The organism is Candidatus Solirubrobacter pratensis (assembly GCF_000425945.1).
Lineage (GTDB): Bacteria > Actinomycetota > Thermoleophilia > Solirubrobacterales > Solirubrobacteraceae > Solirubrobacter > Solirubrobacter pratensis.
The window spans coordinates 333,854-390,288 of the sequence record NZ_AUEK01000008.1 but is presented as its reverse complement, the minus strand read 5'-3'; the positions used below and the strand labels follow the sequence as shown (position 1 = coordinate 390,288).

The following is a 56,435-nucleotide window of genomic DNA, read 5'->3' as shown; positions in this document are numbered from 1 at the left end:
CCGCTGATCGCCGCCGATCGCGTGACCTCCGCCTGGAGGGCGCTGCTCGCCCATTTGCTCGACAAGCGGACCGGCTTCCTCGCGCTCGAGCTGCTCGGCGAGGACGGGCCCGTCGCGCGCGGTCTCACCGAGGCGCTGGCCGAGCTGGAGCTCGGCGCGGTCCTGTACGAGCAGGGCGAGCGCGCCGCCCTCTACCGCGGCGAAGCCGGCCAAGTCACCCTTACCTCCAAGCGCGCACGGGAGCTGCGGCGCCAGCGACGGCAGCTCGAGGAGGCCGCGGGCGGGAACGTGCAGATCCTCGATCGCGCGAGCGACGCAGGGGCCGTCGAGCAGTTCCTCGCGCTCGAGGCGTCGGGCTGGAAGGGACGCGCCGGCACCGCGCTCTCCAGCGCCGGCCATCGCGCGTTCTTCGGCGAGATGGCGCGCACGTTCGCCGCCGACGGCCGGCTGCAGCTGCTCTCCCTCGAGGTGGCCGGCGAGCCGGTCGCGATGAAGTGCAACGTGATCGCCGGCGACGGCGTGTTCTGCTTCAAGATCGCCCACGATGAGACATTCGCCCGCTATTCGCCGGGAATTCAGCTCGAGCGCGAGAATGCCGACATCTTCGAGAAGACCCCCGGCGTCACGTGGGAAGACTCGTGCGCCTGGGTCCACAATCAGATGATCAACCGGCTGTGGCGGGGCCGCCGTCGGATCTCCACCGTCCTCGTTCCGAGCGCGCACGAGCTCGGCCGGGCATCGCGGCTGGCGATCCGGGGAGCGCTCCGCGCCAGGCGGGGGCTGGGAAGGCAACCATGACCACAGTGCTCCAGATCGACCCGAGCGGCTTCGAGACGCATTTCGCGCGCGCTCCCTACGCCATCCACCACGCGCTTGTCGAGCATCCGCTGCTCGCGCTCGAGCGGATCGCACAGCTTGCCGACGCGCTGCCGGCCGCCCAGGTCGAGCACAACCTCGGCAAGGTGCCGGAGCTGCTCCCGGGCGGCGAGGCGCCGCGGCTGGACGCGTCGCCGGGGGCGATCGCGCGCGGGATCCACACCAACGGCTGCTGGATGGTGCTCAAGAACATCGAGACCGATCCGGACTACGGCAGCCTGCTGCACGAGACGCTCGATGAAGTCGTGCCGCTGGTCGGCGACCGCGAAGGCGAGATGCGCCGGCGGGAGGGCTTCATCTTCCTGTCCGCTCCGGACTCGGTCACCCCGGCGCACGTCGATCCGGAGCACAACTTCCTCCTGCAGGTGAGCGGCACGAAGACGATGGTCGTCGGCCGCTTCCCGGATGAGCGCACCCGCCAGGTCGAGCTCGAGCGCCAGGTCACCGGCGGCCACCGCAACGTCGAGGCGATGTTCGGCGACGCGCAGGAGTTCCCGCTCGGACCCGGCGACGGCGTCTACATGCCCGTCTACGCGCCCCACCTCGTGCGCAACGGCCCCGACGTCTCGATCTCGCTCTCGATCACGTGGCGTACGCCGCGTACGGACACGCTCGAGCGCGCCCACGCCGCCAACGCCGCCCTGCGCCGCCTCGGCCTCTCGCCGGCGAGCCCGGGCCGGCGCCCCCGCGCGGACGCCATCAAGGCCGGCGTCGCCCGCGGCGTGCGCGGCGTCGCGGGCCGGATCCGCCGCTAGCGAGCCGTGATCGCCGAGGTCATCGACGAGCCCGCAGGGCTGGCGGCCCACGCCGCCGCCTGGGACGAGCTCGCCGTCGCGGCGCGCCGCCCCGTCGCCGCGCCGGCGTGGCTGCTCGCGTGGCTTCGCCACGCCGCAGAGGACGTGCGTCCACAGGTGGTCGTCGTCCGCGACGGCGCCGAGACCGTGGCCATCGCGCCTTTCGTGTCCGCGCGCGAGCACGGCGTGCGGCGCCTGCGGCTGATGGGCGCCCGCACCTCGATGGGCGTCGACGTCCTGTGCCGGGCCGGGCGCGAGCGGGAAGCGGCTCCGCGGATCGCGCGGGCGCTGCGGGGAGACGCGATCGCCTTCGACGGCATCCCCGCCGCGTCTCCGTGGCCCAGCCTGCTCGGCGGCCGCGGCCTGCACGCGCCGCGCGTGACGCTGCGCCTCCCCGTGCCGGAGCTGCGCCTGAGCGCGGACTGGCCCGCGAGCCGGAGCGCGAACTTCCGCCAGCAGATGCGGCGCGCGTGGCGCCGCCTCCAGGAGCGGGGCGCGCGGCTGCGGACCAGCTGCGAGCAGGCCGACGTCGCGGCCTTCGCCCGCCTGCACCGGCTGCGCTGGGATCCGCGCGGCGGCTCGGGCGTCCTCACGCCCGGCGTCGAGGCCATGCTCGTCGAGGCCGGAGCGCGGCTCGGAGCCGAGCGCCTCCGGCTCTTCACGCTCGCGGCCGAAGACCGGGACATCTCCTCGCATCTCTTCCTCGCCGCCGGCGGCCACGTCACCTATTGGCTCGGCGGCTTCGACCCCGCATTCGCTCGCGAGCACCCCGCCCAGGTCGTGATCCTCAAGGCGGTCGAGGACGCGATCGCGCGCGGCGACGAGCGCCTGGACCTCGGCCCCGGAGCGCAGCCGTACAAGCAGCGCTTCGCCACCGGCGAGGACGCGCTCGTGTCGGCCGTCGTGCCGCTCACCGGCCCGCGCCTGCCGTTCGTGCTCGGCGACATGGCGGCCCGCCGGGTGAAGAGGGCCCTGGCGTGATCACGCGCGAGCTCGCCCGCACGGTGCTCGCCGCCGAGCGCCGCAAGCGCTCGTTCGCGCTCTGTTACCACGGCGTGGGCGAGACCTCGATCCGGATCGACCCGCGCTTCCTGCGCGTCTCGCCGCGCCGGCTGCGCGGGCAGATCGAGCTCCTGCGCGATGCCGGCTTTGCGTTCGTGACCCTGTCCGAGCTGGTGGAGAGCGGGCCGGCGCACGGCCGCCCGCCGCTGCCGGGGCTCGTGGCGTTGACGTTCGACGACGGCTGGGCGGACAACTACGACGCGCTGCTGCCGATGCTCCGCGACTACGGCATCCCCGCGACGATCTACGTGACGACCGGGCTGATGGGCCGGCCCAACCCGTGGCTGGCGCCGGATTCCGGCGTGCGCATGATGACGCCGGAGGAGGTCGTGGCGTGCGCACGAGACGGCGTCGAGATCGGCGCCCATACGCTCACGCACCCCGACCTGTCGCTCGTCGGCCCGGAGGGCTGCCGGCGTGAGGTCATGGGCAGCCGGACGGTCCTGCGCGAGCTCACGGACACGCCGGTCGTCTCGTTCGCCTATCCGTACTTCCACCTGGGTCCAGAGGCGGTCGACGCGGTCCGCGAGGCGGGCTTCGCATCGGCCGTGACCGGCATCGGCTACGGCGACTGGTCGCCGCTCACGCTCGAGCGCACCGCGATCTCCGGCAAGGACCGGCTCGCCTCGTTCACGCTCAAGCTGCTCGGCCGCTACGACCCGCTGCTCGACAGCGCGCCGGTGCGCGTCGCCCGCGGCGCCACGCGGACGCTGCGCCGCCGCGGGTGGGAGCTGCTCGAGCGCCATGGCTGAGCCGCGCGTCGCCGTCGTCGTGCCGTGCTTCGAGGCGGCCGAGCTGGTGCTCGACGCGGTGCGCTCGATCCGCGAATGGGAGCCGATCGAGCTGGTCGTCGTGGACGACGCGTCGACGGAGACGACGGCGCTCGCGCAGCTCGAGCGGCACGGGGTGAACGTGATCCGGCGAGTCCACAACGGCGGCCCGTCCGCGGCCCGCAACGACGGCCTGGCCGCGACCGCGGCGCCCTACGTCCTCCCGCTCGACGCCGACGACCTCCTGGTGCCCGGCGCGCTCGCCGCGATGGCCGACAGGCTCGACGGCGCACCCGCCGCCGCGGCCTGCGTCGGCGACTACGAGGAGTTCGGGACCGCAAGCGCGATCCGCGCGATACCCGACACGCTCGACCCGTACCGCGTCGCCTTCAACAACGATTACCCGATCACCGCGCTGTACCGGCGCGCCGCGCTGGAGCGCGCGGGCGGATGGCGCGACCCGCTGCCGGGCACGCGCGGCTACGAGGACTGGGGCCTGTGGATGACGCTGGCCGAGCGCGGCGAGCGGATCGTCCACCTCGGCGGCGTCGCCTATCGCCGCCGGCTTCACGCGCCGGGCGTCAACGCCGCGGCGCAGCGGCGCCACGCCGCGCTCTACGCCGCGTTGCGCGCAGGCCACCCGCGGCTGTTCGCCGAGCTGGCGGCGCACCGGCGCGCGAGCACGCTGCCCGCGCTGCGCCGGCTCGCCTACCCCGTGCTGCTCGGTGACCGCCGGCTGCTGCGCGGCGCCCATCTGGTCAAGCCGCTGCTCGACCGCGCCGGCATCGGGACACGACGCGCGTGACGCGGTACCCGCCGGTCACGTTCGTCGCCTCGCATTCCGAGCTCGGCGGGCAGGAGAGCTACCTGCTGAGCATCCTGCGCACGCTCCCGCCGGATGCGATCCGCGGCGTCGTCGCACTGCACGACGGTCCGGCGCTGCCGCGGCTGGCGGCGCTCGGCCACCGCACCTGGCTGGTTCCGACGCCGGCGCGGCTCGGGATCCTGCCGGCCGCCGTCAGGCTGCGGCGGGTGCTGCGCGCCGGGGACGCGGAGCTCGTCCACGCCGACGGCGGCAAGGCCGCGCTGTGCTGCGCGCTCGCGCTGACGGGGACCGGCGTCCCGATCGTCTGGATGAAGCACGACACCTCGTTCGACGGGCCGCTCGCGCGCTGGATCGGCGCGCGCTGCGCCGCGATCGCCGGCGTCTCACCGACCGTCACGGCCACGTTCGCGCACGGGGACGTCCACGTGGTCCCGAACGGCGTGCCCGCGTACGACATCCCGCGCGACGCCGCCCGGCGCGAGTTGCTCGCGCTGCTGGACGCGCCGCCGGAGGCGGAGGTCGTCGTGCAGGTCGGCCGCCTCGTGCCGACCAAGGGACAGCTCGACACCGTGGCGGCGGCGGCGCGGCTGCGCCGGCCCGGGCTGCGCGTCGCGCTCGTCGGCGCGCCCGACCGGCACGCGCACGAGTACGCCGAGCGCCTGCGCGAGCGCGCCGCCGGGGCGGGCGCGACGCTGCTCGGTTACCGCGACGACGCGACGCGGCTGATGGCCGGCGCCGACGTGGTCGTCGTCCCGTCGCTGCCGCGCGGCGGGGTCTACGGCGGCGGCGAGGGCTTCGGCCTGGTGGCCGCGGAGGCGATGGCCGTCGGCACGCCCGTGCTCGCCTACGACGTCCCCGCGCTGCCCGACACGCTCGGCGGCGCGGGCGCGCTGGTACCGCCCGGAGACATCGAGGCGTACGCGCGCACGCTCGGCGAGCTGCTGGACGATCACGGCCGGCGCGAGCGGATGGCCGCCGCCGGGCGCGCCCGGGCGCGGACGTTCTCGCTCGACGCGGCGGTCGCGCGCCTGCAGGACGTCTACCGCTCGGCGAGCCGCGGGCGCCAGGTCCGCGGCACCGCGCGCAGGTAGGAGCCGATGTCCTCGGGGAACATCAGCCGCTCGAACGCGGCGAGCAGCGCGGCGTAGACCAGCAGCGCGAGCGCACCGGCGGGGATCGCGGGCAGCGGGAGGCCAAGCGCCACGAGCGCCATCGCCGCGGCCGCCAGCAGCGGCCCCGCGAACGAGCGCACCGGCCAGAGCCCGCCGGTCCGGCGGCTCGCCTGCCAGACGGCCAGCGTGGCGAGCAGCAGGCTCGAGGAGAGCGTGACGGCGGCGGCGCCGACGGCGCCCGCGAGCGGGATCGCGATCGCGTTGCACACGACGTTCTGGACGCACACGATCGCGACGTTGCCGGCCAGCGCGCGCGGCGCGTCGCAGGCGATCAGCACGACGCCGGCGAACGACTGCAGTCCGTAGGCCGCGACTGTGCAGCCGAGGATCCGCAGCGGCACGACTGCGCCGTCGAAGCCGTCCCCGTACAGCAGGTGGACGATCGACGGCGCGAACAGCGTGAACACGAGTCCGACCGGCAGCAGCAGGCCGGCCTCGAACTTCAGGCCGAGCATGAACCCGCGCTCGAGCAGCGGGGCGTTGCGCGTGCGGGCGAACCACGGCAGCATCGCCGCTCCGAACGCCCACGAGATGAACTGGCAGCCCTCGACGAGCCGGTAGGCCGCCGCGTACACGCCGACCTCGGCGTTGGAGCTCAGGAACGAGAGCAGCGTGACGTCGAGCCGCAGCAGCAGCGTGAACAGGACGCCGGCGATGCCGATCGGCACGCCCGCGCGCAGCAGCCGCAGCGCGCCGGCGCGCGTCGGCAGCGTCCAGCGCACGCGGATCTCGCGCCGGAGCATCACCTCCGCGGTCGTCAGCGCGACCAGCGCGCCGAGCGCGAACATCGCCGACGCGGCGATCAGCCCGCCGCCCGCGAGCAGCACGGCGATGCCGCCCACGGCCGTGACGGTGCGCTGGACGATCAGGCAGCTCGAGACGAGGCCGAGGCGCTCGTGCGCCTGGAACACCGAATGCCAGGTGCGTGACAGCACCTCCATCGCCACCCCGGCGCCGACCAGCAGCGTCACGATCCGCGCGTCCGTGGTGTAGTTGCCGATCGTCACGACCGCGACGGCGACGGCGAGCAGGGCGATCGACGTGAAGATCTTCAGGCCCACCGCGTCGGCGAGGTCGCGCCCGGCCCGCTCGCGATCCCGCGACACCTCGCGGGCGACGAGGTCGTCGGTGCCGAAGCCCGCGGCGATCAGCAGGGCTCCGGTCAAGGCGAGCGCGAACGAGAAGACGCCGAAGCCCTCCTGGCCGACCTTGCGAGCGAGCACGACGAAGAACGCCAGCGAGGCGACTTTGGCCAGCGCTTCGCCGGCGACCCGGGCGCCGGCGTTGCGCGCGATGCGGCCGGGAGCGCCGGCCGGCTCGACATACTCGGCCGTCACCGTTGCAGTATCGCGCGGCGCATCTAGTCTGCTTGCGTGCGCGTTATCGCTCTCGGACCCCGGGAGAGCTCCGGCGGCTCCGTTGCGGTGCTCGCCCGGCTCATGCTGCCCGCGCTGCTGGGCGTGGCGCTCGGACTCGCGCTGTACGCGCAGCCGCTGCCCTTCCCGCTGGTGATCGCGGGCGGCGTCGGGCTCGTCTCGGTGCTCGCGCTGACGCTCGTCCGCTACGACCTCGCGGTCGCGCTCGGCGTGGCGCTGCTCGCCGTCGTGCGCGTCGAGCCCGCGCCGGTCGACGCCGTGTTCGCCGTGATCATCGTCGTCGCGGCGGTGACCGGCCGCTTCCGGCTCGATCACGCCCCGCTCTCGATGGTCGCCCTCGCCGGCGCGTTCATCGCGCTGAATCTGCTGGCGATGATGGACGCGGTCGACATCGCGCGCGCCGTCAAGTTCGCCTCGATCACGATCTACCTGCTCGTGTTCGGCCTTTGGACCTCGGGCTACGTGGACGGGCCGTCGCGCGCCCGGCGCGTCCTGCGCGTCTACATCGGCGTGGCCGTGGCCTCCGCGCTGCTCGGCACCCTCGCCCTGCGCGTCCACTTCCCCGGCTCGACGCTGCTGATCACCGACGACTACGAACGCGCGATGGGGCTCTTCAAGGACCCCAACGTCTACGGGCCGTTCCTCGTTCCCGCGGCGCTGATGCTGCTGGAGGAGTCCCTGCGCCCGAGCCTGCTCGGCCGCGGCCGCACGCTCAAGCGGATCGGGTTCCTGATCCTCGTGATCGGCGTCGTGTTCTCCTACTCGCGCGCCGCCGCGCTGAACCTCGCTGTCGGCGTCCTGGTCATGCTCGTCGTGCTGGCCCTGCGGCGCGGCGCGGGCCGCCGCGCGCTCGCCCTGTTCGTGCTCGTGCTGACGGTCGCCGGCGCCGTCGGCTGGACGGTCGTCGCCACCGGCTCGCTGCAGTTCCTCGAGCAGCGGGCGCGCTTCCAGACCTACGACACGCAGCGCTTCGGCGCGCAGCGCACGGGGATCGAGCTCGCGGAGACGCGCCCGCTCGGCATCGGCCCCGGGCAGTTCGAGATCCTCTCGCCCGTCTCCGCGCACTCGACGTACATCCGGGCGCTCGCCGAGGAGGGGGTGACCGGCGCCGCCGTGCTGTTCGCGCTGATGATCGGCGTGCTCGTGATCGCCGGCGGCAACGCCATCGCGGGGCGCTCCACCTACGGGATCGGCTCGACCGCCCTGCTCGGATCCTGGTGCGGCGCGCTCGCCAACTCGATCTTCGTCGACACCCTCCACTGGCGGCATCTGTGGCTGATCGCCGGGCTGATCTGGGCCGCCGCGATGGCGCCCGCCGCCGGCGGTCAGGCGTCTTCGACCGGGGTCGGCCGCGGCGGGCTGAGGTAGTACGGCGACGCCTCGCCGCGGGCGCCGATCGCCACGAGGCCGATCGGCTCCACGTCGTAGCGGTCGAGCAGCTCGCGCGCGTCGATCAGGGCGTCGACGCTCAGCCGGTCGAGCCGTGCGACGAAGAGCATGCTGCGGACGCGCCGCGCGATCGCCTGTGTGTCGGCGATCCCGAGCAGCGGCGCCGAGTCGATCAGGATGTACGCGTAGTCGAGCCAGAACAGTGCGTCGAGCGTGCGCTCGGCGCCGGGGCCCGACAGCAGCCGGGCGGGATCGGACGGGCGGTTGCCGCTGGGCAGCACGTGCAGCGTGCCGCGCCGCGACTGATCGTGCACCGGGACGATCGCGTCCGAGAGCCGGCGGCCGAGGTCGTCGCCGTCGCTGCCCTCGGCCGCGGCCGTCACCACGTCGGCGAGGCCGGGGGCGAGCGGGACGTCCATGATGCCGTGCAGCGTCGGCCAGCGCAGGTCCGCCGAGACGATCAGCGTGCGATGGCCGGCCTGGGCGAGCGCGCGCCCCAGCTCCGCCGTGACGGTGCTCTTGCCCTCGGCGTGCAGCGTGCTGGTGAGGAGGATCACGCGCGGGTGATCCTCCTCGGGCGGCACGGCGAACCGGATCGAGGCGCCGAGCGACTGATACGTCTCATGCTCGACGCCCGAGAGCGCCCGCCGCGCGCCGCGCCGCGACCTGCGCCGCGCGAGCGGCACCGTGGCGAGCACCGGGATGTCGAGCAGCCGGCTCAGCTCGCGCGCGCTGGCGACGCGCGGAACGAGCTGATCGCGCGCCAGCACGACGAGGACGCCGACGAGGAGGCCGACGAAGAGCGCCAGCACGCTGTTGCGCAGCGGCTTCGGCGACGCCGGCGAGTCCGGCGGGGTCGCCTTCTCGGCGACGCTGAGGTCGGTGCCCGCCGACGCGAGCGAAACGCTCAGCTGGCTGAGCCGCTGCTGCAGCGCCTCGACCTGCTGAGCGGAGCCGGCCTGGTTCTGGACGCGCGAGAGCTCCTCCTGCAACCCGGCGCGGGCCGCCTCGTACTGGCGCCGCTCGACTCCGGCCTGGGCGCTCACGAACGTCTGCGCGACGGCGTTGGCGATCGCTGCGGCACTTCGGGGATCGCGCGCCGAGGCGTTGACGAAGATCAGGTTGGCCACGGGGTCGACGTCGGAGTGGACCTTGTCCTTGAGCGTCGCGGCGGACTCGCCCGGGACCTTGCGCGCCGCGGCGGAGAGGATCTCGTCGGTCTCGAGCAACTGGTCGATCGTCGCCAGCTCGCGCGTGAGCGCGTCGACGTTGCCGGTGTTCAGGGGGTCGGTGTCGACCTGCTTGACGATCGTCGCCGTCGCGTCGTAGCGCTTCGGCAGGCTGGTGGAGACGAGCGCGGTGGCGAGGGTGAGCACGGCGACGATCCCGGCGATCGTCCAGCGGCCGCGTCGCAGCGCCTCCAGGTACCGCCGGACCTCGATCTGCTCCTCGGATCCGCGGCTGCGGCCCGGTGGCTGGGAAGACGCGAGCGGCAGCGACATGGCGACAGGGTACGGTAGCTCCGGCACCGTCAGCCGGAGACGCGGATCCGGTGGGTCCTGGCGCTGCCTCCCGCGGGGGTGAGGCGGAGCGTGTAGCGCCCGGCCCGCAGCGAGCCGAGCGTGACGGTGAGGCGGTTGGTCCCGCGGCGCCCGCTGAGCGAGACGCGCCTGGCCACGCGCTTGCCACGCAGCAGCTCGACCCGCACCGTGATGGCGCGGTCGAGCACGAAACTGACCGAGATCCTGCGCCGGTGCTGGTCGGTCTTGGCGTGCAGCGTGGTGAGCTTCGGCTTGATCCGCGGCGGCGTCACGGTGGGAGTGGGCGTCGGCGTCGGCGTGATCAGCGGCGCCGGGGGGCCGTCGAACGGCGCAGGGGTGGGCGTCGGCGCCGGCGCGGCCACCCCGGTCCCCTCGAACGCGATGTCGTGGACGCCGGTGCCGTCATCGGCGGTGACCGTCCACGCGGCGTGCGCCGGCCCCTCGGACGCGGGCGTGAAGCGCACCGTCAGCGTCACCGAGCGCCCGGGCGCGATCGAGCTGCCTTCGGGCACGCTGGTCAGCGCGCGAAAGTCGCCGCCGACCGGCGGCTTGGACTTCGTGATCGTCAGCCGCGAGCCTCCGGTATTCGTGAGCGTCACGGTGCGCTCCGCACTCTCGCCTACGACGACGTCGCCGAAAGCGCCCGAGCCGCCGATCGAGAGCTCCGGCGGCGTCCGCACGCTGGCCACCAGCCCGACCTCGACGTCGCCGCCGCTGCTGCGGACGGTCAGGTCGTCCTCGTAGTCGCCGATCTGGGACGCCGTGAGCACGACGCTCACCGTCACCTCCTCGCCCGGCGGCAGCTCATCGCCGCTCCCCGGCGCGCCGGAGATCGAGAACGGGGCCGACGGACTGATGATCTCGTCGATCGTCAGCGGCTGGGAGCCGGCGTTGCGGAGGATCACCGTCCCTGTCACCTTCCGCCCCTGCGCGATGCCGCCGAAGCTCAGCACCGGCGTGCCGGACGCCAGCAGCGGCCCGTCGGCGATGCCCGTGCCGGTCACGCCGACCGCGAACTGGCCCTCGGTCGTCTGCACGCGCACCGAGCCGCCGGCGGGGCCGGTGCTCTGCGCCGTGAACGTGACCGGGATGGTCAGCCGATCGCCGGCCTGGAGGTCGAGCGGCAGCGCCGGCGCGCTCGGCACGAACGCGGGCGACGTGCCGTTCACGCCGGTGACGTGGACGTCCCGGCGCGCCGTGAAGACCGCCTCGCAGGTCCGCGACGCGCCGACCGCGACGGGCTCCCCGCAGACGACGTCGGGCCCCGTGAGTGCCGGATCGACCGGCGAGCCATAGCCGTAGACGTGCCCGTCCGCCGTGCCGACGTACACGCGCCCGTCGGCCACGCCGGGCGGGGCGAACTTGGCCGCTACGCCGATCGGGGCGCTCCACAGCGGCGCCGGGTCCGAGCCCGCGGGCGGCGTGGCCGGGTAGGCGCGCAGTTGCGCACCGGGGCTGTCGGTGCCCGGCGACCAGGTGAGCCAGACGAGCGCGGAGCCGCTCTGCGTCCCGTCGGACGTCACGACCGGCGCGCTTGAGCCGAAGCCGAACGGCTCCGTCGTGGCGGTCAGCGACAGCGTCGGCCGGCCCTGGCCGTCGACGCCGGAGCGATAGAAGTTCAGCGCCCCGCTCGAGCCGCCGGGGACGTTGCCGGGCGACGCGGTGGGGATGTAGATCCAGCCGCCGTCGCCGGGCCACACGGCAGGTGAGGACCAGACGCCGCCGTACGGGCCGATGCGCGCGACGACCGCGTCGCCGCCGCCGTCCTCGCCGCGCCCGCCCAGCGCGTCGCGATCGAGCAGATAGACGTAGCCGACCTTGCCGACCGCGACCAGGAGCCGCGGGTAGGCCGGGGTCCCGAACGGGCTGCCCGGCAGCTCGGCGGCCGACGGCAGCCCGACCGGGCCGCCGGAGCCGAAGTCCGCGTCGTAGCCGTCGAGCACGTCCGCGTCGAAGGGGGAGAAGAAGTCCTTCGTCCGCAGCGAGCCGTCGCCCTGCACGTCGACGCGCGCGACCGACTGGCCGAGCGCGCCCGGGGGCTCGTCACCGGGGCCGAACGGCGGCGAGTTGAAGTTGCCGGTGGCGAGGAACATGCGTCCGGGGCCGTCCGACATGAGGCCGCCGCCAGCCTGCCAGATGCCGGCGCCGTCGGCGCCTGGCGCCGTCTCCGCCGTCCACAGTGCGGTCAGCCGGCCGGCGGTCGAGACGCCGGCGACCCAGCCCTGGTAGGGCGAGATGTCGCAATGGCCGCCGAACGCGGCGTAGACGACGCCGTCCAGGAGCAGCAGCGCCGGGCGCTGCAGGTGCATGCGAGGGTCGAACGCCTTGCCGGGCGCGTTGCCCGCCTCGCCCGCGATCGCGACCGGGAAGCCGGACTTCTCGCTCCCGGTCCGCACGTCGAGCGCGTGCATCCAGTACGCGACCGAGCCGTCGTCCTCGAGCGTCTTCGCGGTCATATACGCCGTGTCACCGTCGACGACCGGGGTGGCCGTGACGCCGACGTGCGGGTAGAGGTCGCCGCAGCCGTACTCGCCGACGCCGCCAGGGTCGAACGGCGTGCCGAGCTCACGCGTCCACTTGCGCGCGCCGGTGAGGGGATCGAGCCCGTAGACCTCGTTGTCCTCGGTCGCGATCAGCAGCGTGCCGTCGGCGACCAGCGGCTGGGCGTAGACCTGCCCGGCGACCTCGGCGTCGAAGAGGCGGCCGAACGTCCCGCCCGTCACCTGCCCCGGCGAGAGCTGCGGCTGGTCGCGGTACCAGCCGGTCCTGAGCGCGTCGGCACGGGCGGTGACCACCTGGGCCGCGGCCGTCTGGGGTGCGATGAGCGCCGCGGCCCAGGCGAGCAGCGGAAGGGCGCGGCGTCTCACCGCGCCCATCATGCCTCGGCATTCGCGTTTCCCAAGCGACCGGGACGGATGTTCGATGCCGCCCCGGACTCAAACCCGAGGCGCGTTCTGCCGATGCACTCCTCGGCGCGCCACCAGGTGCGCTCACCGACAAAGGCAAACCCGTCGTGAGGCGGGGACGCAAAGCCAGGGACCTCGACCCGCCGCGAGGTCGCCCAGCCGCCGAAGGAGCACACGTTGACCGCTTGCATGGGCGGGGCACGCCGCCTCGCCGCCTCAGCCCTCGCCGTCGCCGCATTGGCCGGCGCCGCGCCCACCGCGCACGCCGCAGATGCCGGCACGGTGAACTTCGCCAAGGCCGCGGAGTCCAGCTTCGACCGCTTCACCTCCGCGCCGACGCCGGCGCAGCAGAGCTGGATGCGCTCGCACTACTACCGCATGCGCACCTACGCGCCGTACTTCGACGCGCGCCTGAGCTGGTACTCGACGGCCTGGACGTACAAGGACGCCTACGCGATCTATCCGGGCGAGGCGCTCGCCACGCAGCACCCCGAGTGGATCCTGCGGGATGCGAGCGGCAACAAGCTCTATGTGCAGTTCGCCTGCAACGGCACGACGTGCACGCAGTACGCGGCCGACATCGGCTCGCCCGCGTTCCGCGCCGACTGGATCGCCAAGGCCAAGGCCCAGGTCGCCGCCGGTTACCGCGGCTTGTTCGTCGACGACGTCAACATGGAGCCGCGCGTGTCCAACGGCGCCGGCACGACGATCGCCCCGATCGACCCGCGCACCGGCCAGCCGATGACGCTCGCCGTCTGGCAGCGCTACATGGCCGAGTTCATGGAGCAGATCCGCGCCGCCCTGCCGGGCGCGGAGATCGTCCACAACGCGCTCTGGTACCTCGGGGACGGAAACAGCTACCTCAAGCGCGAGTTGCAGGCCGCGGACCTGATCGAGATCGAGCGCGGCGTCAATGACACCGGCATCACCGGCGGCACTTGGACCTACTCGCTCAAGACCTTCCTCGCCTGGGTCGACCGCCGCCACGCCGAGGGCCACGGCGTCGTGCTCGACGGTCGCGCCGACACGGCCGCCGGGCAGCTCTACGGGCTGGCCGCGTACTTCCTGCTCTCCTCGGGCCGCGACGCGATCGGCAACGAGCGCGGCGGCACGCCCGACGACTGGTGGAGCGGCTACGACACCAAGCTGGGCGCGGCGCTCGGCGACCGCTACGAGATCGGCGGCGTGTTGCGGCGGGACTTCGCCGGCGGCACGGTGCTCGTCAACGAGCCCGGCACGGTCACGCGCAGCGCGACCGTCGGCTCCGGCTTCAAGGACCTGACCGGCAAGGACGTGACGTCCGTGACGCTCCCGCCGGCCTCGGGCGCGGTGCTGCTGCGCCCGGCCGCGCCGACCGACACGTCCGTCGGCACCACGCCGACGCCGACGCCCACCCCGACGCCCACACCGATCCCGACCCCGACGCCGACCCCCGCGCCGCAGGCGCCCACGCCCACCCCGACGGCGACGCCGGTCCCGCCCAAGCCGACACCGGCGCCGCGCCGCCCCTCCCACAAGCGCCCGCGCGCGCATGCGGCGGGCGCGAGCGCCCCGGCGCGCACCGCCACCACGGCGCGCGCCTCGAGCGTCCGCGTGAAGGGCCGCGTCAAGGGCGCGACGAGTGGTGTGGTGCGGATCAGCGTCGAGCGGCGCGCCTCGCCGGGTTGGAAGACCGCGCGGCGCACGAGCGCGACGGTCGCCGGGTCCGGCGCCTACAGCCGCGACCTCGCGCGCCTGAAGGCCGGGAGCTACCGCGTCCGCGCGACCTTCACCGGCACCGGCACCGCGCTCCCGTCGCGCTCGCGCTACCACCGCTTCCGCCTCCGCTAGCGCCTACTCGCGACACTAGACTCGCGCCGGTGCCGTCGACCTGGGCCCTGCTGAAGGCCGACTTCCGCGCCAACGCTCCGGGCCTCCCGGAGCAGCCCGGGCCTGCGGCGGTCGCGCGTGCGATCGCGCGCAACGCGCCCACGGTGCGGTTCGCCGCCGTCGCGCTGCTGCGCCTCGCTCAGGCCGCGGGCGGGCGCTCGCGCGCGGCGGGGGCCCTGGTCAAGCAGGCCAATCACGTCCTGACGGGCTGCGACGCCGCCTTCCAGGCCGAGATCGGCCCCGGCCTCGTGCTGTACCACCCGACCGGCGTCGTGATCGGGCCCGGCTGCCGCGTCGGCGCGCGGGCGACGATCATGCAGGGCGTGACGCTCGGCTCCGACGCGGTGGTGGTCGGGGACGGGTTGGCCGGCTCGCCGTCGGTCGGCGACGACGCGTTCATCGGGCCGGGCGCCGCGGTGTTCGGGCCCGTCGAGCTCGGCGACCGCGTGCAGGTGGGGGCGAATTCGGTCGTGACCTCGTCCTTCGGCAGCGACGTCGTGATCGCCGGGGCGCCGGCGCGCGTCGTCAGGCAGCGCTGACGTGGCGCGCGTCGCACTCATATGCGAGCCGCCGGACGGCGGCGTCGCCGAGCACGTCAGGCTGCTCGCCCTCGGCCTGAGCGCGTACGGGCACGAGCCGGTCGTCTTCGGGCCGCCCGACCTCGCCGGCGCCGGCGGGCTCGAGGCGTTCCATGCGCTCCCGCTCGGGCGCGACTACGCGCACCCGCAGCGGGACGCCGCCGCGCTCGCCGGCCTGATCCGGGAGCTGCGCGGCTTCGACGTGGTCCATGGCCACGCGGCCAAGGCCGGCGTGCTCGCGCGGCTCGCGGCGGCGTCGCGGCGGCTGCCGGCGATCTACACGCCGCACTGCCTCCCGTTCGTCGGCGACGTCTCGGCCAGGCGCCGGCGCTTCGGGCTCGCAGCCGAGCGGCTGCTCGGCCCGCTGACCGCCGGGCTGATCTGCGTCTGCGAGGACGAGCGCCGGATCGCGACCGAGGCGCGCGTTGTCGAGCCCGACCGCCTGATCGTCGTCCACAACGGCTGCCCGCCGCCGGACCCGGGGCTCACCGCCGATCCCGCCCTGGCGGCGCTGCGGGCCGGCGGGCTGCTGGTCGGCGCCGTCACCGTGCTGCGGCGCCAGAAGTCGGTGGAGGTGCTGCTCGACGCCGTGCCCGAGCTGCTCGGCCGCGTGCCGGCCGCGCGGGTCGCCGTCGTCGGCGACGGGCCCGAGCGCGCGGCGCTCCAGGCGCGCGCCGCGCGGCTCGGACTCGACGGCCGGCTCGCGTTCCTGCCCTTCTCGGCGCCGGCCGCCCGGCATCTGCAGGCGCTCGACGTCTACGCCCTTCCGTCGGCGTGGGAGGCGTTCCCGATCGGTGTATTGGAGGCCCAGGCGTGCGGCGTGCCGCAGGTCGCGACCGACGTCGGCGGGACGCGCGAGGCGGTGGCGCCGGACACCGGGCTGCTCGTGCCGCCCGGCGATCCCCGCCGGCTGGCCGCGGCGCTGGCCGAGCTGCTGCTCGACCCGGCGCGGCGGGCCCGCATGGCAGCGGCCTCGCGGGCGCGGCACGCGGAGCGGTTCACCGCCGAGCGGATGGTGCGCGAGACCGCCGCCGCCTACGACGCCGTGCTCAGCCGGGCAGCGGCGCGTCGGCGAGCAGCGCGGCCGGCGCGCCGGTCGTGAGCCACGCGGCCCGTTCCCGCAGCGGCGGCAGCGTCTCGGCGGCTGCCGTGAGACCGGCCGTCAGCCCGGGCGGGCGGCCGATCGCGTCATGCGCGTCGGAATCGACGCTGTGCACGAGCCCGTCGCGAAGCAATTCGAGCGCATACCAGCGTGCCGCCGCGCCGAAGCGCCCGTCGAGCGAGGAAGCGGTGATCGAGCACAACGCGCCGCCCTCGACCAGCGCCTGCAGGCGCTGCGGGCGGGAGAGGAAGGCCGGCGCGCGCTCCGGGTGGGCGAGCAGGATCCGGTAGCCGCGCTGCTGCAGCTCCGCGACGCAGCGCTCGAACACGGGGCCGACGGCGGGCGCGAGCGGCGACTCGAGCAGCAGGCACGACGAGTCCCCGAGCGTCAGCTGCCGCAGAACGGCGTCGGGCAGCTCGAGCGCGAGCTCCATCGCCACCTCCGCCCCCCCGAGCAGCTCGAGCTCGACGCGCTCAGCCGCGAGCGCGGCGCGCATCCCCGCCACGCCGGCGTCGATCGTCTCCGGCGACGTGCGATAGCGCGGCGAGACGTGCGGCGTGGCGACGACGGTGCGCGTGCCGCCGGCCGCCGCCGCGCGCAGCAGCGCGAGCGCGCCGGCCTGCTGCGCAGGCCCGTCGTCGACGCCCGGCAGCGCGTGGCAGTGCAGGTCGATCAATCAGTACGCGCCGCGCCCGGAGATCACGGCCGGGAGCGTAGCGAGCAGGATCTCGACGTCGCGCGCGAGCGACCAGCCGGCGACGTACTGGTAATCGAACTTGATCATGTCCTGGAACGGGATGTGCGAGCGTCCTGAGATCTGCCACGGGCCGGTCAGGCCAGGACGGAGGTCGGCGCGGCGCGTCTGCCAGTCCTCGCTCAGCGCTGCGTGCTCGGCGAGCACGAGCGGACGCGGCCCGACGAGGCTCATGTCGCCCTTGAGGACGTTCAGCAGCTGAGGCGCCTCGTCGATCGAGAAGCGGCGGATGAAGCGGCCGACGCGCGTGATGCGGTCGTCGTCCGGCCGCTTGACGATCGCGCCGTCCTCGCGCACGAGCACGGTCGCATCGACCTTCATCGAGCGGAACTTGTAGAGCCGGAAGAAGCGACCGCCGCGGCCGGAGCGCTGCTGCGTGAAGAACACGCCGCCGCGCGAGCTGAGCTTGATCGCGACGGCGACCGCGAGCAGCAGCGGCGAGAGCAGCAGCAGCACGACGGACGCACCGGCGACGTCGAGCGCGCGCTTGGTGAAGCGCGACAGCGGTGCCAGCGCGGGCTGCTGGATCGAGAGCAGCGGGATGCCGCCGACCAGCTCGATCGAGCGCGCGCCGTCGAGGAACTCGAACAGGCGCGGGACGATGTCGACCGTGACGCCCTTGTCGCGGCAGACGCGGATGCAGTGCAGCAGGTCCTCATGGCTCGCGCGGCTGAATGCGATCATCACGCGATCCACGCGGCCGAACGTGATCAGGTCAGAGAGCGAGTCGAGCGTGCCGAGGCGGGGGATGCCGAGCTCACCGGGCTGGTGGACGTCGTCGTCGATGAAGCCGACGGGGTCGAGGCCGAGCTCGTGGTGGCGCTGCAGCCGGTCGACGAGCTGCTTGGCGACGGCGCCCGAGCCGAGGAGCAAGGTGCGCTGGCGCAGCGACGGGACGCGATGCAGGCCGACGCGCGCCGCGGCGCGCCCGAGCCCTGCTCCGGCGCCCGTCATCGCGCCGGCGAAGAGCGCGCCGCGAACGGCGTGCGGTCCGTGGAGCGCAGCGAGGATGCCGAAGGCGGGCCAGGAGATGAGCAGCGAGGTGACGGCGAGTCGCGGCGCCTCTCCGACGCCGGACGCCCACGTCCGCAGGTCGTCGGAGGCGTAGAGACCGCAGACATAGGCGAGCACCGGCCAGCCGAGGCCGATCGCGAGCGCGACGACGGGCAGCGTGTCCCAGTGGAGGCCCGTGACGAGCGCGGCGAGGGCGCCGGTGATCGAGCCGCAGATGACGTCGGCGCTGAGCAGCTGGCGGCGCAGTTGCGCGTGCCGTCGCGCCGCCTGCGGCTGGGGCGCGACGAACGCGTCTGAGACGACGTCCGTCGGGACGCTCAGACTGGCTGACGAATCTGCCGATGTCGCGTTCGTGCTCAAGTGTGCATCCTTGCCCGGGCGTCGGAATCATGCCCCGGAATCCTGTGTATCAATCGCCGTCCTCTGGCTATCCGATGCATCCTGCCGTTCAGGCACGCGCGAGCGCCCATATCCTGAATCGGCTCCTAGGTTCCTAGCTTGAGCTCACCCCGTCCGGCCGCCCAAGCCCGCGACGCACTCCGCCGCTGGCACGTAACGGTACCTGGGCTGGCGACGGCATGGCTCGGCTTCCACGCCGGCGGGTTCTTCCCGGGGACCGTCGGCGTCGTCGCGCTCGTTCTCGCGCTGACGCTCGTGGCCGGGCGGATCACCACCGCGCCGCGGCCCTTCTCTGGCTTCAGTCCGGCTCTGGCACTGGCTTCCGGGGCATTGGCGGCCTTCGCAGTCTGGATTCTCTGCTCGGCGGCGTGGTCGGACGCCCCATCACGCGCGTTGTCCGAATGCGATCGCGCGGTGCTGTATGGCCTTGTTTTGATGCTGACTGGCACGTTCGCAGCGCGCCGCGGCGACCTTGCGCTGGTGCTGCGGTGGGCTGCGGCGGCGTTCGTCGCGTTCGCGATCGCGGGCCTGGTCACCCGTCTGTGGCCCGCGACGTTTCCCATCTCCGGAGGCGTGCTGCCCGAGCGCGTGGCCTTCCCGCTGACCTACTGGAACGCGATGGGGATCGCGTGCGCACTCGGCGTGGTCCTCACGCTTCACCTGACGGCGAGCGGTGCCGAGCCGCGCGTAGTGCGCGTGCTCGCGGCGGCGGCGCTGGCGCCCGTCGCGGTCACCCTCTACTTCACGTTCTCGCGCGGGGCGATCTGGGTGCTCCCGGTCGGCGTCGTCCTGTACGCGCTGCTGGCGCAGCCGCGCGGGCTCGTGACCGCGCTCTCGGCCGCGATCCCCGCCGCGATCGCCGTCAAGGTCGCCTACGACGCCGACCTGCTCGCCCGAATCGGCTTCGACTCGCCGGCGGCGGCCGGCCAGGGCCGCCATGTCGGCGTCGTCGTCGTGGTCTGCTCGGTCGCGGCGACCGCCGCGCGCGCCGCTGTCCTGCCGCTCGACACGCGGCTGGAGCGGGTTCGCCTGCCGCCGCGCGCGAGGGAGGCGCTCGCCGCGTCGGTCATCGTCGCGCTGCTCGGCGGCGCCCTCGTCGCGGGCGCGCCGCACCGGATCGCCGAGGCGCGCAAGACGTTCACCGAAGGGCGGTACTACTACGGCACCTCGGACCTCCGCACGCGGCTCACCTCCGCGGTCGACAACGGGCGGATCGGCAACTGGCGCGTCGCACTGGACGGCTTCGACTCCAGCCCGCTGCACGGCACGGGCGCGGGGACCTACCGGCTGACATGGGAGTTGCACCGCCCGGCGCCACCGGTGCAGATGACCGACGGGCACTCGCTCTACCTGGAGACGCTGTCGGAGCTCGGCCTGCCGGGCCTCGTGCTGCTGCTGGTGGTGCTCGGCACGCTGCTCATCGGCGGCCTGCGCCGCCTGGGCGGGCCGGAGCGGCACGCCCACGGCGCGTTCGTCGCGGCCGGGGCGATGCTCGCGCTGCACGCCGGCGTGGACTGGGACTGGGAGATGCCCGCGCTGCTCGTCTGGCTGTTCGGCGCCGGCGGGGTCGTGCTGGCCGCGCGCCAGGGGTCCGAGCGCTGGGGCGAGATCTCCCGTACGCCACGGATCGTGGCGGCGCTGGCCGTGCTCGTGCTGGCGCTCACGCCGGCGCTGATGTGGCTCTCGCAAGGGCCGCTCGAGCGGGCCTCGCAGGCCTTCGCGAGCAACGACTGCCCGACCGCGATCGACGCCTCGCTCGATGCGATCGGGCGCTTCGGCGTGCGGCCGGAGCCCTGGGAGGTGCTGGCTTACTGCGACGCGCGCGCCGGGCAGTACGCGCTCGCGACGCGGGCCGTCGGCGCCGCGCGCTCACGCGACCCGCACAACTGGCGCTACGCGTACGGGCAGGCGATCGTCGACGGCGTCTCCGGGCGCGATCCGCGGCCGGCCGCGCGTGAGGCGCTGCGGCTCGACCCGCTCGAGCCGCTGGCGCGCACGCTCGTGCGGGACCTCGACCGCGCGCGCGGCCCGGCCCGCCGGCGAGAGGTCGCCAGACGGGCCGGGATACCGTTCGGATGAGCGCGGGGCCTACTCGGCGCGCGTGCGCCGGCGGAGCACGAGGCCGCCGGTCAGCAAGGCGATGCCGCCGAGCATGACGGGGATGGCCGCGAACCCGGTGAACGGCAGCTGGCTGCCGGTGGTGGCCTCGATCTGGCGCGTGGGCTGCGTCGCCTCGGCGGGGGACACGCCGCCGGAGGGCGTGGCCTCGGCGGGCGAGGTGCCGCCCTTGGGTGCGTTGTTGGTCTCCTCCGCCGGGAGGACGCCGCCCTCCTCGGTCGCCGTGGGCGTGGGGGTTGGCGTGACGGTGCCGTACTGCGCCACCGAGGCGTTGTCGGAGCTCGAGGTGATGCCCGAGACGGCGAGACCCGCCCCGGCGGTGCTGAAGACCATGCCGAACGCCACCATGGCGACGATCGCGAGACGTGACTTCATCGACTGCTTCCTCCGTGAATTGTCCGCCGCTTGGCGGCGGGCCCGCTGCTTGATGGTGTCCAGCTCGATCTCCGTGGCCTGGGGCCGGCCTTCCTGAAGGAGCCGTATGACGTCGTCGAACTCGGTCATCGAACACTGATACGAAGCAGCCGGCCGATTCCTGACTGAGACTTCGTGAAAGACGACGAGTTCGAGCGGCTCTACGCCGCGGAGGCCCAGGGCCTGTTCGCCTTCCTCGCCTACCGGACGGGAGATCGGGCGCTGGCCGAGGACCTGCTGGCGGACGCCTTCGAGCGCGCGCTGCGCTCGGGCGTCAAGTACGACCGGCGGCGCGGATCGGAGAAGACGTGGCTGTACGCGATCGCGCTGAACCTGCTGCGCGACCACGCCCGGAGGGCGGCGGCCGAGGGGCGGGCGCTCGAGCGCGTGCTGATCCCGGAGGGCTTCAACGCCTTCGCCGGTGTCGAGGCGCGCGACGAGATCGGGCGGGCGCTCCGGACCCTGAGCGGCGAGGAGCGCGAGGCGATCTCGCTGCGCTTCGGCGCCGAGCTGACCGTGCCGGAGATCGCGCATGTGCTCGGCGAGCCGCTGACCACGGTCGAGGGCCGGGTGTACCGGGCGCTGCGAAAGCTCCGCGAGGCGCTAGCATCCTGAGCGGACCGTGCTAGGCGGGGATGTAGCGGCGCCCTGTACCCGCAATCCGCTCTAGCGGGGCTGAATTCCCTCTCGAGGGTCACGGCTCCGGGCCAACACCCCGCGCTTGCGGCGTCGATGGCCGGGTCCCGCGCGACGTCGACTCGTGAACCAGGTCAGGTCCGGAAGGAAGCAGCCTTAAGCGACCACCGACGGGCGCTGCGGGGTCGCCCGGCCGGAGCTTGTGAGACGGGGAGTCCCCGGAGGCCGAGCTCGACAGAGGGTGCACGGTCCATTTTGCAGAGCAAATGGACTTGGGAAGAATTCGCCGGCGCGAAATCCTCCCGGGTCCTTGCAGCTCGCCGTGCGTTCGCCGGCGCGGATCTTCCCGCCGCGGCTAGCAGCGGGCGAAGAGGACCCAGGAGCGGTTCGCCGCGACTCGCTCCAAGCCGGGCGGCACCACGGCCGTCAGCCGGCGCGGGTCGCGCGGGTCGAGCGTGAAGTTGCGCTCCACGCGCCGGTTCGCGGGGTCGATGTAGAGGCCGCGGGCCGGCCGCTCGAGCTGCGCGGAGACGATCGCCGCCGGCGGGATGCCGGTCCACAGCGCCACGTGCGGGACGGGCCGGTGGTTCGGTACCGCGACCGGCCGGCAGCCCTGCTTGAACGCGGGCGTCTGGGTGAGGTCGTGCAGGTCGGCGAGGATGTCCTGCTGCAGCGCCATGGAGCGGTGCAGGTCCTCGATCCGGCTCGCCTGCGCCGGCGTCAGGGCGGCGAAGCCGAGCAGCGTGGCGGCGCCGACGACGCTCCACCGGCGCCGCCACGGATGGTCCTTCGGGAGCCTGAGCCAGCCGAACGCGCCGGCACCGGCGAAGACGGCGAGCAGGGCGGCGGGCAGCAGCAGGTAGCGGCCGAGGATCGGCAGTCCCGCGACGGCGAGCACGCAGAACGCCGCGACCGACGCGAACCCGGCGGCGATCGGCAACCGCGCGCTGCGGCGCATGAACGCGAGCACGAGCAGGCCGCCCGCGGCCGCGGCGAAGAGCCCGTCGGCGCGCATGATCTCGCCCAGTCGCCGCGGCATGACGGTGGGGACGGCCGTGAGCCCGGTCGTGCGCTCGAGCACCTCGGCGCCGTGGCGGGTGCCGGTCAGCGAGTGCAGGGGGTCGCCGGTCAGCGCGAGGTCGTAGACGCCCCACAGGACCGGCGCTGCCAGCGCCAGCGGCACGAGGCGCAGGTCGCGGCGGTAGACGACGTAGGCGAGCGAGAGCAGCCACGCCTCGGGGCGCAGCAGGCCGGCGAGCGCGAGCAGCGCGAGCGTGAGCCTGGGCTTCGGGCCGCGCGCCTCGGCGAGCACCGCGCCCAGCGCGAGCGCGACGTACGGGATGTCCACGTACGCCCGCACGCCGAAGGACAGCAGCGGGATGCGCGTGAGGATCAGCAGCGCCGCGACCGCTCCGGCGGCAGGGCCGAACCAGTGCGCTGCCAACTCGTACGCGAGCCACCCGACCGCCCCGAGCGCCAGGAACGCGATCACGACCCAGGCGCCCTGGCCGGCGTCGCCGACCGGTGTCAGGACGAGGCCCAGCAGCGTCGCGAGCGGGTGCGCGGTGGGGGCGAGCGGGATGCTCGTGTCGGGCACGCGGCCGTGCGCGAGGTCGCCGCCCCACAACAGGGAGTAGGCGGTGTCGTAATTGAGGAACCCGGCTCGCACCAGCAGCCGGCAGAACAGCGCTCCGAGCGGGATCAGCGCGGCCGCGCGAGTCGCGAGACTCGGCGCAAGACGCGGCTTCGCGGCGACGGCGGTCACGCGCAAGACGGTAAAAGGTCCGGCGTTCGGGTGCCCCGGATCGGACTGCCCGCGACGTTACCCTTGGTATCCCAGTGGCCTCCCTCTATCGTCGCCATCGCCCGCGCACCTTCGCCGACGTCGTCGGGCAGGAGCACGTGGTCCGCACGCTCTCCAACGCGGTCCAGCAGGACCGCGTCCACCACGCGTACCTGTTCGTGGGCTCGCGCGGGACGGGCAAGACGTCGATGGCGAAGATCCTCGCCGCCTCCCTGAACTGCCAGGGCGAGGCCGGCGGCGGGAGCGGCCCCGGCGGCCCGACCGTCACGCCGTGCGGCGCGTGCGAGTCGTGCGTCTCGATCGCATCCGCCACGTCGCTGGACGTGGTCGAGATGGACGCCGCGTCGAACAACTCGGTCGACGACATCCGCGACCTGCGCGAGCGCGTGGGGTACGCGCCGGTCGGCGGCCGGCACAAGGTCTACATCCTCGACGAGGCGCACATGCTGACCACGGCGGCGTGGAACGCGTTCCTCAAGACGCTCGAGGAGCCGCCGCCGCACACGATCTTCGTCCTCGCCACGACCGAGGCCAACAAGGTGCTGCCGACGGTCGTGGACCGTTGCCACCGCTTCGACTTCGCGCGTCCCGGCGTCGCGCAGATCGCCGCCGTGCTGCGGCGGGTCGCCGACGCCGAGTCGATCGAGATCCCCGACGAGGCGGTCGCGCTGGTCGCGCGAGCGGCGACGGGCTCGTTCCGCGACGCGCTCGGGACGCTCGAGCAGCTGGTCGCGTACTCGGGCTCCGCGGTCGCGCTGGAGGACGTGCTGGCGGTGCTGGGCGCGGCCGACGCGGACCTGCTGTTCGGGGCCGTCGACGCGGTCGCGTCGGGCGACGCGGCGTCGGCGCTGCGCGCCTGCGCCCGGCTGGCCGACTCGGGGCGCGACCTCGGCCGCTTCTTCGGCGACCTGGAGGCGCACGCGCGCGGGCTGATGGTCACGCAGGTGCTCGGCGGCGTGCCGCCCGAGCTGTCGGTGACGCCCGAGCAGGACGAGCGGCTGGCCGAGCAGGCGGCTCGCGTCAACGGCGCCGACATCGTGCGGCTGCTCGAGCTGATCGCGGGCGCGCTGCGGGCGATGAAGGACGGCGCTGACGCGCGCACCCAGCTCGAGCTCGCGCTCGTCAAGGCCGCGACTCCCGGGCTCGAGCCGTCGGTCAAGGCGCTGCTCGCCCGCATCGAGCGCCTCGAGTCCCGCGGCCCGGCGACGGCGCCGGCGCGCCACGATCTGGCGCCCGCGACGGCCGCGGGCCGCGCGGGGGCACCCGCGTCGCCGGCTCCGGCGACCCCCACCGGTCCGCCCGCTCCGACGACGCCCACGGCATCGCCGGCCCCCGCCCCCTCGCCCGCCTACGGCTCCGCGCCCGCCGGCCGCACCGCCGTCGCGATCACGGCGCAGGTCGAGGGCCAGCCGCCCGTCGCCGCCGCCACCTCGCTCCCCGGCGCGCCGCTCGTCACGGTGCAGGAGGCGCAGCAGGTCGCCGACGAGGCGGCCGCCGCCGTCGCCGCCGAGATCGCGACCGAGGCCGATCCCTCACCCGCCGTCGCGGCGGTCGCCGTAGTCGATCCTGCGGCGCCCGGCGGCGAGCCCTCGTTCTCGGCCGGCGTGGAGCTCTCGCTCGAGTCCTTCGGCGAGGTCTGGCCCGCGGTGGTCGACTCGCTGCGTGCCGAGGCGCCGATGCTCGCGAGCCTGCTCGAGGACGCCCAGCCGGCGGCGCTCGCCGACCAGGGCCTCACGCTCGCCTGGCCCGAGTCCTCCGCCTTTCTCAAGCGCAAGGCGGAGGATCCCGCCAACCGCGAGCTGATCGCGGGCGCGATACGTGCGGTGACCGGTTCCTCCCTGCGGCTCGCGTACGAGCTGCGCGCCGACCACGAGGTGGTCGCTCCTACCGCGGCCGCCCAGCCGGCGTTGTCGGAGGAGGAGCTGGTCAAGCGGTTCATGGACGAGTTCGATGCGGAGGAGCTCCCGCCGGAGCCCGAGGAGCAGACCTGATGCCCCAGCCACCCAACCTGCAGAAGATGCTTGCCGAGGCGCAGGCGATGATCGCCGCGCAGCAGGAGGCCCAGGAGGCGCTGAAGTCCGAGCGCGTCGAGGCCAGCGCCGGCGGGGGCATGGTCAAGGTCACGCTGACCGGTGACCTGCGCATCGAGAGCCTGACGATCGACCCCGACGCGGTCGATCCGGAGGACGTCGAGATGCTCCAGGACCTCGTCGTCGCGGCCGTCAACGAGGGCATCCGCATGGCCGAGGAGCTGCAGCAGAGCAAGCTCGGCGCGCCCGGCGGCGCCGAGGGCTTCGATCCGATGAGCGCGCTCGAGTCGCTCGGCCTGGGCGGCATGGGCGGGCTCGGCGGCCTGGGCGGCGGCGGCGGAGGGCTTCCGGGCGGCGCGCCGAACCGCGCGGCCCGCCGCTCGAACAAGAAGAAGTAGGTGGGCGGCGCGCGGGTCGACACGCCGCACCGCGGGCGGAGTCGCGGCTGATGCTCGCCCCGCCGCTCCAGCGGCTCGTCACCGAGCTGTCGAAGCTCCCCGGGATCGGCAACCGCACGGCCCAGCGGCTCGCGTTCCACGTCCTGCGCGCGTCCGGTGAGGACGCTGAAGCGCTCGCGCAGGCGATCCGCGACGTCAAGGAGAAGATCACGCTCTGCGAGATCTGCTTCAACCTCGCCGAGGGCCCGCGCTGCGCGATCTGCCTCGACGAGCGCCGCGACGGCGGCGTCCTGTGCGTGGTCGAGGAGCCCAACGACGTGATCCCGATCGAGCGCACGCACGAGTTCCGCGGCCGCTACCACGTGCTCGGCGGCGCGCTCTCGCCGATCGACGGCGTCGAGCCAGAGAACCTGCGGCTGATGCAGCTCTACGCCCGCGTACTCGATCCCACCCACTCCGTGCACGAGGTGGTGCTGGCGACGAACCCGACGACGACCGGCGAGGCGACCGCCCTGCACATCGCCGCCGCGCTGCACGAGCGCGCCCCGCAGGTCGCCGTCACCCGGCTGGCCTCCGGCCTGCCCGTGGGCGGCGACCTCGAGTACGCCGACGAGGTCACGCTCGGCCGCGCGTTCGCCGGCCGCCGCGCGCTCTAGCCCGTGCGGACCGCGTCGAGGCGGGCCGCCGCCGCGCGCTCGGCCGCGTCGACCTTCACGCGGGAGCGGCGCCATGCAGGCCGGCTGTGCCGGCTCGCCGCCGTCCGCAGGTCGCCGTAGGCGGCGGCCGCGGCGCTGAACGCGGCGGGAAGGGCGGCGGCCGTGCCCAGGTCGGGTGCGAGCCCGGCGGCCCGCTTCGCGGCGTGGCGGTAGGCGGCCGCCAGGCGCCCCGCGGCGCGGGCCTGAGCCTTCGAGGTTGCGCCGGCGCGCAGGTCGCGGCGGCCCGCGCGGCGGGCCCGGTCGAGGCCGGCCACCACCGCCGGCAGCTTCGCGCGCAGCGGCGCGAGCGAATCCGGAGCCGGGGGCCTGCGGGCGGCGACGTCGACGATGTCGGCCGGGCAGGCGCCGACGGGCAGCGGATCGTCCAGCGGCGCGACGCACGCGACGGCCAGCACGCCCGCGACGGTCGGGACGGCGTAGACGTCGACGATCCCCGCGACGTCCCTGATCGCCAGGGCGGTGTAGCCGGCGCCGCGGCGCCCGCCGATCGTCAGCCGCTGCACGCTCCGGCCGAGCGGCGTGCGCAGCGCGGCGGCCGTCTCGCTCGGGAGCGTGTCGCCGGTCGCGTCCGGCAGCACGGCGAGCACCATCCGCCCGGCGCCGCCGTCGGCCGGCGCGAACGCGCGCGCCTGCCGGCCCTCGAGTCCCGGCACGCGCGGGACCTTCTCGACCGCCTTCCAGCCCGCGCGCAGCGTGAGCGCGAGCGACGAGCCCAGCCGCACGTCGGCGGGCCGCGCCTCAGGCGCCGCCGCCGGCTCGAACGTGAGGCCGGCGGCCAGCGCCCAGCCGCCGAGCGCGGCGATCAGCACCACCGCCGCGGCGGCCGTGAGCGCGGCCGGGGTGGGCAGCTGCGGCGGCCCGTAGGGCCGTGAGCGCAGGGCGCGCGGAATCTCCATCAGGCGGACGGCGCGGGTGGGGGTGCGACGGCCGGCATCACTCAGCCCTCGGAGTCGAAGCTCTTGCCGACGTAGGACTGCGGCCGGCGCGGCGGCGCGGTCGGCACGGTCCGGACGACCGTGGCCGCCGGCGTCGGCGTCGCGGTCGCGGTCGCGACATGCCTCACGGGCGCCTTGGCGCGCCTGTGCGGCCGCGCCGGCGCGCGATGCAGCGCGGGAAGCGCAGCGACCCGACTCAGCGCGGGCACCGCGATCCCCCGCGGTGCCGGCGCGGTCGAGGTGTCCGCGGCGAGCGCACCGGCGCCGGCCGGTGACAGCGTCGTCGCCGCTCCGGCGGTCTCACCGCCCGAGCCGGCATGGATGCGGAACGCGCCGACGAACGCGAACGCGGCCACCACGGCGGTGATCTTGAGGCTCAGCCCGCCGGGCACCGCTGGGTCTTCCGGTGGCCGGGATACAGGCAGCCGTCCGAGCGCGTGGGCGCGGCGCCGCGGCGGAATCGCAGCACGGTGACCTTGGCGATGTATCCCGGGCGCGCGATCTTGATCGTCAGCCGCGTGCCCGAGCGCATCACCCGCTCGAAGGTCGACAGGTGCGTCACCTTGGCGCTGCGGGCGAGCTTGCGCGCCGGGCAGCCCGAGCCCGCGCAGGTGGCCGTGATCCGCACGCCCTTGGGCGCGCTCACCGTCAGCAGCGTCACGTTCGCGCCGCTCGCCGTGAGCCGCCCCCGTACGCGCACGGTCGGAAACGGCTTGAGCATCTTCGCCTTCTTGCTCGTGGCCGTCTGGTGCAGCACCTGGCCGGACGTAGGGACCGGCGTGGGAGCCGGGGCGACGTCGAAGGCGGGGGCGGGCGCCGGGGTCGCGACCGGGGCGACCGTCGGTGCCGGCGTCACGGTCGGCCGCGGGGTCGCCGTGGGCCGCGGCGTCGGCGTCCAGCGCGGCGTGGGCGCCGGTGTCGGGCCGGCGCCGGCGGCCGCGACCGGGGCCGACGCGTCCGAGATCCCGTAGGCGAAGTCCTTGTTGCGGCGGACGATCAGCGCGACCCGCATGCGCCTGCTCACGTCGTCCTGCACGAGCCGGTAGGACTGCCCGGTCGCCCCGCCGACGAGCGAGCAGCTGTAGACGTCGGCGGCGTCCGGGCAGCGCAGCCACTGGAAGCCGATCGAGGTGCCCGGCGGACCGTCCCAGCCGTAGCCGCCCGCGGTCACCGTCTGCCCCACCTTGAGGTTGCCTTCTACCGACGGCTCGCGCGTGACGCGAAGCCCGTCCGCTCCCTCTACGACGGCGCTCGCGCCGAGCACGGCGCCGGCCGCGAGCAACCCTCCCACGACCGTCCGGCGTCCGCCGATCCTCTTCAACAACGAAGCCACTCCCGCCTCCTGCGGCCGTACCCGTGCGATCGCATGGTGGACTTGAACCGGTTCGGCGGCAACTCGTCCACTCGTCCAGGTCCGCGCACGTACATCGCCGCGGACAGGCGGTCGCACGGCGCGGCGCGGGAGACGATCTGAGGCTTCCCTAGACTGCGACGGGTGTCCGGGACCGTGGTGATGAAGTTCGGCGGCACGTCCGTCGGGGATGCCGAGCGCATCAAGCGCGCCGCGCGGCGCATCGTCGCCGCGCGCGAGCAGGGCCGCCGGGTCGTCGCGGTCCTCTCGGCGCGCGGGAAGACGACCGACGAGCTGATCGCCATGGCCGAGGAGGTGTCGACCGCCCCCGACCCGCGCGAGATGGACATGCTCCTCTCCACGGGCGAGCGCATCAGCTGCGCGCTGTGCGCGATGGCGATCAACGACCTCGGACACCGCGCGATCAGCCTCACGGGCTCGCAGGCGGGCATCGTCACCGACACGTCGCACACGAAGGCGCGGATCCTCGACGTCCGCGCCGACCGCATCCGCGACGCGCTCTACGACGACCTGATCGTCCTCGTCGCCGGCTTCCAGGGCGTCTCCACCTCCAAGGACGTCACGACGCTCGGCCGCGGGGGCAGCGACACGACCGCCGTCGCCCTCGCCGCCGCGATCGACGCCGAGGTGTGCGAGATCTACACCGACGTCGCCGGCGTCTTCAGCGCGGACCCGCGGATCGTCCCGGACGCCCGCAAGCTTCCCGTGGTCTCGTTCGAGGAGATGCTCGAGATGTCGGCGTCCGGCGCCGGCGTGCTGCAGCTGCGCAGCGTCGAGTACGCCCGCAACCACGGAATCCGGATCCACTGCCGCTCGTCGTTCACGGAATCACCCGGCACATTCGTCGTCGGAGAAGAGGAGACGATGGAACGCCCCCTGATCACCGCCGTCACGCACTCGCGCGACGAAGCCCGGATCACGCTGCTCGGCGTACCGGACCACCCGGGCGTCGCCGGCCGCATCTTCACCGCGCTCGCCGACGCCAACGTGAACGTCGACATGATCATCCAGAACGAGCCGGAGTCCGAAGGGGCGGCGGCCGACATGTCCTTCACCGTCCCGCGCTCGGACCTGCGCGTCGCCCGCGCGACGCTGGACCCGGTGGTCGCCCAGGTCGGCATCAAGGCCGTCGCCGAAGATCCCGAGATGGGCAAGGTGTCCGTCGTCGGTGCCGGGATGAAGTCGCACCCGGGCGTCGCCGCGCGGGTGTTCTCCACGCTGGGCGACCAGGGCATCAACATCGAGATGATCTCCACCTCGCCGATCAAGATCTCGTGCGTCGTCACCGCCGACATGGTGGACCGCGCGGTGCGCGCGCTGCACGAGGCGTTCGAGCTCGGCGCCGACCAGATCGAGGCGGAGCATCCCTTTGGGACAAGCCGCGTGACGACGCCGACCGGTTCGACACAAGACGCCGAGGGGGGCACGGCCATGCGGAGCAGGGGAGCGTCGCTGTGAGCTACCGCGTCGCCGTCGTCGGCGCCACCGGCGCCGTCGGGACCGTCATGCGCGCGAAGCTGCGCGAGCGCCGCTTCCCCGCCTCTGCGATCGTCCCGTTCGCCTCCGAGCGAAGCGCGGGCCGCGAGCTCGACGGCGAGACCGTGCGCGCGCTCTCGGACGAGTCGATCCAGGGCTTCGACCTCGCGATCTTCTCCGCGGGCGGCGCGACCTCCGGCGAGTGGGCGCCGCGCTTCGTCGAGGCGGGCGCGGTCGTCGTGGACAACTCCTCCAAGTGGCGGCGCGACCCCGAGGTCCCGCTCGTCGTCGCCGAGGTCAACCCCGACGCGCTCGAGCGCCACAAGGGCCTGATCGCGAACCCGAACTGCTCGACGATGCAGCTGATGGTGGCGCTGAAGCCGATCCACGACGCGGCCGGCATCGCGCGCCTGAACGTCTCCACGTATCAGTCGGTCTCAGGCACGGGAGTCAAGGCCGTCAAGGAGCTCGAGGCGCAGACCCGCGCGGCGCTGGACGGCCGGCCGCTGCCTGAGCCCACCGTCTACCCGCACCCCATCGCGTTCAACGTGCTCGGCGGCGCGGGCAACTTCGCCGAGGGCGACGACCACACCGACGAAGAGCGCAAGATGATGTTCGAGACGCGCAAGATCCTCGGCGACGACGAGCTCGCGATCGCCGTCACCTGCGCGCGCGTGCCGGTGCGCAACTCGCACTCGGAGTCGGTCTCGCTCGAGACCCGCGAGGACCTGAGCGTCGACGAGGCGCGCGCGCTGCTGGCGCGGATGCCGGGCCTCGAGCTCGTCGACGACCCGTCGCGGCACGCCTACCCGACGGCGCTCGCCGCGGCCGGCCGCGACGAGGTCCTCGTCGGCCGCCTGCGTCGCGATCCCACGCACCCGCGCGGGCTGCAGCTGTGGGTCGTCAGCGACAACCTGCTCAAGGGCGCCGCGACCAACGCGATCCAGATCGCGGAGGTCCTGCACGAGCGCGGGCTGATCAAGGTTCCGGCCGCCGCCTGAGCGGGTACTCAGGCGGCCGAGCTTCCAACGGGGTACGCCAGGTGATCGCGGGCGCCTACGCGGCGCTCGCGACCACCGAAGTCGACCAGTCGATGACCGACGTCGGCTTGACGACGTGCTTGCCGAACCCGAGCTCCTTGGGCGAGAGCCCCAGGGCGAGGCCGAGCAGCTGCGGCAGGTGGAGCACCGGCATGCCGAGCTCGCGGCCGGCGTAGCGCTCGGCGAGCGGCTGCTGCAGGTCCAGGTTGAGGTGGCACAGCGGGCAGGGCGTGACGAGGCAGTCGGCCTCCGCGTCGATCGCGTCACCGAGGTGGCGGCCCGCCTGCTTGAGCGAGTTCTCCTTGTTCATGGTGATGATCGGGAAGCCGCAGCACTTGTACTGGCCGGCATAGTCGACCACCGTGCCGCCGAGCGCCTCGATCAGCAGCTGCAGGTACGTGTCGCGCGGGTGCTCGCGGTCGATGCCCAGCCGGTCGGTCGGGCGCACGATGTAGCAGCCGTAGAACGGCCCCACGCGCAGGTTCGACAGCGGCTGCTTGACCTTGGACTTGACGACGTCGAGCCCGATCTCCTCGACCAGCAGCCAGAGGAAGTGCTTGTTGGAGATCCCGCGCTCGTACGTGAGCCCCTCGGCCGACAGCGTCGCGTTCACGTGGTCGCGATACGGCGTGTTCGCGTCCAGTCGCTCCTGGCACTCGCTCTGGGCGCCCTGGCACGTCGAGCAGATGTTCATCATCATCGACGCGCCGTTGGCGATCTCCTTCTGCGCGAGCGCGAAGGTGCGCGCGTTCAGCGTGTCCGCGAGCTCCTGGTCGTGCTCGGCGATCACGCCGGCGCCGCAGCACGCGGCGCGGTCGAGCTCGACGAGCTCGATGTCCAGCAGCGGGGCGACCTTCGCCATCGAACCGTGCAGCTCCGGGGTGAAGCCGCGGCTCACGCAGCCGGGCCAGTAAGCAACCTTCACCGGTTAGGGCTCCTCTCGGGGGGCAGGTGGCTGCCCGCGGCGTCGGCCTGGGACGTGTCCGCCGCGGCGGACGTCGGCTCGTCCTCGACGCCGACCACATACAGGTTCAGCTCGTACGACGCTTCCTTGTCGTGCACGTGGCGGAAGATCCGCTTGACCTCCTTCGGCGCCTTGTGCGAGTGCAGCAGCGCGCCGGCGGGGGTCACCTTGCGGCGCGCGACGGCGCGCAGGATCACGGGAAGCGAGTCGATCAGCTCCGGCACGGCGCGCGGATGGAACTTGCCGCCGTAGGAATCCGGCAGCAGGTCCGCCTCGTGCAGCAGGCCGTTGCGCTCGATGTTCTTGACGAAGGCCATCTCATGGCGATGGCCGTTGTTGCGGTCCTCGATGCTCTGCTTGCCCGACAGGCGCCGCAGGCGCATGATCTGGCTCATCGGGGCGACGCCCTTGGGGCACGCCTCGATGCAGTTGAAGCAGTGCGTGCAGTCGTAGATGCCGTGCTCGTCCTCGGAGAGGTTCTTGAGCCGCTCGAAGTGCTGGCCGTCGCGCGGGTCGCCGACGAAGCGGTACGCCTTGGCGAGCGCGGCCGGGCCGACGAACAGCGGGTCGACCTCCATCGACAGGCAGTCCGAGACGCAGGCGCCGCACTGGATGCACGCCATCGTCTGCGTGACGTCGATCATCGACTCCGGGGGCACGATGTACTCGCGCTCGGGCGGCGGCCCCTCGGGGATCAGCCACGGGGTGACGCGCTGGATCTTCTTCCAGTGGACCGCGTCCATGTCGACGATCAGGTCCTTGATGACGGGCATGTTGCCCATCGGCTCGACCGTGATGATCCCCCGGTCGGCGTCCTCGAAGGCCTTGTCCAGGTGCGTGTGGCAGGCGAGGTTCGGCTTGCCGTTGATGCGCACGCCGCAGGAGCCGCAGATCGCGGCGCGACACGAGCAGCGGATGCCGATCGAGCCGTCCTCGCGGTCCTTGGCCTGCAGGATCCCGTCCAGGACCGAGCGGTGACCGTCGAGGTCGATGGTGAAGTCCTGCCAGTGCGCGGCCTCGCCGGATTCCGGCGTGTAGCGGCGGATGCGGAGCGTGTACTCGGGCATGTGACCGTCTCGAACCCTAGTAGGTCCGCTCCTGCGGCTCCCACTTGGTGATGGTCACGGGCGAGTAGCTGACCTTCGGCGCCTCTCTGCCGTTGAGCGAGAGGTCGATGTGCTTGAGCCACTGATCGTCGTTGCGCTTCGGGAAGTCCAGCCGGAACTGGGCGCCGCGCGACTCCTTGCGCTCCAGCGCGCCGACGACGATGCACTCGGCGACGTCGAGCATGTAGCTGAGCTCGATCGCGCCCAGCACGTCCTGGTTGAACACCGTGCCGCGGTCGTCGATCGCCGCGACCTGGGCCTCCTCCTTCAGGCGCCGGATGATCTGGTGCATCTCCGTCAGCCCCTCCTGGGTGCGGAAGACGGCGCACTTCTCGTTCATCTGGGTGCCGAGCTCGTCCTTGATCTCCGACACGCGCCGGCCGCCGGCTTCGCGCTTCACGATCTCGTCGATCATCGCCTGCTCGGCGTGCAGCGAGCCGCGGCTGGGCCTGGGCATGCTCATCTGCAGCGCGCGGCGTGCGGCGTGCTCGCCGGAGCGGCGGCCGAAGATCAGCGTGTCCAGCAGCGAGTTCGCGCCCAGGCGGTTGCCCCCGTGGACCGACACGCAGGCGACCTCGCCGGCGGCGTAGAGGCCGGGGATCGAGGTCGCGCCGTCGACGTCGGTCTTGACGCCGCCCATGATGTAGTGGCAGCCGGGGCGGATGTGGATCGGCTCGCGTGTGATGTCCACGCCCGCGAAGTCCTTGCCGATGTTGACGATCTCGCGCAGCGCCTCGAGCGTGCGCTTGCGGGGCACCTTGGTGATGTCGAGCGCGACGGTGCCGTCGGGGAAGCCGCGGCCCTCGTTGATCTCGGTCTGCTCCGCGCGCGAGACCACGTCGCGCGAGGCGAGCTCCATCTTGTTGGGCGCGTACTTCTCCATGAAGCGCTCGCCCTCCGCGTTGTAGAGGTGCGCGCCTTCGCCGCGCGCGCCCTCGGTGATGAGGATCCCGTTGCCCGCCAGCGTCGTCGGGTGGTACTGGATCATCTCCATGTCCATCAGCGGGGCGCCGAGCCGGTAGGCCTGGGCGATGCCGTCGCCGGTGCAGATGAGCGCGTTGGTGGTCGGCTTGAAGCACTGGCCGGCGCCGCCGGAGGCGAGGATCACGCCCTTGGCCGCGAACAGCTCCATCGACCCGTCGCGGATGTTGCGCGCGACCGCGCCGCAGCAGACGCCGTCGTCGTCCTGCACGAGCCCGGTGACGAACCACTCCTCGTAGCGGTCGATCTGCTCGTGGTGCTTCATCAGCTGCTCGTAGAGCACGTGCAGCAGCGCCTGGCCGGTGATGTCGGCCACGTAGTACGTGCGCGCCGCGGAGGCGCCGCCGAAGGCGCGCGTGCCGAGCTTGCCCTCTGGGCTGCGGTGGAAGGTCACACCCGAGTGCTCGAGCCAGAGCACCTCGTTCGGGGCCTCGCGGCACATGATCTCGATCGCGTCCTGATCGCCCAGGTAGTCCGAGCCCTTGACGGTGTCGAAGGCGTGGGACTCCCAGGAGTCGTCGGGGTTCAGCGCGGCGTTGATGCCGCCGGCCGCCGCGTTGGAGTGCGAGCGGACCGGATGGACCTTGCTCATGATTGCCACGGTCGCCCCTGTGCGTGCCGCCGCCAAGGCGGCGCGCTGACCGGCGAGACCGGCGCCGATGATCAGGACGTCGTGTGCGGGCATGCGCCGCACAATAGCTTTCAGCTGGGCGCGAGCCGCGTCTGGAGCGCGCGCGAGACCTGCTCGAGCGTCACGACGCCGCGCAGCCGTCCGTCCGCGTCGACCGCCATCAGCGCTCCCAGGCGGCGCAGCGGCTCGCTGCCGATCAGCGCCTCCAGCGGCGTATCGGTCCTGACCTCCTCGCCCTCGGTGACGACCGAGCGGACGGGAAGCGACGCGGCGCCTGAAAGTGCCGCGTGCTCGACGGCTTCACGGTGCGCCAGGCCGGCGAAGCGCCCGTCGTGCTCGACGACGGCGAACCACGGCCAGCCCTGATAGCGCAGGAAGAAGTCCTCGTGGGCGCGCGCGACCGGCAGCGAGGCGGGGATCGTCACCGGCTCGGCGTCCATGATGTCCTCGGCCGTGACGCCCTCCAGGCGCGTGGAGAACGTGCTCTGCACGACGGCCTGGCGCGCGGCGCTGCCGAGGATCCAGCCGAGGATGAAGTACCAGATGCCGCTCACCCAGTCCTCGTTGGAGAACCCGACGTAGGCGCCGTAGCCGATCAGCAGGACCGCGAACGCCTGCCCCAGGAAGGCGGAGAAGCGCGTCGCGCGATGGCGGTCGCCGGTGAGCTTCCAGACCGCGGCGCGGGCGATCCGGCCGCCGTCGAGCGGGAACGCCGGGACGAGGTTGAAGAGCAGCAGGATCGCGTTCATGGTGACGGTGAAGCTGACGAGCACCTCGACCATCGTTGCCCCCGACACCGGTTCGAGGGTCACGGCGTCCACGGCCTCGCCGCCGCCCTCCATCACCAGCGCGACGGCGGCGAAGACGAGCGCGATCAGCAGCGTCACGGCGGGCCCGGCGGCGGCCACGCGGAACTCCTCGCCGGGCGTCTCGCTGTCGCGCGTCGCGCGCATGAAGCCGCCGAAGAAGAACAGGTCGACGCCGGCGACGCCGATGCCCTCGCGGCGCGCGGCGAACGCGTGCCCCAGCTCGTGCAGCAGGATCGAGCCGAAGAACAGGAACACGGCGACGACGGCGGCGGTGAACCCCTTGCCGTCGGATCCCAGGTCGTCGCGGAAGCTGTCCTGCAGCCACGCGATCGACAGGAACAGGATCAGGAACCAGGAGGCATTGACGCCCACGCGTATCCCGGCGATCCGGAACAGCGTGAACGATGAGCCTCCTCCGAGCATCGCGTCAGATGGTGACAGGCAAGCCTCGCGAACGGACTGCGAACGGACTGCGCTCGCACGATTCTCGTAGCCTGCACGCATGGCTACGAAAGTGACCGTCACCGGCGCCGCCGGTCAGATCGGCTATGCGCTGCTGTTCCGGATCGCGTCCGGGCAGATGCTCGGGCCGGACACCAAGGTTCACCTGAACCTGCTCGAGATCCCGCAGGCGGTCAAGGCCGCCGAAGGCACCGCGCTGGAGCTGTTCGACGCCGCGTTTCCACTGCTCGCCGGCATCGACATCTATGACGATCCGAAGCAGGCGTTCGAGGGCACGAACATCGCGCTGCTGGTGGGCGCTCGTCCGCGCACCAAGGGCATGGAGCGCGCCGACCTGCTCGAGGCCAACGGCGGCATCTTCAAGCCCCAGGGCGAGGCGATCGCCGCCGGCGCGGCCGACGACGTGAAGGTCCTCGTGGTCGGCAACCCCGCCAACACCAACGCGCTGATCGCGCTCAGCAACGCCGACGGCGTGCCCGCCGAGCGCTTCACCGCGATGACGCGCCTGGATCACAATCGCGCGGTCGCGCAGCTGGCGCAGAAGACCGGTGCCGATGTCTCGCAGATCACCAACATGGCGATCTGGGGCAACCACTCACCGACGATGTACCCCGATCTGTTCAACGCCAAGGTGAACGGCGAGCGCGCCTGGGACGCGGTCGGCGACGAGGCGTGGGTCGCCGGCGAGTTCATCCCGCGCGTGGGCAAGCGCGGCGCCGAGATCATCGAGGCGCGCGGCGCGTCCTCCGCCGCCAGCGCGGCGAGCGCCGCCATCGATCACATCCGCGACTGGGTGCACGGCACCGCCGAGGGCGACTGGGTCTCGATGGCGGTGCCCAGCGACGGCTCCTACGGCGTCGCCGAGGGGATCGTGTCGTCGTTCCCCGTGCGCACGGCCAACGGTGAGTGGGAGATCGTCCAGGGGCTCGACGTGCCGGAGTTCTCCCAGGCGCGGATCGACAAGACCGTCGAGGAGCTGGTCGGCGAGCGCGATGCCGTCAAGGACCTCGGACTGATCTGAGAGTTAATGGAGCGCGCCCGCGGGCGCGGCTATGAAGCCGCGCCCTCGCGCAGGTGCCACCCGCGGCCGGACTTGACGACCTTGCCCTCCTCGGCGAGGCTCGGCAGCACGCGGTACAGGTAGTTCTGCTGGATCCCCATCGCCTCCGCCATCTCCGGGATGGTGATGCCGGGGCGGTCCTTGACCAGGTCCAGCGCCTGCGTGGCGCGCGTGCCCGAGCCGCGCGGGCGGCCGCGGCGGCCGGTGCCGCCGCCCGAGCGGCGGGGAGAGGCGGCGCGGCGGCCGGCGCGGCGCGCGCCCGCGGCGGGCGCGGGCGAGGAGTTGCGGCCGCCCGAGACGACGCCGGCGAGTGCCTCTTCGGCCTGCTTGAGGCGCCGGTACTCCTCCACGAGCGGCTCGAGCTCCTTCAACCGCGCCTGGATCTCCTTCTGCTTCTCGTCGAGGAAGTCGGCCATGTGTGTGTGACTCCGGGGGAGTGTGTGAATGGAGTCACACACCGTATCCCAAAGTCGCGGATGGCGGGCCGCTGCACGGCGGCTTGCCGCGGCGCGTTAGTTCACTTCTCGAGCAGCGCCTTGAGGTTCTCCAGCGAGCGATTGGCCTCGCGCGCGGGCACACCGCCCACGATCACCCGGCTGGCGGCGGCGCCGAGGAACCCGCCCGGCGCCTTGAACTCGTTCTCGTACTCGAACCTCGTGCGGCCGCCGTCGACGGGCTTCAGGCGGTAGCTGGTGCGCGCGTAGGACCCCGCCGGCCCGCGCCCCTCCCACGTCGCCGCGTGGGGGCGATCGGCCTCGGTCAGCGTCCAGTGCACCTTGAAGTTGGCGTGGCGCAGGCACAGTGTCTGATCCATCTCGTACCCCTCGCGGGGACTGCCGCCATCGACCCGGTTGACCTTGCGATGGATCGTCACCCACTCGTGCAGGCGGGTGGGATCGAGCATGAGGTCATACACCGTCTCCGGCGGTGCGTCGATCTCGATCCGCGCGCGCACCTCGCTCACCGCGCCGCCACCTCCTCGAGCTGCTCCAGTTCGAACAACGCCCGCTCGACCGCCGGCTCGAAGCGGTGCAGGCGCACGCCGAACGCGTCGGCGGCGCCGTCGTCGCGCGGCAGCAGGTCATGCTCGAGCGACTCCATCAGCGGCTCGATCAACCCGACGTCCTCACCGGCCACCGCGGCGGCCATCACCGAGGCGATCGGAGTGAGGGTGAAGTTGAGTCCAAGGCTCGGTCGGCTGATCATCATCGCGTCGGCGATCCGCTGCAGCATCTCGGCGTAGCTCATCGCATCCGGGCCGGCGATGTCCCACGAGCGCCCCGAGGAGCTCGCCGGCAGCGTGGCGGCGGCAGCGAGGAACTCCAGCACGTCGCGCCCATCGATGGGCTGGGTGCGGTTTACCCGCCAGGCCGGCAATGCGAGCACGGGTAGGCGCTCGAGCAGTCGCACGAGGAAGCGGAACGAGCGCGAGCGGGCGCCGATGACGATCGACGCGCGCAGCGCCACGGACTCCGGCGCCGCGGCCAGCAGCGCCTCCTCGACCGCGAGCCGCGAGGCGAGATGGCGCGACAGCGCTCCGTCCTGCGGCAGGAGGCCGCCGAGATAGGCGATCCGCTGCACGCCCGCCTTGGCCGCGGTGACGGCGAAGCGCTCGGCCTGGCGGCGCTCCTCGTCCGCGAAGGCGCCCGCCGCCGGGCCCTCCATCGAGTGGATCAGGTAGTAGGCGACGTCGATGCCGTCGAGCGCGCGGTCCAGGCCCGCGCCGGTGCTCGCGTCGCCCAGCACGAGGTCGTCGAAGACGGCGCCGGCGGCGCGCACGCGCTCGGCCGAGCGGGCGAACCCGCGGACGGCGTGGCCGTCCCGAGCGAGGCGCGGCGCCAGCGCCGCGCCGACATATCCGGATGCGCCGGTCACGAGGATCCGCAAGCGCTCCAGGGTGGCACGCGAAATCCGCGCTGCTTGCGGGAACCCGTCCCCGCAAGCAGGGGTGAAACGCGGTGTTCTGCCGCTATTTGCAGGGAAATCGGGAAGACCCTGCGTTTTGCGGATTCGGCGCTTGCACACCCCTTGAAGGCCCGTCGCCGCTTCGCTTGAGTCCCGCTCGTCCTGTGACGGAGTCGTGAACGAAGGGGTTCTTGAAGGGTGTCAGCAGCAGTTGCCGCGCCGCGCAGCGCGAAAAGCCGGAAGGTCACATGCGAGGAGTGCTTCTTCGCCCGGCAGGGGCTGTGCGCATTGGAGTTGGACGAGCCCTGCGCGACCTACCGGCCCGACCATCCCGACGGGCTGCGCCCGCCCCGCCAGCTGCGCTTCGTGTTCCGCCAGGAGCGGCGGCGCCAGGCGGCCTGGGCGTTCCCGACGGCTCAGGAGCAGGCCGCCCTGCACCGGTGAGCCATCACGCCTGAGACACTCCGCGGCATGCGGATCACCGTGCTCGGCAAGTCGCCTGCCTTCCAGGATGCGGGCGGCGCCTGCTCCGGGTATCTCGTCGAGGGTGGCGGAGTGCGGTTGCTGCTGGACTGCGGGCCGGGCGTGTTCGCGAAGCTGCGCCAGGTCACGTCCTACGTGGACGTCGACGCCGTGCTGCTTTCGCACCTGCACGCCGACCACGTGATGGACCTCGTCACGTTCGCGTCGGCGCTGCGCTACGGCCCGCACGAGGCCGCGGCGCCGCGCCTGCTCGCGCCGCCCGGCGCCCGCGACGTGCTGGCCTCGCTGTGCGCCGGCGGCTCGATGCGGCCCGACCACATCGACGGCGCGTTCGAGCTGAGCGTCTACGACCCGGAGGACGTGGTCGAGCTCGGCGGCCTGCGCGCGCGCTTCCGTCCCGTCCCGCACTTCATCCCATGCAACGCCGTCGAGCTCGCCGAGGACGCCGCGCGGCTGACGTTCTCCGCCGACTGCGGCCCCAACGACGCGCTGGTGGAGTTCGCCGCGGACACGGATCTGCTGCTCTCCGAGGCGACGCTGATCGAGCCCGAGGAAGGCCACCTGACGCCGGCGCAGGCCGGCGAGCTCGCCGCGCGGGCGGGCGCGCGCCGGCTCGTGCTGACGCACTTCTCCGACGAGGCGGACGCGGCGTGGGTGCGGGCCGAGGGCGAGCGCGGGTTCGGCGCGCCGGTGGAGCTGGCCGCGGATGGCGCCGTATACGAAATCGGCCGCGCTTGATCAAGTCCAGACCCCATCCGGCCGACTAACCGGATGTGACCCAAGCCACCGCCGCCATGGATGGCGTGCGACTCCTCTCGCACCGCCCGTCAGTGCTCTACAAGGTCGAGCACCTCGCGACGGAGCCCGCCGAGGGCGACATCGCCGTCGAAGGGCTGCTGCTGGCGGGTCCGGGCTGGGACGAGCGGCTGCGCTCGGTCATCAAGGCGCTCTCGCTGTCCGAGCGCGCGTGCCTGTTCGCCGTCCGGCTCTCCGACGAGCAGATGCTCCCGGTGCCGGCCGAGACGCTGCTGGACCGCACGCGCACGGACTGGTTCCCCGAGTTCCTCTCGCACGGGAAGATGCATCCGCACTTCCAGCCGATCGTCGAGCTCAACAGCGGCCGCGCGTTCGGCCGCGAGGCGCTGATGCGGGGCAAGCTCGGCGCCGTCGAGCTGCGCGGAGCCGAGCTGCTCGCGGCGGCCGAGGCGCACGACGCGATCTTCTCGTTCGACTACCGCGCGCGCACCGCGGCGCTCGAGGTCGGGCTGCCGCTGCTGCCGGAGGGCGAGGTGCTGTTCGTCAACCTCGACCCGCGCGCGTCGCTGGACGTCGAGAGCTCGCTGCGCACGACCTGGCCGATCGTCGGCCGGCTCGGCGCCGACCCCTCGCGCATCTGCCTGGAGTTCGTCAAGCCCGAGCGCTGCCCGGACCGCGACCTGCTGCACGCGATGGCCGACGCGCACCGCAAGCGCGGCGCCCGGATCGCGCTCGACGATCTCAGCGGCGGCCCCGAGTCGCTCGCCTGCCTGGAGCTCCTGCGCCCCGACATCGCGAAGATCGACACGGCGCTGACCGCCGGCATCCAGCACTCCGTCGCGCGGCGCAAGCTCGTGCAGGCGCTCGTCGAGTGCGCGCACGAGCACGGCGCCAGGGTCGTCGCCGAGGGCGTCGAGCGCGTCGACGAGTTCCGCACCATGTCCGAGCTCGGCGTCGACCTGGGGCAGGGCTTCTACTTCGGGCAGCCGACCGACAAGCCGATGGCGGTCGACACGCGCCTCGTGCGACCGAGCATGTAGTGGTTCCGGCTGGCGTGTACGGCGCATAATCCGGCGAATGCCGGGCCCGCCGGAATGCGTCGTGCATGGCGGTCCGGGACCACTCGATAGCATCGGGGCGTGGCCTCCGAGCGGGACCTCTTCGCCAACTTCGAGCGGATGCGGCGGGAGATGGACGAGCTGTTCGGCGACGTCCTCGATCGTGGGCTCTCACCACGCCGGCGGGGCGGCTTCTCGCCCGCCGTCGACGTCTACTACACGACCGAGCCGCCGCGGGCGGTCGTGCGCGCCGACCTCGCGGGGATCGACCCCGACGGGGTCACGCTGGAGATCCGCGGGCGCGAGCTGATCCTCTCGGGCCACCGCGAGCCCGAGGCGGGCGAGGACCGCGTCTACCAGCAGCTGGAGATCGAGCATGGGCCCTTCCGGCGCGTCATCGGGCTCGGCGCCGACGTCGACGCCGACGCCGCCGACGCCAAGTACGAGGACGGCATCCTCACCGTCGAGCTGCCGCTCAGCCGCCCCGCGACCGCCCGCTCGGTGCCGATCCGCGGGTCCCAGCGGTGAGCGGCGACGACTCGCCCAGAGGGCTCGCGTCGCTGGGAGCAATCGTCCGTGCCGACAGGGAATCCCTGGGAGCGCCGGAGGGCTCGGAGCCGAGGGCGGTTCTCCCGGGTGAGGTGACCTGCGGCGACGGCTCGCACTGCCTCGGCCCAGGGGCCTCGTCACCGCTTCGCTCGGGGCTCGCCTGATGAGCCTCGAGGAGCTGCCGCACGGCCTGCCGGACCGCCTGCCGGTCCTTCCGCTGCGCGACACGGTCACCTATCCGGACACGCTGACGCCGCTCGCGGTCGGCCAGGAGCGCTCGATCCAGCTCGTCAACGACGCGCTGGTCGGCAACCGGATGCTCGTGATGCTCGGCTCCAAGGAGCCGGAGCTCGAGCTGCCGGGGCCGGAGCAGCTGCACACGGTCGGCGTCGCGGGGGTCGTCGCGCGCATGCTCAAGGTCCCGGACGGCAGCCTGCGCATCCTCGTCCAGGGCGGCCAGCGGGTGAAGATCGAGGAGTGGATCGAGGGCGAGCCGTACCTCGTCGCACGCGTCACCGAGCTGCCCGACCGCCTCGAGGAGGGCCCGGAGCTGACGGCGCTGATGCGCAACGTCCAGCAGACGTTCACGCGCATCATCGAGGAGGTCCCCTACCTCCCCGAGGAGCTGCAGATGGCGGTCGCCAACCTCGATGATCCGTCGGCGCTCGCGCACCTGATCGCAGGCGCCCTGCGCATCAAGGTCGAGGAGAAGCAGGCGCTGCTGGAGGAGGTCGACGTCGGCAAGCGGCTGCGGCGCCTGTCGGAGATCCTCGCGCGCGAGCTCGACATCGTCGCGATCGGCTCCAAGATCCAGTCGCAGGTCCAGTCCGAGATGGAGGGGGCGCAGCGCGAGTACGTGCTGCGCCAGCAGCTGAAGGCGATCCAGGCGGAGCTGGGGGAGAAGGACCCGGCCGAGGCCGAGGTGGACGACCTGCGCGCCCAGCTGGAGGCGCTCAAGCTGCCCGAGGACGTGCGCAAGCAGGCCGACCGCGAGCTCTCGCGGCTGGAGAAGCTCCCGCAGGCGGCGGCCGAGCACGGCGTCATCCGCACCTACCTGGAGTGGATCGCGTCGCTGCCGTGGGGCGTGCGCACCGACGACAACCTGGACCTCAAGCACGCGCGCGAGGTGCTCGACGAGGACCACTACGACATCGTCAAGGTCAAGGACCGCATCCTCGAGTTCCTCGCGGTCCGCAAGCTCAAGCCGGACGCGACGGGCTCCTCGATCATGTGCTTCGTCGGGCCGCCGGGCGTCGGCAAGACATCGCTCGGGCGCTCGATCGCCCGCGCCATGGGCCGCCGGTTCGAACGCATCTCCGCGGGCGGCGTGCGCGACGAGGCCGAGATCCGCGGCCATCGCCGCACCTACATCGGGGCGATGCCGGGGACGATCATCCGCGCGCTGCGCGACGCGGGCGCGAGCAACCCGCTGTTCATGATCGACGAGATCGACAAGATGGGCGCCGACTACCGCGGCGACCCGGCCAGCGCGATGCTCGAGGTGCTCGACCCAGAGCAGAACTCCACCTTCCGCGACCACTACCTCGACGTCCCGTTCGACCTCTCGGGCGTGCTGTTCATCACCACCGCGAACACGCTCGACACGATCCCGCCGCCCATGCGCGACCGGATGGAGATCATCCAGCTCGCCGGCTACACGGAGGAGGAGAAGCTGCAGATCGCCAAGCGCTACCTCGTGCCGCGCCAGATCGAGAGGTCCGGGCTCAAGCGCTCGCAGGTCGCGTTCACCGACACGGGGCTGAAGGCGATCATCGCCGACTACACGCGCGAGGCCGGCGTGCGCAACCTCGAGCGCGAGATCGGCGCGATCTGCCGCAAGATCGCCCTGCAGGTCGCCGAGGGCGACCTCGAGCGCAAGGTGTCGGTGACCGCGCCGAAGGTCCGCGAGCTGCTCGGGCGCGCCCGCTTCCAGGCCGACACCAAGCGCCGCACCTCCGAGCCGGGCGTCGCGACGGGGCTCGCGTGGACGCCGGTCGGCGGCGACGTGCTGTTCATCGAGGCGACGGCGATGCCGGGCTCGGGCAAGCTCACGATCACCGGTCAGCTGGGCGACGTCATGAAGGAGTCCGCCCAGGCCGCGCTCTCCTACGTGCGCGGGCACGCCGACCTGCCGGACGACTGGTTCTCCAGCCACGACCTGCATATCCACGTGCCCGCCGGCGCGATCCCGAAGGACGGGCCGTCCGCGGGGATCACGATGGCGACCGCACTGATGTCGCTCGTCACCGGCCGCCCGGTGCGCGACGACGTCGCGATGACGGGCGAGCTGACGCTGACGGGCCAGGTCCTGCCGATCGGCGGCCTGAAGGAGAAGGCGCTGGCGGCTCAGCGGGCGGGGGTCAAGTGCGTCCTCGCCCCGAGCCGCAACGAGCCCGACCTCGAGGACATCCCCGAGGCGCTGCGCAAGGGGATGGACTTCGTCTGGGTCAAGGAGATCGGCGATGTCTTCGAAGCCGCGCTCCAGAACGGCCGCCCCGGGTATGCTCGCCCCAACTGACTGCGAACCCTGACTCTTCGAGGAGGCGCGATGGCGAACAAGAAGGTGGCCAAGGCCGGAAAGGCGGCGCAGAGCGCACGCTCGAACCCGTACGTCCAGCGGTTCCTCGAGGACGAGGATCTGCGCAAGAACATCGTGCAGGCGTACGAGTCCGCGCGTGACGCGTATGGCCGGCTGAGCAACGGCAAGAACCCGACGACGCAGATCTTCGACGACAAGAAGCTGCAGAAGCACGTCAAGAACGCCGCGGGCAACCTGCGCGACGTCTCCGTGTCGCTGCGCGAGGCGCCCAAGAAGCAGCGCAAGGGCGGGTTCGGGCGCGTCCTGCTGCTCGGCGTCGTCGGCACCGGCGTCGCGCTCGCGCTGTCGGAGGGCCTGCGCAAGAAGGTGCTCGACACGCTGTTCGGCGCCGAGGAGGAGTTCGAGTACACCTCGACGACCGCGGCGCCGTCGACGCCGGCGGGCACGCCCGCCTGAGAGACCGCTCAGACACCTTTATCCCTCCGGGCCCGGCCTCGACCGGGCCCGCTGCGTCTGGATAAAGGTGTCAGAGCTCTATTGCTAGGTTCGGTGGATGGCGAACCTCGGCACCACGGAGCTCGACGTCTTCCGCCTCTGCCTGGGCGGCAACGTCTTCGGGTGGACCGCTGACGAGACCGACTCCTTCGCGGTCCTGGACGCATACGCGGCCGCCGGCGGCAACTTCATCGACACCGCCGACACCTACATGCGCCCGAACATGGGCGTGTCGGAGACGATCATCGGGCGCTGGATGGCCGCGCGCGGCAACCGCGACGACATCGTGCTGGCGACCAAGGTGGGGTCCGACGGCGGGCTCTCGGCCGGGAACATCCGCGAGCACGCCGAGGCGTCGCTGCGGCGGCTGCAGACCGACCGCATCGACCTCTACTACGCCCACAAGGACGATCTCGACACCCCGGTGGCCGAGACGTTGCGCGCGTTCGACGAGCTCGTGCGCGAGGGCAAGGTGCGCCACATCGCCGCGTCCAACCTGTCAGCGGAGCGCCTGCGCGAGTCGCTCGACGTCTCCTGGCGCGAGGGTCTCGCCGAGTACGTCGCGCTGCAGCCCCACTACAACCTGGTCGAGCGCGAGGGCTACGAGCGCGAGTACGCTCCCGTCGTCGAAGAGCACAACCTCGCCTGCCTGCCGTACTACGCCCTCGCCAAGGGGTTCCTGACCGGGAAGTACCGGCCGGGCGGCCCGGACGTCGAGAGCCCGCGCTCCAAGGGCGCGCTCGCGTACCTCGACGGGCGCGGCGAGCGCGTGCTGGCCGCGCTCGACCAGGTCGCCGCCGAGCGCGCCGCGCCGGTCGCCGCCGTCGCGCTCGCGTGGCTGTCGGCGCAGCCGGGCGTCGTCTCGCCGATCGCCAGCGCGCGCAGCGTCGAGCAGCTCGAGGCGCTGCTGCCCGCCGTCGGCCTGAAGCTGACCGACGAGGAGCTCGCGACGCTCACCGAGGCCTCGGCCTGATGGACACCGAACGGCAGACGTTCCTCGACGAGCTGTTCGCCTCCAGCCGCGCGCACGACGAGGCGCTGGAGGACCGCCTGCAGCGCTTCCGCAACGTGGAGCCCGAGACCGCCGAGCTGCTCGGGGTGCTCGTGCGCTCGATGCAGGCCAAGCGGGTGCTCGAGATCGGCACGTCCAACGGCTACTCGACGATCTGGCTCGCCGACGCCGCCGAGGCGGTCGGCGGCTCGGTGCTGTCGCTCGAGGTCGAGCCCGAGCGCACGGCGCTCGCGCGCGCCAACCTGGCGAAGGCCGGCGTCGACGGCTTCGTCGAGCTGCGCACGGCGGACGCCGGCGAGGTGCTGGCGCAGCTCGGCGACGGCTCGTTCGACCTCGTGTTCCTCGACGCCGAGCGGCCGGCGTACGTGGGCTACTGGCCGCACCTCGTCCGGGTCCTGCGCGACAACGGGCTGCTGGTCGTCGACAACACGCTCTCGCACGCGAACCAGCTGACCGAGTTCTCCGAGCTGGTCTACGGCGACGCGCAGGTCACCAGCACGCTGGTCACGGTCGGCGCCGGCGTGCTGCTCGCCGTCAAGTCCGACTGAGGCAGGCGAGCAGCCGGAAGGCGCGGTCGAGCTCGGTCAGCAGGTCGGCCTCCGGGTGGCGGATCCAGTGCCGGTAGGTGGCGGTCGCGGCGCCGAGCGCGGCGTCGGCGATCACCTGCGGGACGTGGTCCTCGGGACTCGCACCGGTGCGGGCGGCGACGAACTCGGCGACGACCGCGCTCCACTCGCGGTAGCGCAGCATCGAGTGGGCCTGCAGCGCAGGCACCGTCGTGATCAGCGTCATGCGGATCCGCAGCTCTCCGAGCTCGGCCTCACCGTAGTCGTTGAACGAGACCACGGCGCGGCGCAGCGCATCCATCAGCGGCTCCTCGGGGTCCGCCTGCGCGAGCTGCTCTCTCAGCCCCTCGAGCTGCCGGCTGAACTCGCCCCAGACGATGTCGTTCTTGCTCGGGTAGTAGCGGAACAAGGTCCGTGTTCCGACACCGACAGCCGCCGCGATCTCATCCATCGTGGTCGCGGAAAAACCCTGCTCGGAGAACAGCTGCAGGGCCGCGTGGGCCACCTCGCGGCGTGATGTCGTCCTTGGCCTGCCCGGCCGTGTTCGAGCGTTCGCCATGCGGGATTTGGCATCCTATGCCATTATTCCGCCGCAGCGCGGATGACCCTCGCTGAGCCTCTATCCGTCGGGCCGAGGACGGCCCCTACTCGCGTCGTCTTCGGGCCGCACGAGACAAATCTCGGGCGCCGGCGCTCGATCTCCTCGCGCCACGTGGCGTACTACGCGGCGCGGGCCGCGGGAGGCGCCGGGGTGATCGTCACCGAGACCGCCTCGGTGCACGACTCCGACTGGCCCTACGAGCGCGCGCCGCTGGCGCGCGAGTGCGCGGCGGGCTGGCGCACCGTCGCCGCCGTGTGCCGCCCGCACGGGACGCTCGTGCTCGCCGGGCTCGGCCACGCCGGCGCGCAGGGCTCGAGCGCGTACTCACAGGCGGTGCTGTGGGGCCCGTCACGCGTGGCCGACGCGATCAGCCGTGAGATGCCGGCGCCGATGGAGCGCGACGAGATCGCCGCGGTCGTCGCCGGGTTCGCCGCCGCCGCGTCGCTGGCCGCCGCCGCCGGGCTGGACGGCGTCGAGATCGACGCGGGCCCGATCTCGCTGCTGCGGCAGTTCCACTCAGGGCTGACGAACCTGCGCGGCGACGAGTACGGCGCCGACAAGCTGCGCTTCACGCGCGAGGTGCTTGCCGCGGTGCGCGACGCGATCGGCGCGGACCGGGTGCTCGCGCTGCGCCTGTCGTGCGACGAGCTGGCGCCGTGGGCGGGCATCACGCCCGAGCAGGCCGAGGAGCACGTGGACGCGTTCGCGGACGCGATCGACCTCCTCACCGTCGTGCGCGGCGGGCCGTTCTCGGTCACCGCCTACCGCCCCGACGCGCACGTGGAGCCACTCTTCAACCGCGCGCTCTGCACGCGGATGCGGGGGGCCGCCGCGGGCCGCTGCGCGGTCGTCCTGCAGGGCAGCGTGGTCGATCCCGGCGACGCGTCCGCGGCCGTGTCGGTCGGCGCCGCCGACCTCGTCGAGTGCACGCGCGCCCAGATCGCCGACCCGCGCTTCGTCGCGCACGTGCGCGCCGGCACGCCGGAGCAGATCCGCCCCTGCGTCCTGTGCAATCAGGCGTGCCGCGTGCGCGACCCGCGCAACCAAGTCGTGAGCTGCATCGTCGAGCCCGAGAGCGGCTACGAGACGCTGACGCACGCCGGAGGCGGCGAGCCGCGCGAGGTGCTCATCGTCGGCGCGGGGCCGGCGGGGCTCGAGTGCGCGCGCGAGCTGGCGCTGCTCGGGCACACGGTCACCGTCGCGGAGCGCGAGGCGTTCACCGGCGGCGCGCTGCGCATCGTCGGCCGCGAGCTCGGCAACCCGCGGATGGTGGAGTTCTGCGACTGGCTGGAGGAGCAGTGCCGCTGGCTCGGCGTCACGATCGAGCTCGGCCGCGAGGTGACCCCGAGCGAGGCGCTCGCCGCGGGCGAAGAGGCCGGCATGACCGTCCAGCCCATCGCGCTCGAGGCCGCCGGCGCCGCTGCGGGCTCGCACGCCGGCCGGGGATGGCTCCCGGCCGCGGACGTCGCCGGCCACCGCACCGCCGTCGCGGCGCCGCCCGGCCACCGGCGCCGCGACGTCATCGTCGCCACGGGCTCGCGTCCGGCGCGGACCACCTTCCCCTCCGTCGACGCGCTCTCGGCGCTCGCGGGCGCCGCCCTCCCAGAAGGGGCGGTGCTGGTCCACGACCCCGTCGGCGACGTGGCCGGCGTCGCCGTCGCCGAGTGGCTCGCCGCCGCCGGGCGCACCGTCTCGCTCGTCACGCAGGACCAGGTCGCCGGCGTGCAGCTTGCGCGCACCGGCGATCTCGCCGACGCCAACGGGCGCCTGCAGCGCGCCGGCATCGGGCGCGAGCTGCGCTCGATGATCCGCGAGGCGGGCCACGGGCGGGCCGTGCTCGAGGACGTGTGGACCGGCGAGCGGCGCGAGGTCCCCTGCGCGGTCGTGGTGGACTGCGGCCACCGGCTCCCGGACCAGTCGCTGCCCGGGCCGCGAGCGGGGGATTGCGTCGCGCCGCGCGGCGTCCTGCCGGCGATCCTGGAGGGGCGCCGGCTCGCGCGGGACCTCGGCGCGTGACCTACGCGCGTCTGTTCACGCCGTTGCGGATCGGCCCGCTGACCGTCCGCAACCGGATCGTGTTCGCGGCGCACCTGACCAACTACGCCCAAGACGGCCTGCCGACGGCCCGCCACGCCGCGTACTACGCCGCGCGCGCCGCGGGCGGGGCCGGGCTGATCGTCACCGAGGAGCACTCGACCCATCCGACCGACTGGCCGTACGAGAAGCTGATCCACGCGTACCGGCCCGAGGTCCTGCCGGGCTACCGCGCGATCACCGACGCGGTGCACGCGCACGACGTCCCGATCCTCGCGCAGATCAACCACAACGGCGGGCAGTCGTCGGGCATGTACACGCGGCTGCCGGTGTGGGCCCCGAGCCCCGTCGCCGACCCGCTGTTCCGCGAGGTGCCCATGGCGATCGGCGAGCAGGAGATCCGCGAGGTGATCGACGGCTATGCGACGGTCGCGGCGCGCTGCGCCGAGGGCGGCTTCGACGGCGTCGAGCTGCAGTGCTCGCACTCCTCGCTCGTGCGCGGCTTCCTCTCGCCGCTGACCAACCGGCGCACGGACCGCTACGGCGGCGCGCTCGAGCACCGGGCGCGGCTGCTGCTGGAGATCGTGGCGGCGGTGCGCGAGGCGATCGGCGGCTCGCGCGCGCTCGGCGTGCGGCTGTGCGGCGACGAGCTGCTCGAGGGCGGCACGACGATCGACGAGGCGGTCGCGGTCGCGCGGATGGCCGACGCCACGGGGCTGGTGGACTACATCAACACGTCGATCGGCGTGGCGACGGCGACGCTGTACATGATCGAGGCGAGCATGCAGGTCCCGCCGGGGTACGCGATGTTCATCCCGAGCGCGATCCGGGCCGCGGTCGGCGTGCCGGTCGTCGGCGTCGGGCGCTTCAAGGATCCGCTGCAGGCCGACCGCGCGCTGCAGGACGGCTTCTGCGACCTCGTCGGCGTCGTGCGCGGGCAGATCGCCGACCCCGAGTTCGCCGCGAAGGCGCGCTCCGGGCACGCCGAGGAGATCCGCACGTGCCTGTCGTGCAACCAGGAGTGCGTCGGGCGCGTCGGGCTCAACGGCCCGCTCGGCTGCATCGAGAACCCGCGCGTGGGGCGCGAGGCCGAGCCGCTGCCGGCGGCCGGCGGCCGGCGGCGCGTCGTGGTCGTCGGCGGCGGGCCGGGCGGGCTGCAGGCGGCGGTCACGGCGGCCGAGCGCGGCCATGACGTCGTCGTCTTCGAGCGCGAGGCCCGCCTCGGCGGGCAGGTTCCGCTCGCCGCCGGCGTGCCGAGCCGCGCGGAGCTGCTCGACCTCACGCGCAATCTCGCGGCGCACGCGCGGCGGCTCGGCGTCGATGTGCGGCTGGGGGTGGCGGCGGACGCCGGCGAGGTGCTCGGGGCGGCGCCGGACGCGGTCGTGCTGGCGACCGGCGCGAAGCCGCTCGCGCCGTGGTGGGCCGGCGGCCACGAGCGCGTGGTCGACGTCCGCGACGTGCTCGCGGGCCGCGCGACGCCGGCAGGGCGGGTGATCGTCGTCGACGAGCTCGGCTTCCATCAGGCGACCTCGGTCGCCGAGTTGCTCGCCGATCGCGGCTGCGACGTCGAGATCGTGACGAACGCGATGGTGGTCGGGCAGGATCTCGGCCTCACGCTGGACCTGGAGACCTGGAACGTGAGAGCGCATGCCAAGGGGATCCGGCAGGCGACCGACCTCGTGCCGATGGGCGTAGAGGACGACGCGCTGACGCTGCTGCACCACCCGACCGGCGTGAGCGAGCGGCGCCCGTTCGACTGGGTCGTGTGCGCGGTGCACCAGGCGCCGGAGGACGAGCTGTGGCACAAGCTGCGCGACGCCGAGTTCCCGGTCCACCGCGTCGGGGACTGCCTCGCGCCGCGGCGCGCGCACGCGGCGGTCATGGAGGGCCACCGGGTGGCGGTTGCACTGTGAGGTCGGTCGCCGTCGTCGTCGCTCGCGCGGGGCGGCTGCCGCTGGGCGCCGCCGAGGCGGCCTCGGCGGCCGGCGGCGAGGCGATCGTGGTGGGCGACGGCGCGCGCGCCGCCGCCGGCGAGCTGGCGGCGCGCGCCCACTGGTGCGACACCGGTCCGGGGCTGCGGGCCGCGGCGCTGACCGCGGCGCTCGCGCCGCTGCTGGCCGAGGCCGCGCTCGTGATCCTTCCCGCGTCGCCGGACGGGCGCGACCTCGCGCCGCGCCTCGCCGCCGCGCTGGATCGCCCACTGCTCGACGGGGCGATCTCCGTCGCGCTCGACGGGGAGACCGTGCGCGCCGAGCTCTCGCGCCACGAGTCCCGCACGCTGCTGCGGTGCGAGGCTCCCGCGCCCGCCGTCGCGACGCTCGAGCCCGGCTCGCTCACGCCGCGGGCCGCCGTCGCCTCGCGCGAGCGGATCCCGCTCGAGGTCCCTGACGACGCGCCCGACCCCGAGGTGCTCGAGGTGCTCGAGCCGGAGACGCGCGAGCTGGCCGACGCGCGCCTCGTGCTCGGCGGCGGCGGCGGGCTGGTCTCCGACCCCGGCGAGGGCCGGGCGGCGTTCGAGCTGCTCGAGCGCGCCGGCGCCGCGCTCGGCGCCGCGGCGGGCGCCACCCGCGTCGCCACCGACGCGGGCTGGATCGCCCGCGAACGGCAGATCGGGACGACCGGCGCGCTGATCGACCCGGAGCTCTACGTCGCGCTCGGCGTCGCGGGGGCGAGCCAGCACACGGCGGGGCTCGGGCGCCCGGCGCACATCGTCAGCGTCAACACGGACGCGGCATGCCCGATGAGCGCGATGGCCGACCTCGCGATCGTGGCCGATGCGCGCGCCCTGCTCGACGAGCTCGTGCGGCGGCTCGATGCTTGACGCGGTGGTCGTCGGCGCCGGTCCCGCGGGCGCCGCCGCCGCGCTCTCGCTGGCGCAGGCGGGACGCGACGTCGTGCTGCTCGAGCGCGGGCCGTTCCCGGGCGCGAAGAACGTCTACGGCGGCGTCGTGTACGGACGCGTCCTCGACGCGGTCGTCCCGCGCTGGTGGGAGGAGGTGCCGGTCGAGCGCTGGGTCGTCCGCCGCTCGACCGCCGTGCTGACCGAGACCCAGGCGCTGACCGTCGACTTCCGCACCCAGGCCTGGGGCGAGGCGCCGTACAACGGCATGACGACCTACCGGGCGCGCTTCGACTCGTGGCTCGCCGACAAGGCGGTCGAGGCGGGCGCGCGGCTGGTGACATCGACGGTCGCGACCAGCCTGCTGCGCGACGCGCGCGGCCGCGTGGCAGGCGTCCGCACCGACCGCCCCGGCGGCGACCTCCCCGCACGCGTCGTGATCGCCTGCGACGGCGTCAACTCGTTCCTCGCCAAGGAGGCCGGACTGCTGCCGCGCGCCGACGCCGCGCGCCACACGCTGGGCGTCAAGGAGGTGCTCTCGCTGCCGCGCGAGGCGATCGACGAGCGCTTCGGCCTGCACGGGGACGAGGGGCTGGACCTCGAGATCCTCGGCGGCACGCTCGGCATCCCGGGCGGCGGGTTCCTCTACACGGGCGCGGACACGCTGGCGGTCGGCGCCGTGCTCTCGCTGCCGCACCTCGCGAAGGCGAGGATCCGCCCTGAGCAGGTCGTCGCCGCGCTCAAGCGGCACCCGGCGATCGCGCCCTACGTGCGCGGCGGCGAGCTGCTCGAGTACTCCGCGCACCTGATCCCCGAGGGCGGCTACGACGCGCTGCCCGCCAAGCTCGCGCTCGACGGGCTGCTCGTCGCCGGCGACGCCGCCGGCCTCGCCCTCGCGACCGGGCTGTGGCTGGAGGGCGTGAACTTCGCGATCGGCTCCGGGCTCGCCGCGGGCCGCGCTGCGGCGGCGGCGCTGGAGCGCGGCGACGTGTCCGAGCGCGCGCTGGCGAGCTACCGCCGCGCGCTCGAGTCCGACTTCGTGCTGCGGGACCACAAGCGGCTGCGGCGCGCGCCTGAGCTCGTGCTGTCGCAGCGGATCCAGCAGCGCTACCCCGGCCTGATCTGCGACCTCGTCGAGGGTGCCTTCACCGTCACGAATCCCACGCCGAAGCCCGGCCTGGGGCGGCTCGCGCGGCGCACGGCCGCGCGGCACGGGCTGCGGCTGCGCGAGCTGGCGAGCGACGGGCTGAAGGCCGCGAGGGCGTTCCGGTGACGCGCTACGCCGGCATCGCCTTCGAGGATCGGATGGCGACGGTCGAGTTCCGCGTCGCCGAGCGGCCGCACATCAGCGTCGACTCGCGCGTGTGCGAGGGCTGCTCGACCAAGGCGTGCGTCACCGCGTGCCCGGCCGACCTGTTCGCCCTCACCGCCGACGGCGGCATCCTCTTCAACTACGAGCAGTGCTTCGAGTGCGGCACCTGTTACATGGTCTGCAACGAGGAGGGCGCGATCTCGTGGAGCTACCCCGACGGCGGGATGGGCGTCGTCTTCCACCATGGCTGACGTCGCCGCCGTACTGCGCTGGACCGCCGTGCGGACGGCGGTCGATCCGCTCACCGGCGCGGTCCTCGGCGCCTTCTACGGGTTCCCGCCCGCCGACTGGGCGGCGCTCGAGCACGCGCTGCGGCTCGGCCAGGCGCGCGCCGTCTGCGTCGCGCCGGCCGGCGCGGACCTGGGCGAGGTCGCCGCGCTCGCCCCGACCGTCCGCTTCGCGCACGGCGATCCCGCCGCCCTCGCCGCCGAGCTGCGCGGCGCGCTCGTCCTGTGCGGCGATCACGGCACGCTTCCCGCCCTGCTCGCCCACGAGCTCGGCGTCCCGCAGGCGCTCGGCGTCGTGCGGATCGAGCACGGGATCGCCGAGCGCCGGCTCGACCACGGCCTGCGCGAGCGCCTGCGCATCGACGGGCCCGCGGTCGTGTCCGTGGAGGCCGCGGGCGTCCGCGTCCGGCGCGCGCCGCTCGGCGCGCTGCTGCGGGAGCCGGACATCCGGCACGTCGCCGACCCGCCGCCGCGCAGCCGCGTGAAGGTCACCGCCACGCTGCCGTTCCGCCCGCCGCCGCGCGTCGTCCCGCCCCCGGCCGGCGACGCCACGGCGCGGCTGCGCGCACTCACCGGCGTCGACGAGGCGCGCGAGCCGCCGACGGTGCTCGGGCCGCTCGGCGCCTCAGCGGCCGCCGACGCGCTGCTCGGCTTCCTCGAGCGCCACGGCTATCTCAGGAGTCGGGCAGCACCGGTACGTTGACGAGCATCACCGCGGCGACGCACGCGGCGACGACGGCGAGCGTTCCGGCGATGCCGAGTACGCGTTGGGTGCGCGTCGCGTTCTCCGCGCGCCGCTTGGCCTTCTCGGCCTCCTCGAGCGCCTTCTCGAGCAGCCGCTCCGCCCATTCGAACTCGAGCGCGAGCATCGCCAGGCCGAGGGGGATGAGCACGAACGCCGGCCCGGGCGTGACGAGCATGATCACGCCGGCGATCAGGACGAGGAAGCCGGCGGCGCCCCAGGCGATCCGGAACACGGGATGCCGCGTGCGGTGGTGCTCCTGGCGCTGCAGCAGCCGCTCGATGATCCTCGGCCGCTCGCTCATTGCTCCCCGATCAGGTCGCGCACCTCGACGAGCGCGCCGGGGCGCTCGGCGGTGTCGGCCGACGGGTTGCCCAGGCGGTCCTGCCAGGCGACCAGGAACGGGTGCGGGTCGACCGCCTTGCCGCCGTCCGGGTGGATCTCGAAGTGCAGGTGCGGCGGCGTCGGCTCGGCGTCGCCGGTGTTGCCGACGTAGCCGAGCACGGTCCCGGCCTTCACGTGCGCATGGTCGACGGCCTCGGGGCTGAACGCCGAGAGGTGCGCGTAGAAGAACTGGTCGCCGGTGTCGGCGTAGACCCACAGCCGGTTGCCGGAGATCTTCAGCGAGCCGACGTTCTCGACCGTGCCGTCGGCGACGGCGACGACGGGCGTGCCGAAGCCGGCGAAGAGGTCGTTGCCCTCGTGGAAGCCGGCGTCGGCGCGGAAGGCGCCGAACGGGCCGCCGATCGTCGTCCTGCCGCGCACCGGGAACTGGAAGCGCGTGGAGAGCAGCCGCTTCTTGTAGCTCGGCGGCTTCTTGGCCTTGGGCTTATCCGGAGTCGGCGTGGCGGTCACCGACGGCGCCGGCGTGGCGGTCGGCGTCGGCGTCGCGGTCGGCGTGGGGGTGGCGGCACCGTCGCGCGCGGTCGCGGTCACGTCGGCGACGATCACGCTCGTGCCGGCGGGATACCCACCGTCCGCCGCGGCCAGCTCGAGCCGCAGCCCTGCGCCGTCGCGGTTGACCTCGACGGTGCCTGCGCCGTCCGGCAAGTCGTAGGACTTGCCCGAGCTGACGTCGCCGATCGTCTGGTCGCCGATCGCGAGGTTCTCGACGCCGCCGTCGTAGCCGACGCGGCCCTTGCCGTCGGCCTGCGCGCTGCGGGTCACGCGGTCGGCCGTGACCAGCCCGTCGAGCAGGTCGACGTCGCGCGCCTCGGCGGTCGACTCGGCCGTCGCGTCGCCGCCGCCGCGCGAGGACGAGGCGCTCGCGGAGCCGCCGCCGAGCCGGATGCCCTTGGGCGTCCTGGAGGGCGCGCTGCGGCTCGCGTCGTCGTCGCCGGACACGCTCACGGACGCGACGGTGCCGAGCGACCCGCTCACCACGGCCGCGTGCGCGCGGGCGGTGGGAGTGGACGCTGCGGGGGAGACGGACGCGAGGATCGCTGCGGCCGCCGCGGTGGCGGCGAGCGCGCCGGGGACACGGAGCCTCACGCCAAGAGTGTGCCAAACCGCGTCCCTGCCGCGACGCGGTCGCGGCGTGTCAGTTCCCTGTCTTCAGTATTGAACTGCGGCCCCCCTCCGCGCGATACGCTGCGCACGACAGGTCACGCGCGCCGGCTGGGGTGTTGGCCGCGTGGACGAAGACCTCTCCTGTAGGGAGGAGATTTGCGAGGTCTCATCATGGCGCCGGCGCTGCTCGGCTGCCTCCTGCTGCCCGCTGTCGCGGACGCCGCGCAGCTCCAGCGGCACGCGGTGACGCAGTCGACCGCGGCCGTCGTCTCGTACTGGACCCCGGCACGGATGCGTGCCGCCCAGCCCGCCGACCGGGTGCTGGCGCCGTCGGGAGCGAAGGTGAAGGCGAAGCCGCCCAAGACGCA

General features: G+C 73.6%; 53 protein-coding genes, 1 other RNA gene and 1 riboswitch (2 of these 55 running past the window's edge). Of the genes, 34 read left to right on the top strand and 20 right to left on the bottom strand.

Annotation, left to right across the window (positions count from 1 at the left end):
• The 6 genes in view from H958_RS0112350 to H958_RS43285 are tightly spaced (at most 6 nt apart) and all read left to right on the top strand, a layout consistent with a single transcriptional unit that may run on beyond the window.
• A protein-coding gene (locus H958_RS0112350) for a GNAT family N-acetyltransferase (RefSeq protein WP_028058898.1) crosses the window boundary here: on the top strand, window positions 1-798 show its 3' portion. It extends 279 nt beyond the left edge of the window; only the last 798 of its 1,077 coding nucleotides appear in the window; the start codon falls outside the window, past its left edge; its stop codon occupies window positions 796-798.
• Window positions 795-1,631, top strand: a complete 837-nt coding sequence (locus tag H958_RS0112345) for a JmjC domain-containing protein (protein ID WP_028058897.1) — start codon at window positions 795-797, stop codon at window positions 1,629-1,631. Before H958_RS0112350 ends, H958_RS0112345 begins: the two co-directional genes overlap by 4 nt.
• A gap of 6 nt (window positions 1,632-1,637) precedes the next feature.
• Window positions 1,638-2,651, top strand: coding sequence for a GNAT family N-acetyltransferase (locus tag H958_RS0112340; protein WP_028058896.1), 1,014 nt, complete (start codon window positions 1,638-1,640; stop codon window positions 2,649-2,651).
• Window positions 2,648-3,484: a polysaccharide deacetylase family protein gene (locus H958_RS36810; RefSeq protein ID WP_051324157.1), complete on the top strand. Its 837-nt coding sequence runs from the start codon at window positions 2,648-2,650 to the stop codon at window positions 3,482-3,484. Before H958_RS0112340 ends, H958_RS36810 begins: the two co-directional genes overlap by 4 nt.
• Window positions 3,477-4,307, top strand: a complete 831-nt coding sequence (locus H958_RS0112330) for a glycosyltransferase family 2 protein (protein WP_028058895.1) — start codon at window positions 3,477-3,479, stop codon at window positions 4,305-4,307. Before H958_RS36810 ends, H958_RS0112330 begins: the two co-directional genes overlap by 8 nt.
• On the top strand, window positions 4,304-5,419 hold the full coding sequence (locus H958_RS43285; protein ID WP_051324156.1) for a glycosyltransferase: 1,116 nt from the start codon (window positions 4,304-4,306) through the stop codon (window positions 5,417-5,419). Before H958_RS0112330 ends, H958_RS43285 begins: the two co-directional genes overlap by 4 nt.
• Here H958_RS43285 and H958_RS45055 read toward each other — a convergent pair.
• Window positions 5,368-6,837 carry a flippase gene (locus H958_RS45055; protein ID WP_028058894.1) on the bottom strand — a complete coding sequence of 490 codons (1,470 nt, stop codon included), beginning with the start codon at window positions 6,835-6,837 and terminating at the stop codon, window positions 5,368-5,370. The two genes, H958_RS43285 and H958_RS45055, sit on opposite strands and share 52 nt — an antisense overlap.
• Before the next feature lie 36 nt (window positions 6,838-6,873).
• On the opposite strand from H958_RS45055, the gene H958_RS46240 reads away from it, so the two are divergent.
• Window positions 6,874-8,244 (top strand): O-antigen ligase family protein, encoded by a 1,371-nt coding sequence (locus H958_RS46240; RefSeq protein ID WP_196807326.1) that lies wholly within the window; start codon window positions 6,874-6,876, stop codon window positions 8,242-8,244.
• On the opposite strand, the gene H958_RS0112310 is transcribed toward H958_RS46240, so the two are convergent.
• Both H958_RS0112310 and H958_RS36800 read right to left on the bottom strand, forming a co-directional pair.
• On the bottom strand, window positions 8,202-9,767 hold the full coding sequence (locus H958_RS0112310) for a polysaccharide biosynthesis tyrosine autokinase (RefSeq protein WP_028058892.1): 1,566 nt from the start codon (window positions 9,765-9,767) through the stop codon (window positions 8,202-8,204). The two genes, H958_RS46240 and H958_RS0112310, sit on opposite strands and share 43 nt — an antisense overlap.
• A 29-nt stretch (window positions 9,768-9,796) precedes the next feature.
• Window positions 9,797-12,673: a choice-of-anchor D domain-containing protein gene (locus H958_RS36800; protein ID WP_196807325.1), complete on the bottom strand. Its 2,877-nt coding sequence runs from the start codon at window positions 12,671-12,673 to the stop codon at window positions 9,797-9,799.
• Window positions 12,674-12,797: 124 nt separating this feature from the next.
• Window positions 12,798-12,879: riboswitch (cyclic di-GMP riboswitch) on the top strand.
• Window positions 12,880-12,901: 22 nt separating this feature from the next.
• Between H958_RS36800 and H958_RS43280 the strand changes: the two genes are divergently transcribed.
• The 3 genes from H958_RS43280 to H958_RS36785 are packed head-to-tail and all read left to right on the top strand — an operon-like array spanning window position 12,902 to window position 16,261.
• Window positions 12,902-14,542, top strand: coding sequence for a putative glycoside hydrolase (locus tag H958_RS43280; RefSeq protein WP_028058891.1), 1,641 nt, complete (start codon window positions 12,902-12,904; stop codon window positions 14,540-14,542).
• Window positions 14,543-14,571: 29 nt separating this feature from the next.
• Complete coding sequence (locus H958_RS43275; RefSeq protein WP_051324154.1) at window positions 14,572-15,120, top strand: serine O-acetyltransferase; 549 nt, start codon at window positions 14,572-14,574, stop codon at window positions 15,118-15,120.
• Between the two features lies 1 nt (window position 15,121).
• Entirely contained in the window at window positions 15,122-16,261 is a 1,140-nt protein-coding gene (locus tag H958_RS36785; protein WP_051324153.1) for a glycosyltransferase, read from the top strand.
• Here H958_RS36785 and H958_RS36780 read toward each other — a convergent pair.
• Together H958_RS36780 and H958_RS36775 are read right to left on the bottom strand one after the other, a co-directional pair.
• On the bottom strand, window positions 16,209-16,937 hold the full coding sequence (locus H958_RS36780) for a tyrosine-protein phosphatase (RefSeq protein WP_051324152.1): 729 nt from the start codon (window positions 16,935-16,937) through the stop codon (window positions 16,209-16,211). The genes H958_RS36785 and H958_RS36780 overlap by 53 nt on opposite strands.
• Window positions 16,938-18,389 carry a sugar transferase gene (locus tag H958_RS36775; RefSeq protein ID WP_051324151.1) on the bottom strand — a complete coding sequence of 484 codons (1,452 nt, stop codon included), beginning with the start codon at window positions 18,387-18,389 and terminating at the stop codon, window positions 16,938-16,940.
• A 474-nt stretch (window positions 18,390-18,863) separates the two neighbouring features.
• Here H958_RS36775 and H958_RS0112275 point away from each other — a divergent pair, with 474 nt between their 5' ends.
• The gene (locus tag H958_RS0112275) at window positions 18,864-20,507 is read left to right on the top strand and encodes an O-antigen ligase family protein (RefSeq protein ID WP_028058890.1); all 1,644 of its coding nucleotides are present in this window, start codon (window positions 18,864-18,866) and stop codon (window positions 20,505-20,507) included.
• A gap of 9 nt (window positions 20,508-20,516) precedes the next feature.
• Here H958_RS0112275 and H958_RS0112270 read toward each other — a convergent pair whose 3' ends face one another.
• Window positions 20,517-21,050 carry a hypothetical protein gene (locus H958_RS0112270; protein WP_028058889.1) on the bottom strand — a complete coding sequence of 178 codons (534 nt, stop codon included), beginning with the start codon at window positions 21,048-21,050 and terminating at the stop codon, window positions 20,517-20,519.
• A 45-nt stretch (window positions 21,051-21,095) separates the two neighbouring features.
• Here H958_RS0112270 and H958_RS36770 point away from each other — a divergent pair, with 45 nt between their 5' ends.
• Together H958_RS36770 and ffs are read left to right on the top strand one after the other, a co-directional pair.
• Complete coding sequence (locus H958_RS36770) at window positions 21,096-21,575, top strand: RNA polymerase sigma factor (protein ID WP_051324150.1); 480 nt, start codon at window positions 21,096-21,098, stop codon at window positions 21,573-21,575.
• A 5-nt stretch (window positions 21,576-21,580) separates the two neighbouring features.
• Window positions 21,581-21,845: signal recognition particle sRNA large type (ffs, locus tag H958_RS45050), an RNA gene on the top strand.
• 106 nt (window positions 21,846-21,951) lie between these two features.
• Here the strand turns inward: ffs and H958_RS0112260 are convergent.
• A complete protein-coding gene (locus H958_RS0112260; RefSeq protein ID WP_156027943.1) occupies window positions 21,952-23,361 on the bottom strand; it encodes a hypothetical protein in 1,410 nt (469 codons plus the stop codon).
• A 74-nt stretch (window positions 23,362-23,435) separates the two neighbouring features.
• Between H958_RS0112260 and dnaX the strand changes: the two genes are divergently transcribed.
• The 3 genes from dnaX to recR are packed head-to-tail and all read left to right on the top strand — an operon-like array spanning window position 23,436 to window position 26,484.
• Complete coding sequence (dnaX, locus tag H958_RS36765) at window positions 23,436-25,391, top strand: DNA polymerase III subunit gamma/tau (protein WP_051324149.1); 1,956 nt, start codon at window positions 23,436-23,438, stop codon at window positions 25,389-25,391.
• Window positions 25,391-25,828: a YbaB/EbfC family nucleoid-associated protein gene (locus tag H958_RS36760; RefSeq protein WP_051324148.1), complete on the top strand. Its 438-nt coding sequence runs from the start codon at window positions 25,391-25,393 to the stop codon at window positions 25,826-25,828. The genes dnaX and H958_RS36760 overlap by 1 nt, the downstream gene beginning before the upstream one ends.
• Window positions 25,829-25,878: 50 nt before the next feature.
• Window positions 25,879-26,484 carry a recombination mediator RecR gene (gene recR, locus H958_RS0112245; protein ID WP_028058887.1) on the top strand — a complete coding sequence of 202 codons (606 nt, stop codon included), beginning with the start codon at window positions 25,879-25,881 and terminating at the stop codon, window positions 26,482-26,484.
• Here recR and H958_RS0112240 read toward each other — a convergent pair.
• From H958_RS0112240 to H958_RS0112230, 3 genes are read right to left on the bottom strand one after another with little or no spacing between them, the layout of a single operon-like run.
• Window positions 26,481-27,440 (bottom strand): hypothetical protein, encoded by a 960-nt coding sequence (locus H958_RS0112240; RefSeq protein ID WP_028058886.1) that lies wholly within the window; start codon window positions 27,438-27,440, stop codon window positions 26,481-26,483. The two genes, recR and H958_RS0112240, sit on opposite strands and share 4 nt — an antisense overlap.
• Window positions 27,441-27,481: 41 nt before the next feature.
• Window positions 27,482-27,871: a hypothetical protein gene (locus H958_RS0112235; protein ID WP_028058885.1), complete on the bottom strand. Its 390-nt coding sequence runs from the start codon at window positions 27,869-27,871 to the stop codon at window positions 27,482-27,484.
• Window positions 27,856-28,800 (bottom strand): hypothetical protein, encoded by a 945-nt coding sequence (locus H958_RS0112230; protein WP_231379235.1) that lies wholly within the window; start codon window positions 28,798-28,800, stop codon window positions 27,856-27,858. The genes H958_RS0112235 and H958_RS0112230 overlap by 16 nt, the downstream gene beginning before the upstream one ends.
• Window positions 28,801-28,992: 192 nt before the next feature.
• Between H958_RS0112230 and H958_RS36755 the strand changes: the two genes are divergently transcribed.
• Window positions 28,993-30,309 carry an aspartate kinase gene (locus H958_RS36755; protein ID WP_081685844.1) on the top strand — a complete coding sequence of 439 codons (1,317 nt, stop codon included), beginning with the start codon at window positions 28,993-28,995 and terminating at the stop codon, window positions 30,307-30,309.
• Window positions 30,306-31,328, top strand: coding sequence for an aspartate-semialdehyde dehydrogenase (locus tag H958_RS0112220; RefSeq protein ID WP_028058883.1), 1,023 nt, complete (start codon window positions 30,306-30,308; stop codon window positions 31,326-31,328). The genes H958_RS36755 and H958_RS0112220 overlap by 4 nt, the downstream gene beginning before the upstream one ends.
• A gap of 55 nt (window positions 31,329-31,383) precedes the next feature.
• Here H958_RS0112220 and H958_RS0112215 read toward each other — a convergent pair whose 3' ends face one another.
• The 4 genes from H958_RS0112215 to H958_RS43270 are packed head-to-tail and all read right to left on the bottom strand — an operon-like array spanning window position 31,384 to window position 36,281.
• Window positions 31,384-32,292, bottom strand: a complete 909-nt coding sequence (locus H958_RS0112215; RefSeq protein WP_028058882.1) for a CoB--CoM heterodisulfide reductase iron-sulfur subunit B family protein — start codon at window positions 32,290-32,292, stop codon at window positions 31,384-31,386.
• On the bottom strand, window positions 32,289-33,398 hold the full coding sequence (locus H958_RS36750; protein WP_037409913.1) for a succinate dehydrogenase/fumarate reductase iron-sulfur subunit: 1,110 nt from the start codon (window positions 33,396-33,398) through the stop codon (window positions 32,289-32,291). Before H958_RS36750 ends, H958_RS0112215 begins: the two co-directional genes overlap by 4 nt.
• A 16-nt stretch (window positions 33,399-33,414) precedes the next feature.
• Window positions 33,415-35,103: an FAD-binding protein gene (locus tag H958_RS0112205; RefSeq protein WP_028058881.1), complete on the bottom strand. Its 1,689-nt coding sequence runs from the start codon at window positions 35,101-35,103 to the stop codon at window positions 33,415-33,417.
• Window positions 35,104-35,120: 17 nt separating this feature from the next.
• On the bottom strand, window positions 35,121-36,281 hold the full coding sequence (locus H958_RS43270) for a site-2 protease family protein (protein ID WP_051324147.1): 1,161 nt from the start codon (window positions 36,279-36,281) through the stop codon (window positions 35,121-35,123).
• 79 nt (window positions 36,282-36,360) lie between these two features.
• Here H958_RS43270 and H958_RS0112195 point away from each other — a divergent pair, with 79 nt between their 5' ends.
• Entirely contained in the window at window positions 36,361-37,341 is a 981-nt protein-coding gene (locus tag H958_RS0112195) for a malate dehydrogenase (RefSeq protein WP_028058880.1), read from the top strand.
• Between the two features lie 29 nt (window positions 37,342-37,370).
• Here H958_RS0112195 and H958_RS0112190 read toward each other — a convergent pair whose 3' ends face one another.
• From H958_RS0112190 to H958_RS36740, 3 genes are all read right to left on the bottom strand, one after another.
• Window positions 37,371-37,796, bottom strand: coding sequence for a hypothetical protein (locus tag H958_RS0112190; RefSeq protein ID WP_028058879.1), 426 nt, complete (start codon window positions 37,794-37,796; stop codon window positions 37,371-37,373).
• A 101-nt stretch (window positions 37,797-37,897) separates the two neighbouring features.
• Complete coding sequence (locus tag H958_RS0112185) at window positions 37,898-38,344, bottom strand: SRPBCC family protein (RefSeq protein WP_028058878.1); 447 nt, start codon at window positions 38,342-38,344, stop codon at window positions 37,898-37,900.
• On the bottom strand, window positions 38,341-39,267 hold the full coding sequence (locus H958_RS36740; protein WP_037409912.1) for an NAD(P)H-binding protein: 927 nt from the start codon (window positions 39,265-39,267) through the stop codon (window positions 38,341-38,343). Before H958_RS36740 ends, H958_RS0112185 begins: the two co-directional genes overlap by 4 nt.
• Window positions 39,268-39,579: 312 nt before the next feature.
• On the opposite strand from H958_RS36740, the gene H958_RS48185 reads away from it, so the two are divergent.
• The 8 genes from H958_RS48185 (at window position 39,580) to H958_RS0112140 (ending at window position 46,725) form a co-directional block, all read left to right on the top strand.
• Window positions 39,580-39,729 (top strand): hypothetical protein, encoded by a 150-nt coding sequence (locus H958_RS48185; RefSeq protein ID WP_231379233.1) that lies wholly within the window; start codon window positions 39,580-39,582, stop codon window positions 39,727-39,729.
• Window positions 39,730-39,756: 27 nt separating this feature from the next.
• Entirely contained in the window at window positions 39,757-40,506 is a 750-nt protein-coding gene (locus tag H958_RS36730; protein WP_051324146.1) for an MBL fold metallo-hydrolase, read from the top strand.
• 35 nt (window positions 40,507-40,541) lie between these two features.
• On the top strand, window positions 40,542-41,564 hold the full coding sequence (locus H958_RS0112165; protein ID WP_156027940.1) for an EAL domain-containing protein: 1,023 nt from the start codon (window positions 40,542-40,544) through the stop codon (window positions 41,562-41,564).
• Window positions 41,565-41,663: 99 nt separating this feature from the next.
• On the top strand, window positions 41,664-42,110 hold the full coding sequence (locus H958_RS0112160) for an Hsp20/alpha crystallin family protein (RefSeq protein WP_028058876.1): 447 nt from the start codon (window positions 41,664-41,666) through the stop codon (window positions 42,108-42,110).
• Window positions 42,111-42,294: 184 nt separating this feature from the next.
• Window positions 42,295-44,649 carry an endopeptidase La gene (gene lon, locus H958_RS36725; RefSeq protein WP_037409910.1) on the top strand — a complete coding sequence of 785 codons (2,355 nt, stop codon included), beginning with the start codon at window positions 42,295-42,297 and terminating at the stop codon, window positions 44,647-44,649.
• 30 nt (window positions 44,650-44,679) lie between these two features.
• Window positions 44,680-45,126: a hypothetical protein gene (locus H958_RS46235; RefSeq protein WP_028058875.1), complete on the top strand. Its 447-nt coding sequence runs from the start codon at window positions 44,680-44,682 to the stop codon at window positions 45,124-45,126.
• 97 nt (window positions 45,127-45,223) lie between these two features.
• Window positions 45,224-46,138: an aldo/keto reductase gene (locus H958_RS0112145; protein ID WP_028058874.1), complete on the top strand. Its 915-nt coding sequence runs from the start codon at window positions 45,224-45,226 to the stop codon at window positions 46,136-46,138.
• Window positions 46,138-46,725, top strand: coding sequence for an O-methyltransferase (locus H958_RS0112140; RefSeq protein ID WP_028058873.1), 588 nt, complete (start codon window positions 46,138-46,140; stop codon window positions 46,723-46,725). Before H958_RS0112145 ends, H958_RS0112140 begins: the two co-directional genes overlap by 1 nt.
• Here the strand turns inward: H958_RS0112140 and mftR are convergent.
• Window positions 46,712-47,302 (bottom strand): mycofactocin system transcriptional regulator, encoded by a 591-nt coding sequence (mftR, locus tag H958_RS0112135; protein ID WP_028058872.1) that lies wholly within the window; start codon window positions 47,300-47,302, stop codon window positions 46,712-46,714. The two genes, H958_RS0112140 and mftR, sit on opposite strands and share 14 nt — an antisense overlap.
• Window positions 47,303-47,344: 42 nt before the next feature.
• Between mftR and H958_RS0112130 the strand changes: the two genes are divergently transcribed.
• The 6 genes from H958_RS0112130 to H958_RS36715 are packed head-to-tail and all read left to right on the top strand — an operon-like array spanning window position 47,345 to window position 54,519.
• Window positions 47,345-49,360 (top strand): mycofactocin system FadH/OYE family oxidoreductase 1, encoded by a 2,016-nt coding sequence (locus H958_RS0112130; RefSeq protein ID WP_037409909.1) that lies wholly within the window; start codon window positions 47,345-47,347, stop codon window positions 49,358-49,360.
• Window positions 49,357-51,291 (top strand): mycofactocin system FadH/OYE family oxidoreductase 2, encoded by a 1,935-nt coding sequence (locus H958_RS0112125; RefSeq protein WP_028058870.1) that lies wholly within the window; start codon window positions 49,357-49,359, stop codon window positions 51,289-51,291. The genes H958_RS0112130 and H958_RS0112125 overlap by 4 nt, the downstream gene beginning before the upstream one ends.
• Entirely contained in the window at window positions 51,288-52,199 is a 912-nt protein-coding gene (locus tag H958_RS0112120) for a mycofactocin-associated electron transfer flavoprotein alpha subunit (protein WP_028058869.1), read from the top strand. Before H958_RS0112125 ends, H958_RS0112120 begins: the two co-directional genes overlap by 4 nt.
• Entirely contained in the window at window positions 52,153-53,490 is a 1,338-nt protein-coding gene (locus tag H958_RS36720) for an FAD-dependent oxidoreductase (protein ID WP_051324145.1), read from the top strand. Before H958_RS0112120 ends, H958_RS36720 begins: the two co-directional genes overlap by 47 nt.
• Before the next feature lie 32 nt (window positions 53,491-53,522).
• Entirely contained in the window at window positions 53,523-53,780 is a 258-nt protein-coding gene (locus H958_RS0112110) for a ferredoxin family protein (protein ID WP_051324202.1), read from the top strand.
• Window positions 53,773-54,519, top strand: coding sequence for an adenine nucleotide alpha hydrolase family protein (locus H958_RS36715; RefSeq protein WP_051324144.1), 747 nt, complete (start codon window positions 53,773-53,775; stop codon window positions 54,517-54,519). Before H958_RS0112110 ends, H958_RS36715 begins: the two co-directional genes overlap by 8 nt.
• Here the strand turns inward: H958_RS36715 and H958_RS45045 are convergent.
• Both H958_RS45045 and H958_RS43265 read right to left on the bottom strand, forming a co-directional pair.
• Window positions 54,491-54,862, bottom strand: coding sequence for a PGPGW domain-containing protein (locus tag H958_RS45045; RefSeq protein ID WP_081685812.1), 372 nt, complete (start codon window positions 54,860-54,862; stop codon window positions 54,491-54,493). The genes H958_RS36715 and H958_RS45045 overlap by 29 nt on opposite strands.
• Window positions 54,859-56,049, bottom strand: a complete 1,191-nt coding sequence (locus tag H958_RS43265; RefSeq protein WP_051324143.1) for a M23 family metallopeptidase — start codon at window positions 56,047-56,049, stop codon at window positions 54,859-54,861. The genes H958_RS45045 and H958_RS43265 overlap by 4 nt, the downstream gene beginning before the upstream one ends.
• 174 nt (window positions 56,050-56,223) lie before the next feature.
• Between H958_RS43265 and H958_RS36700 the strand changes: the two genes are divergently transcribed.
• A protein-coding gene (locus H958_RS36700) for a trypsin-like serine peptidase (protein WP_156027939.1) crosses the window boundary here: on the top strand, window positions 56,224-56,435 show its 5' portion. Its footprint extends 676 nt past the window's final position; the window shows 212 of its 888 coding nt (coding positions 1-212); it begins with the start codon at window positions 56,224-56,226; its stop codon lies off the right edge, out of view.

What these genes read in the sequence shown, in the direction of transcription:
- H958_RS0112195 (WP_028058880.1), top strand. Translation starts at nt 36,361, where the DNA reads ATGGCTACGAAAGTGACCGTCACCGGCGCCGCCGGTCAGATCGGCTAT.
- H958_RS0112240 (WP_028058886.1), bottom strand. Translation starts at nt 27,440, where the DNA reads ATGGAGATTCCGCGCGCCCTGCGCTCACGGCCCTACGGGCCGCCGCAG.
- H958_RS36715 (WP_051324144.1), top strand. Translation starts at nt 53,773, where the DNA reads ATGGCTGACGTCGCCGCCGTACTGCGCTGGACCGCCGTGCGGACGGCG.
- H958_RS0112190 (WP_028058879.1), bottom strand. Translation starts at nt 37,796, where the DNA reads ATGGCCGACTTCCTCGACGAGAAGCAGAAGGAGATCCAGGCGCGGTTG.
- H958_RS0112275 (WP_028058890.1), top strand. Translation starts at nt 18,864, where the DNA reads ATGCTGACTGGCACGTTCGCAGCGCGCCGCGGCGACCTTGCGCTGGTG.
- lon (WP_037409910.1), top strand. Translation starts at nt 42,295, where the DNA reads ATGAGCCTCGAGGAGCTGCCGCACGGCCTGCCGGACCGCCTGCCGGTC.
- H958_RS0112205 (WP_028058881.1), bottom strand. Translation starts at nt 35,103, where the DNA reads ATGCCCGCACACGACGTCCTGATCATCGGCGCCGGTCTCGCCGGTCAG.
- H958_RS0112270 (WP_028058889.1), bottom strand. Translation starts at nt 21,050, where the DNA reads ATGACCGAGTTCGACGACGTCATACGGCTCCTTCAGGAAGGCCGGCCC.
- recR (WP_028058887.1), top strand. Translation starts at nt 25,879, where the DNA reads ATGCTCGCCCCGCCGCTCCAGCGGCTCGTCACCGAGCTGTCGAAGCTC.
- H958_RS0112145 (WP_028058874.1), top strand. Translation starts at nt 45,224, where the DNA reads ATGGCGAACCTCGGCACCACGGAGCTCGACGTCTTCCGCCTCTGCCTG.
- H958_RS0112345 (WP_028058897.1), top strand. Translation starts at nt 795, where the DNA reads ATGACCACAGTGCTCCAGATCGACCCGAGCGGCTTCGAGACGCATTTC.
- H958_RS36730 (WP_051324146.1), top strand. Translation starts at nt 39,757, where the DNA reads ATGCGGATCACCGTGCTCGGCAAGTCGCCTGCCTTCCAGGATGCGGGC.
- H958_RS36760 (WP_051324148.1), top strand. Translation starts at nt 25,391, where the DNA reads ATGCCCCAGCCACCCAACCTGCAGAAGATGCTTGCCGAGGCGCAGGCG.
- H958_RS45045 (WP_081685812.1), bottom strand. Translation starts at nt 54,862, where the DNA reads ATGAGCGAGCGGCCGAGGATCATCGAGCGGCTGCTGCAGCGCCAGGAG.
- H958_RS0112140 (WP_028058873.1), top strand. Translation starts at nt 46,138, where the DNA reads ATGGACACCGAACGGCAGACGTTCCTCGACGAGCTGTTCGCCTCCAGC.
- H958_RS0112310 (WP_028058892.1), bottom strand. Translation starts at nt 9,767, where the DNA reads ATGTCGCTGCCGCTCGCGTCTTCCCAGCCACCGGGCCGCAGCCGCGGA.
- H958_RS43270 (WP_051324147.1), bottom strand. Translation starts at nt 36,281, where the DNA reads ATGCTCGGAGGAGGCTCATCGTTCACGCTGTTCCGGATCGCCGGGATA.
- H958_RS43280 (WP_028058891.1), top strand. Translation starts at nt 12,902, where the DNA reads ATGGGCGGGGCACGCCGCCTCGCCGCCTCAGCCCTCGCCGTCGCCGCA.
- H958_RS0112130 (WP_037409909.1), top strand. Translation starts at nt 47,345, where the DNA reads ATGACCCTCGCTGAGCCTCTATCCGTCGGGCCGAGGACGGCCCCTACT.
- H958_RS36755 (WP_081685844.1), top strand. Translation starts at nt 28,993, where the DNA reads ATGAAGTTCGGCGGCACGTCCGTCGGGGATGCCGAGCGCATCAAGCGC.
- H958_RS36750 (WP_037409913.1), bottom strand. Translation starts at nt 33,398, where the DNA reads ATGCCCGAGTACACGCTCCGCATCCGCCGCTACACGCCGGAATCCGGC.
- H958_RS46235 (WP_028058875.1), top strand. Translation starts at nt 44,680, where the DNA reads ATGGCGAACAAGAAGGTGGCCAAGGCCGGAAAGGCGGCGCAGAGCGCA.
- H958_RS36720 (WP_051324145.1), top strand. Translation starts at nt 52,153, where the DNA reads ATGCGCGCGCCCTGCTCGACGAGCTCGTGCGGCGGCTCGATGCTTGAC.
- H958_RS0112330 (WP_028058895.1), top strand. Translation starts at nt 3,477, where the DNA reads ATGGCTGAGCCGCGCGTCGCCGTCGTCGTGCCGTGCTTCGAGGCGGCC.
- H958_RS0112110 (WP_051324202.1), top strand. Translation starts at nt 53,523, where the DNA reads ATGGCGACGGTCGAGTTCCGCGTCGCCGAGCGGCCGCACATCAGCGTC.
- mftR (WP_028058872.1), bottom strand. Translation starts at nt 47,302, where the DNA reads ATGGCGAACGCTCGAACACGGCCGGGCAGGCCAAGGACGACATCACGC.